This window comes from Streptomyces sp. NPDC015144, assembly GCF_043079735.1.
Lineage (GTDB): Bacteria > Actinomycetota > Actinomycetes > Streptomycetales > Streptomycetaceae > Streptomyces.
Window position 1 is genome coordinate 1 of sequence record NZ_JBIBUU010000021.1, and the last position, 55,506, is coordinate 55,506.

General features: G+C 70.9%; 64 protein-coding genes. 38 read left to right on the plus strand and 26 right to left on the minus strand.

Going from position 1 to position 55,506, the window contains the following annotated elements; genetic code table 11:
* Positions 1–462 precede the first annotated feature (462 nt).
* The 3 genes from ACF08W_RS28610 (at position 463) to ACF08W_RS28620 (ending at position 1,797) form a co-directional block, all read left to right on the plus strand.
* On the plus strand, positions 463–762 hold the full coding sequence (locus tag ACF08W_RS28610; RefSeq protein ID WP_392280973.1) for a hypothetical protein: 300 nt from the start codon (positions 463–465) through the stop codon (positions 760–762).
* A 190-nt stretch (positions 763–952) separates the two neighbouring features.
* Positions 953–1,381, plus strand: a complete 429-nt coding sequence (locus ACF08W_RS28615) for a hypothetical protein (RefSeq protein ID WP_392280974.1) — start codon at positions 953–955, stop codon at positions 1,379–1,381.
* An 83-nt stretch (positions 1,382–1,464) separates the two neighbouring features.
* Positions 1,465–1,797 carry a hypothetical protein gene (locus tag ACF08W_RS28620; protein WP_392280975.1) on the plus strand — a complete coding sequence of 111 codons (333 nt, stop codon included), beginning with the start codon at positions 1,465–1,467 and terminating at the stop codon, positions 1,795–1,797.
* A gap of 330 nt (positions 1,798–2,127) precedes the next feature.
* On the opposite strand, the gene ACF08W_RS28625 is transcribed toward ACF08W_RS28620, so the two are convergent.
* Complete coding sequence (locus ACF08W_RS28625; protein ID WP_392280976.1) at positions 2,128–2,391, minus strand: hypothetical protein; 264 nt, start codon at positions 2,389–2,391, stop codon at positions 2,128–2,130.
* A gap of 115 nt (positions 2,392–2,506) precedes the next feature.
* On the opposite strand from ACF08W_RS28625, the gene ACF08W_RS28630 reads away from it, so the two are divergent.
* The 12 genes from ACF08W_RS28630 to ACF08W_RS28685 all read left to right on the plus strand — a co-directional run bounded on the left by ACF08W_RS28630 (position 2,507) and on the right by ACF08W_RS28685 (position 11,958).
* Complete coding sequence (locus ACF08W_RS28630) at positions 2,507–3,340, plus strand: hypothetical protein (RefSeq protein WP_392280977.1); 834 nt, start codon at positions 2,507–2,509, stop codon at positions 3,338–3,340.
* Between the two features lie 121 nt (positions 3,341–3,461).
* Positions 3,462–3,935: a hypothetical protein gene (locus tag ACF08W_RS28635; RefSeq protein WP_392280978.1), complete on the plus strand. Its 474-nt coding sequence runs from the start codon at positions 3,462–3,464 to the stop codon at positions 3,933–3,935.
* A 76-nt stretch (positions 3,936–4,011) separates the two neighbouring features.
* Positions 4,012–4,524 (plus strand): hypothetical protein, encoded by a 513-nt coding sequence (locus ACF08W_RS28640; protein ID WP_392280979.1) that lies wholly within the window; start codon positions 4,012–4,014, stop codon positions 4,522–4,524.
* Positions 4,525–4,591: 67 nt separating this feature from the next.
* Positions 4,592–4,906, plus strand: a complete 315-nt coding sequence (locus tag ACF08W_RS28645) for a hypothetical protein (RefSeq protein ID WP_392280980.1) — start codon at positions 4,592–4,594, stop codon at positions 4,904–4,906.
* 229 nt (positions 4,907–5,135) lie between these two features.
* Complete coding sequence (locus ACF08W_RS28650; RefSeq protein WP_392280981.1) at positions 5,136–5,483, plus strand: HNH endonuclease; 348 nt, start codon at positions 5,136–5,138, stop codon at positions 5,481–5,483.
* The gene (locus ACF08W_RS28655; RefSeq protein ID WP_392280982.1) at positions 5,480–6,016 is read left to right on the plus strand and encodes a hypothetical protein; all 537 of its coding nucleotides are present in this window, start codon (positions 5,480–5,482) and stop codon (positions 6,014–6,016) included. Before ACF08W_RS28650 ends, ACF08W_RS28655 begins: the two co-directional genes overlap by 4 nt.
* The gene (locus tag ACF08W_RS28660) at positions 6,013–6,594 is read left to right on the plus strand and encodes a hypothetical protein (protein ID WP_392280983.1); all 582 of its coding nucleotides are present in this window, start codon (positions 6,013–6,015) and stop codon (positions 6,592–6,594) included. The genes ACF08W_RS28655 and ACF08W_RS28660 overlap by 4 nt, the downstream gene beginning before the upstream one ends.
* Before the next feature lie 364 nt (positions 6,595–6,958).
* Positions 6,959–7,579: a hypothetical protein gene (locus ACF08W_RS28665; RefSeq protein WP_392280984.1), complete on the plus strand. Its 621-nt coding sequence runs from the start codon at positions 6,959–6,961 to the stop codon at positions 7,577–7,579.
* A gap of 335 nt (positions 7,580–7,914) precedes the next feature.
* The gene (locus ACF08W_RS28670; protein ID WP_392280985.1) at positions 7,915–8,541 is read left to right on the plus strand and encodes a hypothetical protein; all 627 of its coding nucleotides are present in this window, start codon (positions 7,915–7,917) and stop codon (positions 8,539–8,541) included.
* Between the two features lie 305 nt (positions 8,542–8,846).
* On the plus strand, positions 8,847–10,631 hold the full coding sequence (locus ACF08W_RS28675; RefSeq protein ID WP_392280986.1) for a hypothetical protein: 1,785 nt from the start codon (positions 8,847–8,849) through the stop codon (positions 10,629–10,631).
* 50 nt (positions 10,632–10,681) lie between these two features.
* Positions 10,682–11,701, plus strand: a complete 1,020-nt coding sequence (locus tag ACF08W_RS28680; protein WP_392280987.1) for a hypothetical protein — start codon at positions 10,682–10,684, stop codon at positions 11,699–11,701.
* Between the two features lie 41 nt (positions 11,702–11,742).
* Entirely contained in the window at positions 11,743–11,958 is a 216-nt protein-coding gene (locus tag ACF08W_RS28685; RefSeq protein WP_392280988.1) for a hypothetical protein, read from the plus strand.
* A gap of 314 nt (positions 11,959–12,272) precedes the next feature.
* On the opposite strand, the gene ACF08W_RS28690 is transcribed toward ACF08W_RS28685, so the two are convergent.
* The 3 genes from ACF08W_RS28690 to ACF08W_RS28700 all read right to left on the minus strand — a co-directional run bounded on the left by ACF08W_RS28690 (position 12,273) and on the right by ACF08W_RS28700 (position 14,606).
* Positions 12,273–13,235 carry a hypothetical protein gene (locus tag ACF08W_RS28690; RefSeq protein ID WP_392280989.1) on the minus strand — a complete coding sequence of 321 codons (963 nt, stop codon included), beginning with the start codon at positions 13,233–13,235 and terminating at the stop codon, positions 12,273–12,275.
* A gap of 483 nt (positions 13,236–13,718) precedes the next feature.
* The gene (locus tag ACF08W_RS28695; RefSeq protein WP_392280990.1) at positions 13,719–13,949 is read right to left on the minus strand and encodes a hypothetical protein; all 231 of its coding nucleotides are present in this window, start codon (positions 13,947–13,949) and stop codon (positions 13,719–13,721) included.
* Between the two features lie 3 nt (positions 13,950–13,952).
* On the minus strand, positions 13,953–14,606 hold the full coding sequence (locus ACF08W_RS28700) for a hypothetical protein (protein WP_392280991.1): 654 nt from the start codon (positions 14,604–14,606) through the stop codon (positions 13,953–13,955).
* 138 nt (positions 14,607–14,744) lie between these two features.
* Here ACF08W_RS28700 and ACF08W_RS28705 point away from each other — a divergent pair, with 138 nt between their 5' ends.
* Both ACF08W_RS28705 and ACF08W_RS28710 read left to right on the plus strand, forming a co-directional pair.
* Positions 14,745–15,215 carry a hypothetical protein gene (locus ACF08W_RS28705; RefSeq protein WP_392280992.1) on the plus strand — a complete coding sequence of 157 codons (471 nt, stop codon included), beginning with the start codon at positions 14,745–14,747 and terminating at the stop codon, positions 15,213–15,215.
* Between the two features lie 74 nt (positions 15,216–15,289).
* Positions 15,290–16,264, plus strand: coding sequence for a hypothetical protein (locus ACF08W_RS28710; RefSeq protein WP_392280993.1), 975 nt, complete (start codon positions 15,290–15,292; stop codon positions 16,262–16,264).
* Between the two features lie 54 nt (positions 16,265–16,318).
* On the opposite strand, the gene ACF08W_RS28715 is transcribed toward ACF08W_RS28710, so the two are convergent.
* From ACF08W_RS28715 to ACF08W_RS28740, 6 genes are all read right to left on the minus strand, one after another.
* Entirely contained in the window at positions 16,319–17,011 is a 693-nt protein-coding gene (locus ACF08W_RS28715) for a hypothetical protein (RefSeq protein WP_392280994.1), read from the minus strand.
* Between the two features lie 11 nt (positions 17,012–17,022).
* Positions 17,023–17,469 carry a hypothetical protein gene (locus tag ACF08W_RS28720; RefSeq protein ID WP_392280995.1) on the minus strand — a complete coding sequence of 149 codons (447 nt, stop codon included), beginning with the start codon at positions 17,467–17,469 and terminating at the stop codon, positions 17,023–17,025.
* An 18-nt stretch (positions 17,470–17,487) separates the two neighbouring features.
* Positions 17,488–18,504, minus strand: coding sequence for a hypothetical protein (locus ACF08W_RS28725; RefSeq protein WP_392280996.1), 1,017 nt, complete (start codon positions 18,502–18,504; stop codon positions 17,488–17,490).
* Positions 18,505–18,754: 250 nt separating this feature from the next.
* Positions 18,755–19,198, minus strand: coding sequence for a hypothetical protein (locus tag ACF08W_RS28730; protein ID WP_392280997.1), 444 nt, complete (start codon positions 19,196–19,198; stop codon positions 18,755–18,757).
* Positions 19,180–21,090 (minus strand): FtsK/SpoIIIE domain-containing protein, encoded by a 1,911-nt coding sequence (locus ACF08W_RS28735; RefSeq protein ID WP_392280998.1) that lies wholly within the window; start codon positions 21,088–21,090, stop codon positions 19,180–19,182. Before ACF08W_RS28735 ends, ACF08W_RS28730 begins: the two co-directional genes overlap by 19 nt.
* A 249-nt stretch (positions 21,091–21,339) precedes the next feature.
* Entirely contained in the window at positions 21,340–21,552 is a 213-nt protein-coding gene (locus ACF08W_RS28740; protein ID WP_392280999.1) for a hypothetical protein, read from the minus strand.
* Between the two features lie 374 nt (positions 21,553–21,926).
* On the opposite strand from ACF08W_RS28740, the gene ACF08W_RS28745 reads away from it, so the two are divergent.
* Complete coding sequence (locus ACF08W_RS28745; protein ID WP_392281000.1) at positions 21,927–22,565, plus strand: hypothetical protein; 639 nt, start codon at positions 21,927–21,929, stop codon at positions 22,563–22,565.
* Between the two features lie 100 nt (positions 22,566–22,665).
* Here ACF08W_RS28745 and ACF08W_RS28750 read toward each other — a convergent pair whose 3' ends face one another.
* The 13 genes from ACF08W_RS28750 to ACF08W_RS28810 form a co-directional block, all read right to left on the minus strand.
* The gene (locus ACF08W_RS28750; RefSeq protein ID WP_392281001.1) at positions 22,666–23,022 is read right to left on the minus strand and encodes a hypothetical protein; all 357 of its coding nucleotides are present in this window, start codon (positions 23,020–23,022) and stop codon (positions 22,666–22,668) included.
* Positions 23,019–23,186 (minus strand): hypothetical protein, encoded by a 168-nt coding sequence (locus ACF08W_RS28755; protein ID WP_392281002.1) that lies wholly within the window; start codon positions 23,184–23,186, stop codon positions 23,019–23,021. Before ACF08W_RS28755 ends, ACF08W_RS28750 begins: the two co-directional genes overlap by 4 nt.
* The gene (locus ACF08W_RS28760; protein ID WP_392281003.1) at positions 23,183–23,644 is read right to left on the minus strand and encodes a hypothetical protein; all 462 of its coding nucleotides are present in this window, start codon (positions 23,642–23,644) and stop codon (positions 23,183–23,185) included. Before ACF08W_RS28760 ends, ACF08W_RS28755 begins: the two co-directional genes overlap by 4 nt.
* On the minus strand, positions 23,641–23,910 hold the full coding sequence (locus ACF08W_RS28765) for a hypothetical protein (RefSeq protein WP_392281004.1): 270 nt from the start codon (positions 23,908–23,910) through the stop codon (positions 23,641–23,643). The genes ACF08W_RS28760 and ACF08W_RS28765 overlap by 4 nt, the downstream gene beginning before the upstream one ends.
* Entirely contained in the window at positions 23,907–24,557 is a 651-nt protein-coding gene (locus tag ACF08W_RS28770) for a hypothetical protein (protein WP_392281005.1), read from the minus strand. Before ACF08W_RS28770 ends, ACF08W_RS28765 begins: the two co-directional genes overlap by 4 nt.
* Positions 24,554–24,811, minus strand: coding sequence for a hypothetical protein (locus tag ACF08W_RS28775; RefSeq protein ID WP_392281006.1), 258 nt, complete (start codon positions 24,809–24,811; stop codon positions 24,554–24,556). Before ACF08W_RS28775 ends, ACF08W_RS28770 begins: the two co-directional genes overlap by 4 nt.
* Positions 24,808–25,050, minus strand: coding sequence for a hypothetical protein (locus ACF08W_RS28780; protein ID WP_392281007.1), 243 nt, complete (start codon positions 25,048–25,050; stop codon positions 24,808–24,810). The genes ACF08W_RS28775 and ACF08W_RS28780 overlap by 4 nt, the downstream gene beginning before the upstream one ends.
* Positions 25,047–25,427: a hypothetical protein gene (locus ACF08W_RS28785; RefSeq protein WP_392281008.1), complete on the minus strand. Its 381-nt coding sequence runs from the start codon at positions 25,425–25,427 to the stop codon at positions 25,047–25,049. The genes ACF08W_RS28780 and ACF08W_RS28785 overlap by 4 nt, the downstream gene beginning before the upstream one ends.
* Positions 25,424–26,059 (minus strand): hypothetical protein, encoded by a 636-nt coding sequence (locus ACF08W_RS28790; protein ID WP_392281009.1) that lies wholly within the window; start codon positions 26,057–26,059, stop codon positions 25,424–25,426. Before ACF08W_RS28790 ends, ACF08W_RS28785 begins: the two co-directional genes overlap by 4 nt.
* A 58-nt stretch (positions 26,060–26,117) precedes the next feature.
* A complete protein-coding gene (locus tag ACF08W_RS28795) occupies positions 26,118–26,741 on the minus strand; it encodes a hypothetical protein (RefSeq protein ID WP_392281010.1) in 624 nt (207 codons plus the stop codon).
* Positions 26,742–26,757: 16 nt separating this feature from the next.
* Positions 26,758–27,543 carry a hypothetical protein gene (locus ACF08W_RS28800; protein WP_392281011.1) on the minus strand — a complete coding sequence of 262 codons (786 nt, stop codon included), beginning with the start codon at positions 27,541–27,543 and terminating at the stop codon, positions 26,758–26,760.
* A gap of 218 nt (positions 27,544–27,761) precedes the next feature.
* Positions 27,762–28,592 carry a hypothetical protein gene (locus ACF08W_RS28805; protein ID WP_392281012.1) on the minus strand — a complete coding sequence of 277 codons (831 nt, stop codon included), beginning with the start codon at positions 28,590–28,592 and terminating at the stop codon, positions 27,762–27,764.
* Positions 28,593–28,668: 76 nt separating this feature from the next.
* Positions 28,669–28,953, minus strand: a complete 285-nt coding sequence (locus ACF08W_RS28810; protein WP_392281013.1) for a hypothetical protein — start codon at positions 28,951–28,953, stop codon at positions 28,669–28,671.
* A 146-nt stretch (positions 28,954–29,099) separates the two neighbouring features.
* Here ACF08W_RS28810 and ACF08W_RS28815 point away from each other — a divergent pair, with 146 nt between their 5' ends.
* The 7 genes from ACF08W_RS28815 to ACF08W_RS28845 are packed head-to-tail and all read left to right on the plus strand — an operon-like array spanning position 29,100 to position 32,237.
* Positions 29,100–29,363 (plus strand): hypothetical protein, encoded by a 264-nt coding sequence (locus tag ACF08W_RS28815; RefSeq protein WP_392281014.1) that lies wholly within the window; start codon positions 29,100–29,102, stop codon positions 29,361–29,363.
* Positions 29,360–29,545: a hypothetical protein gene (locus ACF08W_RS28820; RefSeq protein ID WP_392281015.1), complete on the plus strand. Its 186-nt coding sequence runs from the start codon at positions 29,360–29,362 to the stop codon at positions 29,543–29,545. Before ACF08W_RS28815 ends, ACF08W_RS28820 begins: the two co-directional genes overlap by 4 nt.
* The gene (locus ACF08W_RS28825) at positions 29,542–29,772 is read left to right on the plus strand and encodes a hypothetical protein (protein ID WP_392281016.1); all 231 of its coding nucleotides are present in this window, start codon (positions 29,542–29,544) and stop codon (positions 29,770–29,772) included. The genes ACF08W_RS28820 and ACF08W_RS28825 overlap by 4 nt, the downstream gene beginning before the upstream one ends.
* On the plus strand, positions 29,769–30,089 hold the full coding sequence (locus tag ACF08W_RS28830; protein ID WP_392281017.1) for a hypothetical protein: 321 nt from the start codon (positions 29,769–29,771) through the stop codon (positions 30,087–30,089). Before ACF08W_RS28825 ends, ACF08W_RS28830 begins: the two co-directional genes overlap by 4 nt.
* A 2-nt stretch (positions 30,090–30,091) precedes the next feature.
* Positions 30,092–30,574, plus strand: a complete 483-nt coding sequence (locus ACF08W_RS28835; RefSeq protein ID WP_392281018.1) for a hypothetical protein — start codon at positions 30,092–30,094, stop codon at positions 30,572–30,574.
* On the plus strand, positions 30,571–31,089 hold the full coding sequence (locus tag ACF08W_RS28840; protein WP_392281019.1) for a hypothetical protein: 519 nt from the start codon (positions 30,571–30,573) through the stop codon (positions 31,087–31,089). Before ACF08W_RS28835 ends, ACF08W_RS28840 begins: the two co-directional genes overlap by 4 nt.
* Positions 31,065–32,237: a tyrosine-type recombinase/integrase gene (locus ACF08W_RS28845; RefSeq protein ID WP_392281020.1), complete on the plus strand. Its 1,173-nt coding sequence runs from the start codon at positions 31,065–31,067 to the stop codon at positions 32,235–32,237. The genes ACF08W_RS28840 and ACF08W_RS28845 overlap by 25 nt, the downstream gene beginning before the upstream one ends.
* Positions 32,238–32,608: 371 nt before the next feature.
* Here ACF08W_RS28845 and ACF08W_RS28850 read toward each other — a convergent pair whose 3' ends face one another.
* Together ACF08W_RS28850 and ACF08W_RS28855 are read right to left on the minus strand one after the other, a co-directional pair.
* Positions 32,609–32,797 carry a DUF397 domain-containing protein gene (locus ACF08W_RS28850; protein WP_392281021.1) on the minus strand — a complete coding sequence of 63 codons (189 nt, stop codon included), beginning with the start codon at positions 32,795–32,797 and terminating at the stop codon, positions 32,609–32,611.
* Complete coding sequence (locus tag ACF08W_RS28855; protein ID WP_392281022.1) at positions 32,776–33,621, minus strand: helix-turn-helix domain-containing protein; 846 nt, start codon at positions 33,619–33,621, stop codon at positions 32,776–32,778. Before ACF08W_RS28855 ends, ACF08W_RS28850 begins: the two co-directional genes overlap by 22 nt.
* A 119-nt stretch (positions 33,622–33,740) precedes the next feature.
* Here ACF08W_RS28855 and ACF08W_RS28860 point away from each other — a divergent pair, with 119 nt between their 5' ends.
* The 10 genes from ACF08W_RS28860 (at position 33,741) to ACF08W_RS28905 (ending at position 51,725) form a co-directional block, all read left to right on the plus strand.
* On the plus strand, positions 33,741–34,016 hold the full coding sequence (locus ACF08W_RS28860) for a hypothetical protein (protein WP_392281023.1): 276 nt from the start codon (positions 33,741–33,743) through the stop codon (positions 34,014–34,016).
* 421 nt (positions 34,017–34,437) lie between these two features.
* On the plus strand, positions 34,438–34,629 hold the full coding sequence (gene tgmA / locus ACF08W_RS28865) for a putative ATP-grasp-modified RiPP (protein WP_392281024.1): 192 nt from the start codon (positions 34,438–34,440) through the stop codon (positions 34,627–34,629).
* A gap of 1 nt (position 34,630) precedes the next feature.
* Positions 34,631–35,584, plus strand: coding sequence for an MvdC/MvdD family ATP grasp protein (locus ACF08W_RS28870; protein WP_392281025.1), 954 nt, complete (start codon positions 34,631–34,633; stop codon positions 35,582–35,584).
* 23 nt (positions 35,585–35,607) lie between these two features.
* Complete coding sequence (locus tag ACF08W_RS28875) at positions 35,608–35,949, plus strand: hypothetical protein (protein WP_392281026.1); 342 nt, start codon at positions 35,608–35,610, stop codon at positions 35,947–35,949.
* Between the two features lie 142 nt (positions 35,950–36,091).
* Positions 36,092–36,646 (plus strand): hypothetical protein, encoded by a 555-nt coding sequence (locus ACF08W_RS28880; RefSeq protein WP_392281027.1) that lies wholly within the window; start codon positions 36,092–36,094, stop codon positions 36,644–36,646.
* 41 nt (positions 36,647–36,687) lie between these two features.
* Positions 36,688–37,080: a hypothetical protein gene (locus ACF08W_RS28885; protein ID WP_392281028.1), complete on the plus strand. Its 393-nt coding sequence runs from the start codon at positions 36,688–36,690 to the stop codon at positions 37,078–37,080.
* Positions 37,080–39,545, plus strand: a complete 2,466-nt coding sequence (locus ACF08W_RS28890) for a phage portal protein (RefSeq protein ID WP_392281029.1) — start codon at positions 37,080–37,082, stop codon at positions 39,543–39,545. The genes ACF08W_RS28885 and ACF08W_RS28890 overlap by 1 nt, the downstream gene beginning before the upstream one ends.
* A 7-nt stretch (positions 39,546–39,552) precedes the next feature.
* Entirely contained in the window at positions 39,553–39,765 is a 213-nt protein-coding gene (locus ACF08W_RS28895; protein ID WP_392281030.1) for a hypothetical protein, read from the plus strand.
* 72 nt (positions 39,766–39,837) lie between these two features.
* Positions 39,838–51,444 (plus strand): hypothetical protein, encoded by an 11,607-nt coding sequence (locus ACF08W_RS28900; RefSeq protein WP_392281031.1) that lies wholly within the window; start codon positions 39,838–39,840, stop codon positions 51,442–51,444.
* 11 nt (positions 51,445–51,455) lie between these two features.
* The gene (locus ACF08W_RS28905; RefSeq protein WP_392281032.1) at positions 51,456–51,725 is read left to right on the plus strand and encodes a hypothetical protein; all 270 of its coding nucleotides are present in this window, start codon (positions 51,456–51,458) and stop codon (positions 51,723–51,725) included.
* A gap of 50 nt (positions 51,726–51,775) precedes the next feature.
* Here ACF08W_RS28905 and ACF08W_RS28910 read toward each other — a convergent pair whose 3' ends face one another.
* Entirely contained in the window at positions 51,776–52,342 is a 567-nt protein-coding gene (locus tag ACF08W_RS28910) for a hypothetical protein (RefSeq protein ID WP_392281033.1), read from the minus strand.
* A 274-nt stretch (positions 52,343–52,616) separates the two neighbouring features.
* On the opposite strand from ACF08W_RS28910, the gene ACF08W_RS28915 reads away from it, so the two are divergent.
* From ACF08W_RS28915 to ACF08W_RS28925, 3 genes are read left to right on the plus strand one after another with little or no spacing between them, the layout of a single operon-like run.
* Positions 52,617–53,228, plus strand: coding sequence for a hypothetical protein (locus ACF08W_RS28915; protein WP_392281034.1), 612 nt, complete (start codon positions 52,617–52,619; stop codon positions 53,226–53,228).
* A gap of 12 nt (positions 53,229–53,240) precedes the next feature.
* On the plus strand, positions 53,241–53,459 hold the full coding sequence (locus ACF08W_RS28920; protein ID WP_392281035.1) for a hypothetical protein: 219 nt from the start codon (positions 53,241–53,243) through the stop codon (positions 53,457–53,459).
* A 59-nt stretch (positions 53,460–53,518) separates the two neighbouring features.
* Positions 53,519–55,453: an NUDIX domain-containing protein gene (locus ACF08W_RS28925; protein WP_392281036.1), complete on the plus strand. Its 1,935-nt coding sequence runs from the start codon at positions 53,519–53,521 to the stop codon at positions 55,451–55,453.
* Positions 55,454–55,506: the final 53 nt, after the last annotated feature.

The window sequence follows — 55,506 nt, forward strand, 5'->3', positions numbered from 1 at the left end:
TCGAGGCCGCCGCCAGGGTGCTCGAGGGCCAGGCGCGCGCCGCCGCATTCACCTGACCGACCCCACGGAATGCGGAGCCCAGGGCAACGCGTCCCTCCGAACCGTCGCCGCTTTCCGGCCCTCGTCCACCCGGGCGGGGGCCGTCGCCGTTCCCGGGCCCTGTCACAACCCGGGGCCGCCCGACGTTCCCCACGACATGAGCAACCAGACGCCCCTCCCGCGCCGACGCCGCGATGCGCAACGAGCCGGAACCAGAGCGCTGTCGGTCGCTCGAACTAGGTTCCGAAGGATGAGCACCGCCGCCCCTCGCCCGGCCCCCGGCTCCACCCCGGCGGCCGGGCGCCGTCGTACAGGGTGCAGGGAGGCCCGTACGCGGCCCGTCGGCCGAATCCCGCCCACCGGTGCCCGGGGCTGCGAGATCGTTGCCCCAGCGCCCGCCTGCCCGCTCGAGATCGGAACCCGATGACCGACGAGTCGTTCTACGCCTGGATGTGCCGACACGCCCGTGCCATGGGCTGGGACCTCGACGACGACGCGAAGAAGAGGCTGCGCGTCTGGGCCGCCATCGCCTTGACGAGCGGCCTCGACGACGCCCAGACCGCCCAACTCGCGCGCGGCCTGGGCGTTGCCGAGGAGGAGGTGACCGCCGCCTACCAGCCGGAGATGCGCGCGGCCGCGATGGGCGAGCTCCTCGAGCAGCCGGACCTTGCCGCCCTCGACGCCGACCTCGACCGGATCGCCGGCGAAGACCCGCCCCGGTAGCTGCGCCCGGCTACGATGACCGGCGATGGCCGCCCTCTCGCGTCGGCCCGGCCCCAGTTCCGTCGGCCCGTGACCGGCCGGAGCGCGCACGGCCCCAGGTGCTCCGCATCGTCGGCGAGCACGCAGTCACCTGCTCGTCGACCCGGCGTGCCAGTTCACGGGCAGCGCGCGCCGAGACCAGGAACCGAGCATGGTTGCCAATCACGCCCGCAGGAATGCGGCGCGCACCGCTGCGCGGAACGGCGAGAAGAACCACCGCCAGGCCGTCGAAGCCGTACGGCCGCGTACGGAAGCCGAATCCGAACTTCCCCCGTTGCCCACCGCGGACGAGCTCGAGGCCGTCCGGGTGTTCATGAGCGAGTGGACCGCCAAGGTCTTGAAGGCCGTCCGGACGTTTCCGCCGGACGACGGTAGGGAGGGCCTCGAGCACGCGACGGATGCCCTGGCCCGAGCAGCGGACCACATGGTGTGCGAGTTGTCCGACGAGCTGTTCCACCCCTTCCTGCGCGGCACGCCGGACCCGAACCCGGAGGCGGTGAAAGTCATGTGGGGCAGCCTCTTGGAGTTCCTCCGCCCGATGGTTGATCAACCCGGGTTCCCCGGTGGCCCTTGGCGGTGACGGCTCCGTAGAGCAGCGCGCGACGTAAGGCGCCCCGGGTCGACACGGTCCGTTCGTCCAGTCCCCGTACCGGAGGAACACCCGTGTCCGACCCTGTCTCCTGCCCGAAGCCCGCCCTCCGCTCCCGAGGAACTCCCTGCCCGCGCTGCGCCCGCCTGCTGCGCGTGGTGGCCGTCTACCTGTCCATCTGCCTGGTCTTGGTCATCGCCGCGCTCGCACTCGTCATCGTGCAGGCCCGCGACTCCTCGAGCGATCCCACGCCCGCCCCGTCGACCCAGGTACCCAGCGCCCCGGCCACCAGCGGACAGCCGCAGCCGGCTTCGTCGCCGACCGCCCCGACGCCGTCGGACCCACCCAGCGGCTGCAACGTCTTCGCCCCCGAGTGCTCGAGCGGTACCGGCGGCGCTGAGGCCTGACCTCGTACGCCGCTGCGCCCCGGCCGGACGACTCCCCGGCCGGGGCGCAGCGTGTTCTTGAGGTCACCTCTGCGTTGCATCGCCCCACGTCAGGAGCGGTTCTGTCACCGGCCACTCCTGTGGTGGAATCGGCGGAAGCTGCCGCGCTTCCCGTACGGCCTCGTCCATTCCGCAGGGCCCGCAGATCCTCATGTCCCGGTCCACCGTGACGCGTGATCCGGCACCGCGGTCGCCCTCGAACTGCTGCGCAGGTCCTTCGCAGCGTGGGCAGTTGGTCATGAATCTGGTCCGTTCTCTCGAGACGTCGGTCAGTTCAACAAGCCTGACAGCTCAGCGTGTGGACCAGTTGGGTACCGCCGGCCGCTCGCCGACTGCTTGGACGTACTCGGCGACATCCATGACTTGCTCGGCTTCCTCGTCCCGGCCGTCGCGGTCGCAGCGGTCCGCGCACACGCCCGCCAGGGCGATGAACGTCTCCTCGGTGATTTCGCCGGTCTCGAACAGGCGGCTGATCGGGCCGCCGTCCTGGTGCGCCCGCAGCCGGGCCCGTACCTCGCGGTCGGTGAGTGCCGTGTGGTCAGTCAGCTCCGTCATGGGTGCAGGATAGGAACGGCGCCGACCGGCGACACCGGGTTTCCGCGATGTTCGACCGGATCCGGCCAGCCGCTACGGACGACGCAAGCCCCTGCGGTCCCTACGGTGCGCACCCATGACGTACATCCCGCTCACCCGCTGCGCCGCGCTCGCCTCCCAGGCACGGACCGCCAACCGCCCGCACCGGATCGTGCAGCCGGCCGTGGAGTCGGCGGAGCTCGCCCACCGGCTGCTCAACCTCCCGGTCCACGAGCGGCTCACCCACGTCGCTGCCCTGGACGACGTCGTCCTCCTGGACGTGCTGGTCGCCCTCGACCAGCACACCGGCAGCGCGTACGAGCTGTGGCGGGACACCCCGAGCGGGTTCGCCGTCGACGTCCTGGGCCTGGTCCTCGACGAGGAGCTGCGCGCAGCCTTGGACGCCGTCGCCGACCCGGACGCCCGTCGGATCGCGGCCCGGATCCCGGGCATCGACAACCACACCGCGGCCGCCGCTCTCATCGCGTGGACGGCCCTGGTGTCCTGCCCCCGGCCGTTCGGCGACGGCCCCCGGCTCGCCGTCTCCATCGCCCCGTACCGGTCGACGTCGGCGAGCGTGTGGCGCATCCTGGCCCGGTTCATCGACAACGCATGCCTGCCCGGCCGCCTCGACCTCCGGCGGGGCGGCTGGTGGGCCGACGGCCTCGAGGGCCCGCAGCGCATCATGGCGTTCGCCGCATGGAATACCACCCCGCACAGCATGGGCGGACTCCACCAGTACGTCGCGATCGTCGCCGACGCGGACCGGATCGCCGACCCGGACATGCGCGCCACCATGACGTTCCTGGCCGATAACGCGTACGGCCCGAGCCGTCTGGTCGCCTTGGGCGGCACGGTCGACGAGCCGGAGGAGTGGTTCTCGCTCTACGAGTCGTGCGACCAGGTCACGGTCCCCACCGGCGCGCAGTGACCACCCAGTAACCACAAACGGACACAAGTCCTTCACAAAGTGCAGGGTGCGGCCCTTGCCCGTGGTGCGTTCCGCGGCCGCCGCCTGGTGGCCCCGTGCCCCGGGCGGAAGGGAGCACAGCGTGCAACCGCACGTCATGAAGGCCATGCACGACTGGAGGATGTCCTGGGACAACCAGCAGCTCGCCGCGCAGGAAGCTTTCACCGCGGCGTTCCCCGCTCTGACCCCCGCCCACAGGTGCCAGTGCTTCGGCCCCACCCTGCGCTGGGAGAAGACCGGAGAGGGCGAGGGCAAGGTGTGCCTCGACGAACACGGGCGCGCCACGATCGAATTCGAGCGCGTCCCCAAGTCCGCCGTCGGCCACGCCATGAAGGAGACGTGGGGCGCCGACTGGTTCGACGAGGGCCCCGGCGGCTTCGCCGAGGCTGAGCCAGGCAGCTACCACTACGAGGACGAGCAGTCGTACGCGGAGTACGCATTCGACGTCCACAAGGACGGGACCGTCACGTTCGGGATCTCCTACGTGAAGATCGACGACATCGTGACGATCCTCGACGAGCTCGAGCAGGCGCTCGCCGAGCACCGCGCGGCCTGACCCCGACAGGAGGAGAGGTGACGTGGTGCCCCGGATCCGTATCGCGTCACCTCACCTGCCCGGCAGAACGGCCAGCATGGACGCCTTCACCGCCGTGGGCGCAGTTGCCACCCGCTTCCTGATGCGAGTCGGCGCAGCCCCGACCCGGGCCCCGCGCGTCCCGGGCGGCGCAGCCTGGCGCGAGATCCACCAGCGCCGGGCGGCGATGTACGCCGAGTTCGTCGAGCCCGCCGACCAGATCGGGCACATCCTCGAGACGTGGCCCGCCCTGTCCCCGGCCGCTCGAGAGCCCCAGCGCAAGACGGCGTACGAGCACCTGCAGACCCTCGCGCTCCGCCAGGGCGCGGTGCTCCTCGACGGCGACCAGGGCGGCGTCGTGGTCGCCGCGCAGCAGCTCCGCGACGAGTGCGAGCGGCTCGTCCGGCACCTGGACCTGTACGCCCCGCCCGGCCCCGTTGACGAGTCCGTCCGCGGCCTGTCGCTGCCGTTCTTGCGCGCGTGCCGGGAGCACCTCGAGGCCGAGTTCGAACGGCACTTCGGGCTCCGCCGCCCGGCCGGGAGCAGTCTGTTCGCCCGCCTCGCGAGGTGACGTGACGCACCCGAAGCCCAGGAAGCGCGTCACGTCACCTGTCGGACGGGCGCATCGTTGAGCAGACGTGACCACCGTGAACGAGCGCGCCGACGAGCTGGCCGAGAGCGCCTGTCTGCTCGCTGACTCTGGCCCTTGGAGCCCAGCCGCTGTCGACGACGCCCTGACCGCGATGGAAACGCTGAGCGAGGCTCTGGCGGAGCGCCTCGGCCCTGACGCCGCGCGGCACCTGGCCGTCGTGCTGCCCGCACTCGCCCGCGCCCGGGACCAGATCGGCAGCCGGCCGACGACGCCGACACTGCCCGCCGAGCGGCGCGCCCGCCGCCGGATTGGTCTCGGCCCGAACGGGGGCCAAGCTCTCGCGGAGACCTACGCGGAGTAGCGCGACCAGGACGTCCTCCGCGGACTCGACGCTGCGGGGGCGGGCCGGGAGCTCGAGTTCTTCGCCCGCAGCACCTGCACGCGGCCCGGAGCCCTCGGTGGACCGCGAGCCGAAGGATGCGCGCGACGTAAGCCGCGGCCGCCGTTCACTCTGCCCGCCTCGCCCCGGGCGCCCATCAGGACCGCGAACGGTCGGTCCGGCGCCGGGGGCAGGCGAGGAGACCAGTGCTGTGGCACGACGACGGACCGGCCCCACCGACGTGGTGAAGGCGATCGTCCACGACCGCGACGGCGGCGCGTGTGTGCGCTGCGGGAAGCGGGACCACCTCACGATCCACCACCGCGTGAACCGGGGCATGGGCGGTGCCCGGGAGGAGTGGATCAACCAGGCCCACAACCTGCTCCTCGTGTGCACCGTCTGCAACGGCTGGTTCGAGGACAACCCCAGGGAGTCGTACGAGGCCGGGTGGAAGGTTCGCCGGCCGCAGCTCCCCAACGAGGTCTTGGTGGCGTACGCCGACGGCCGCGAGTACCAGCTCACCCCCGACGGTGTCCGCGCGATGGCGGTGTCGCGATGATCGCCCCCGACCACACCCGCGCGTTCCCTCTGACCTCCCGGTTGTACCTTGCCGGGTGGCGCAGCAAGTACCTCCTGCGCGCGAAGGCCATCCGCAGTCAGGTCGACGGCCGCGACAGGGTCATCGGCTTCGCCGCCTCGCTCCTCGGGTTCACCGTCGCCCTCGGTGCGTTCTCCGGCTGCTGCCACACCACGCGCGGCTGGTTCCGCGACTTCGGCCACCGCTTCGGCCGGTACACGATCGGCGGCTGGCGAACCGTCCGGCCCGTGCCGGTGTCGACCGGCTGGGCGTTCAGCGGCACGGGCGCCCGCATCGGCTGCACCGTCACGGTCGCCTCCCGCACGCTGATGTTCGCCAAGTTCGCCACGCGCGCCCAGGTGCGCGAGCACCAGGAGCACCATGGCGACCTGCACGGGAAGGCCGCCAGCCCTCGCAAGCGCGCCCGCCGCTCGTCCCTGGACTGGGTCGCCGCCGTGGTCGAAGGCATCTTCGACGGCATCGCCAACTTCCTGTGCACCTGGGGGCGGCGATGAGACGCCGACGCCAGTGCACCACCTGGTCCTGCACGGCCGTCGATGTCCAGTGCCAGCGCCTGGCCAGGCACGACGGCCCGCACGGCGCTTCCCCGACGCCCGCGTACGACCGGCATTGGTCCTGGACCGACGAGGACCCCGACGCCATCGAGGTGCGCCCCGGCAGCGTGTGGTTCCACCGCCCGGACCGGACCCGGCTCAAGAAGGCCGCCCGGCTCATCGCTCCGTGGGTGGTCGTGCACGGGCCGGTCGCCTACTTCCTGTGGCTGTACACGTACCCGGCCTCGGCCGTCGTGTTCGTCGTTCTGGAGCTGCTGATCAGCGTCCGCCGGCCGCGGTTCGTCGACCTCGGCCGATTCACCGCCGGGGTGTGGCCGGTGACGCCCGCGGCGCCGCCCCTGATCTTCGGGATCGCCTGGGCAACCCATGGGGAGGGCCGGAACGCGAAGATTGCAGGCCTCGAGGTCGTCCTCGGCCCCGTCGTCGTCGGGGCGTTCTCGCTCGTGCCGCGCAGCGAGTGGCCCGCGTACAAGCGCTCGCAAGCCGCCTTCAAGGCCATGCAGAAGGAACACCGCTGATGTCCCGCGTCACGTTGCAGAGCCGTATCCGCGCACGGTGCTTGCGCCTGGGGCCGTTCCGGCTGTGGACCGCCCCGATCCCCCAGGGCCCGAACCTCGGCGTCGGCCGGATCGCGACGACCGACACCCCGCGGAACCCAGCTCCCGGTCAGACGGCCGTGACCGACGGAGCCGGCTACGTCCTCGTGCTGGGCGGCCGGGCGTTCGCCGCGCTCCGCTGCAGGTCAGTGCCCGTGTCGGCGCGGCTTTCCTGACAACCACATTTCCCTTGGTGTACTATTCCCGTCGATGCGGCGGCATGGGGTTGCCCCAGTCGCCGCTACGGCGCACAACTCGCGCCACAGTTGGACGGAGAACAGCCACCATGCCCAAGGCTGGCAAGACCTACGGCCCGCGCATCCCGGCCCCGAACTACCCCCAGATCAAGAAGGACGCCGAGGCCCAGGTCCTGAAGGAACTGGGCCTCGAGCGTCCTGAGGACGCGGTCCATGTTCGCCCCGAGGACCTGATCGCGAAGGCCGCCGGCATCCTCGCCCAGGCCGACGCCGAGGTCGCGCTACACCTGAACGAGCGGGACCAGGCGCTCGCCCACCTCTGGTTCTACGAGCAGCGTCTCGGCCTGGCCAGGACCGTCGGCCTGGGGAACATGGGCTACCGGCAGGCGCTCGCCACGGTGATGTTCGGCAACAAGAAGCACGTCCACGAGCTGCCGACCGGCGACGGAGAGGAGCTCGTCCAGGCGGCCGAGGCCGCTGGCGTCGAGCGGGTCGAGAACGCCGAGGAGAAGCTCCTCAAGACGGCCCCGGTCGTCTTCGCGGCGCGGGCCCGCCGCGACGTCGCCGTGCGCTTCATGCAGGAGGCGGTGTTCGCCCTGTCGGAGAAGCCCTACGGCTGGAAGCCCGAGAAGATCGCCGAGCACGCCGGCGTCGAGCGGAACCTGATCTACAAGCAGCGCGCCGCGGCCCGCCGCCGCCGCGGCCTGTAGCACCGCCTGCTCCACCACGACCGGCCCCAGCATCACCGGGGCCGGTCTTCTTGTTGCGTTTCCCCTGGTCAAACCGGGGACCGAAAACCGGTCCCCGGTGACCGGGGACCGGTTTTCGGTCCCCGGTTTCTGGGGCGCCGTAAAACCGGGTGCCGGAGGCCTGGGCCCCTTTAGTAAGAAGATCAAGTACCACCATCAAGTAGGTTCCGATGCCTTCGCTTCGCTCAGGCATCGGCGCGTATCGGGGACTCTTAGCGCTCGAGCGCCGACAGGCGCAGCAGCGGCGGCAGGGGATGGGGCGTCACAGAATCTGGCCGCCCGGCGTTCCCCCCTGCATGACGACAGCGAAGCCCCGGCGCACCGTGCTCCCGCCGAACCTCACCCGCAACTACTACGAGGTGAAGCGCCTCATCACCGAAGGAGAGGGCCGGGGACTCCCGCACTGGTACCAGCTCACCGCCGAGCAGCAGAAGGCCGAGGGCCTCGAGGTCGAACTGTTCCGGCGGGCGATACTCCGCTCCGAGGAGGAGCAGGACCTCGTCGCCAGATTCAACGCCCCGGCCGCCGAGCAGCCGACAGCCGCCGCCGAGACCACCACATCCGAGACCGCGCCCTGCAAGTGCCCCGGCTGCTCCACCACCCACGCCCTGAGCGAGCTCCTCCGCCAGGCCGAGCGGCTCGAGGCCTCCCTCGGCTGGGACATCGCCAGCGACGGCCAGGGCGCCGCCGTGTACGCCTTCAAGCTCGTCTCCCTCACCGAGCAGGAGCACGCCGACCTTCAGAAGCGCGCCAGCGAGGCCATTGCCCGCTGGGTGGCCGACGGCAGGCCGGTGAAGCTCACAGGCCTGGCCCCGTCGCCCCGCCCGGGTCTCTACGGTCTCGGCTCGTCCTGGTCCGACCCGGGGCCCTGGCTCACGCGCAGGCAGGCGACCACCCCGAAGGGCTTCCTCCGCGACCTGTAACAAGATCCGGCCCCCCGACGTACTACAGGGTGCGGCTGGCCCTTCGACCCCAAGATCCCCCTGGGGAAGGCACTCCGGCCACACCCCCTGAAAGACCAGGGCGGCCCTGCTCCACCTCCCCGGAGCGGGGCCGCCCCGGCACAGACTTCCGGCACGGCGCCTTACCTGGAATGGCGGAGGTGAGAGCAGTTCGGTTCGACTGGTCCGTGCCGGACCACGCGGCTTGACCGGCGGCCTGGGCATGGGCCCCGGTCAGGCCGCGACACTAGATCCCCCCGGGCGGCACCTTCCCGCCCATGCCCCGCATGCAGCCCCCTCCCTCGAGCTCCCGCGTCGCCCCCGCACGCGAGGAGCTGCAGCGGGCCCGCCGGCCCGGAGTCGTCTCCCGCTACGCCTCCAACGTCGCCGACATTCTGCTGCGCGCCCCCGCCGCCGACCGCCGCCGCGCCTTCAAGGAGGACATCAGCGCCCGCGAGCGGCCATACGTCATGCGGGAAGTCGAGCGGGCCACCGGCTCCATGTACGGGCTCTGGCACGACACCCCCTCCGGCTTCATCGAGGACGTCCTCGGCGAGAGCATCTGGAGCCGACAGCGAGAGATCGTTGACGCCGTCCCCTTTCACAAGCGCATTGCGGTCCCGGCTGGCTTCGGCGTGGGGAAGACCTGGATCGCGGGCAGGTTGGTTGCCTGGGCTGGAGCGGTCAACGCCCCTGGGACCATGGTCATCGTCACCACGGCGACCCGGTTCCGGCAGGTCCGTAACCAGCTCTGGCCTCATATCAGGAAGACCGTCGCCCGCGCCGGCCTGCCCGGCTACTGCGACACCACCCAGTGGAAAATCCCTGACCAGTGGGGCAATGACGTCATCGTGGCGTACGGCTTCACCGCGCCCGAGAACGACGAAGCGGCGATGCAGGGCATCCACGGCACCCCGAAGTTGCTCATCGTCGTCGACGAGGCCGGCGGTATCGCCCGCACGATCGGCAACGGCACCAACAACCTCTTGACGGGTGACGCGCGGATGTTGGCCATCGGCAACCCCGCGATGGACGACCCGCGGAGCTGGTTCGAGGGCCTGTGCGAGGAGGGCGAGGACCCCGAGGAACGCGGAACCGTCACCATCCCCATTGCCACGTTCGCCTCCCCCGCCATCACCCGGGAGCGCGTTCCGTACTGCAACGACTGCCCGGACGGCGTACCGCCGCATTCCCTGGCCATCCACCTCCCCGACCAGGAATGGGTGGACCGCACGATCCGCGAGTACGGGCCCGATCATCCGTACGTCATCGCGAAGGTGCACGCGAAGTTCCCGAAGGGCGGAGGCGGCCTCACGATTCCCGTGACCTGGGTCGAGGCGGCCCAGACCAGCGACGATCCGACCGGCCCCGGGTGGCGCCGGCTGTGCGACCTCGGCATCGAGAAGGAGATCGCCACTCATACCGTGAAGGACGGCGCCTGGGTTCGCCTTGGCGTCGACGTCGCCGCGGACGGTGGCGATGAGTTCGTCATCTCGCGCATCGTCGGCGACGTCATCGAGACCCGCTACTGCTCCTCCGGCACCATCAACGACGACCAGGTCCTCCTCGCCGAGAAGGTCCTCGAGGAGATCAAGGCCGCGCAGCTCGTCGCCAACGCCATCGGCTCTCCGCACGCTGTCCGCGTCAAGGTCGACCAGAACGGCATCGGCCACGGCGTGGTGTCCATGCTCAAGCGTTGGGCCGACACCGGCCGCCACCAGGCGCAGATCGTCGGCGTCATGGTGTCCGAGTCCCCCGAGCAGGACGACCCGGGCGCCCAGATGCGGCCGTACCGCAAACGCGACGAGATGTGGCTCGCTACCCGCGGTCTGCTGCAGCCGGATCCCTCGACCGGCCTGGGCCGGCTCCGTCTCCGCGTCGACCGGCAGACCGGCATCCAGCTCTCCACCCCGCGCCTGGGCTCCAACGCGGCCGGATACAGCGTCGTCGAGTCGAAGAAGGCGATGAAGCAGCGCGGCATGAAGTCCCCCGACCGTGCGGACGCGGCCCTGCTGACCGTGTACGAGCCGGAGCCGATCAACCCGCCGCGCCGCCGCGGCCTGCTCAACTAGTCCGGGGAAGGTGCATCCGCGGGCGGCCGAAGAGGGCAAACTCTTGTGCCATGACCTTGACGACCGCCCGCCACCTCAGCGCCAGCGGCGACCCCGTGACGCACGCGGTCGCCCTTCAAGCCGTGCCCAGCCCCGCCCCGGCCCTCCGCCAACTCGAGCGGGTCCTCGACACGTTCCGCACCGTCAACCGCAGCAACAAGGACGTCGTCTCGGACTCCCGCATGCAGCAGCTTGAATGGGTCGCGGGCGAGCTCGCCCTGGCTCTCCCTCTCGGCCTGACCGAGAGCGCCGGCGACTCCCTCGCCGAGCTCCTGGCCCCGGACGCCGTGCACGCGTACCTGCTGTACGGGCGCGGCGGCTACCTGCGCAGCGCGCCGATAGTGGCCACGGACCCCACGAGCTACGACACCTCCGAGCGGATCCGGATCTTCTGCCTCGAGCGGATCGCCGAGCAGGCCCGACTCCCCTTCGAGACCCCCGGCCTTCCCCCATGGCGCCTGCGCCCGACCGTCTGCCCGCGCATGGCCAACCTGATCACCGAGCACCTCGAGACCGAGGCCGCCCAGTGGCACGAGGTCGACCGGCCCGACGTCATCGTCCGCGGTCTGGCCATGTGGGGCGTCATGCGCGACGTCCTTCCCCGCCTCGCCGAGCTGGAGTCCATGCTCCTCGAGGACCTCACGTTCATCGGCGACGCCCCGCGCACGCTCACCCTGATCCGCCAGCCCCAGGGAGGCCTCCGCGGGAAGATGCCCGAGCCGGAGACTTGGGAGCTCAGCGAGGACACCCGCGCCCGGCTGAACGACTGGATCATCCGCCGCTCCGAGCTGATCGCCCGTCTGCAGGGGGGCGTTCCCCGGCAACTGTGGCTGTCCGCCCCGCCGAACCCCGACGCCGGCGTTCCGATCCTCCGGCGCGGCATCAGCAAGTGGTACAAAAAGGTTGCCGACGCCGTGCAGAAGGAGCAGGACAACCAGGGCGTCGAGGAGACCAACCTGGTGCCGACTAGGTGGGAGACGATGCGACGTACACTCCTTGCGCGGCACCAGGCAGCGGAGAGCACCGCCTAGACGGCCTCTGGCGGCCCTCAGAGCGCTGGTACGGTCCCGGCATGAACGTCGACCAGGCCCACGCCCTCACAGCGCCGCTCACGGCCGCCGAGCGGGACCAGGTGCGGCTCGCCGCCGCGGCCGCGGGCAAGACCATCGACGAGTACCTCCGGGACGGGATCCCCACGGCGGGCGACCCGTTCGCCGTCGCCCTCGAGCGGGCCGCCGACACCATCGCCGGCCGCGGCGAGGAGATCCGGCACGACTACGCAGGCTGAACGAGAGGCACCACGACCGTGTCGAACTGGTGCTACCGCCTACCGCTGTAACGCCGGCTCGCGCGCCGGGCCCAGCCCCGAGCATCACCCAGCACTACATGTCCGTTCGCCGTAGGAATACGAGAACAGGGCCGTGTCGGCGGCCTCGGCAAGCCGGTAGACGATGAGATGGTCGTCGTACCGCCTTCTCCGAATCTCCCCCCGGCCCGGCCGGAACGGAACACGACGGGCCCGGTACCGACGGGGGTGCGGTACCGGGCCCTTCTGCGACCACCGTACGCCAGAACCTGGAGAGAAGCCGGTGTTCCGGACGACTACTCCGGAGCGCCGTCCTGGGCCTCACGAGCGCTCAGCGCGTCCTCGGCCGCACGCGCGCGGTCCTCCGCGGCGCGCAGCTTGTCCTTCACCTCGTCCAGCTCATTGCGCAGCTCATCGACCCGGACCTCCCGCTTCTCCAGCTTGGCGTTCGTCCGCTCGAGCTCGTCCTTCAACCCGGACTGGACCATCTCGGCCGCGTCCTTCGCCGCCTGCACCATGCCCTCGGCGTTCCGCAGCGCCCGCCGGCCGTTCTCCTCGGCCTCGCTCGCGCGCGCCTCCGCGGCCTCGGCCTTCTCGTTGACCTCCTCGACCTGCGCCGCCGCCGCGGCCTGCGCCTTCTCGAGCGCCGTGGCCATCTCCGCGATCCGGCGGTCGGCCTCGACCCGGGCCTTCCCCGCGGTGTCCTCCACGGCGCGGACCTCTTCGGCGGTGCGCTCCCGGATCGCGGAAATCTCCTGGGCCGCGGCCTGCCGCGCCTCCTTGACCAGTTGCTCGGCTTCCTGCCGCTTCTCCTCCTGGAGGTTGCGCGCCTCCTGGACGTCGCGCTCCGCCTCGGCCTTGATGCGTTCGACCTCGGCGTTGGCCTCGGCCTTGATGCCTTCGACGTCCGTCTGGAACTGGGCGCGGGCCGCCTCGAGCTCCTCCTCCATCTGCTCCGCGGCCTGGTTGGCGGCATCCTTCTCAGCCTCGGCCGCCTCCTTCGCGCTCACCGCGGCGATTCGGGTGGTGCGCTCGGAGTCCGCGCGGGCCTCCGCCGTTGCGACCCGCGTGTTGGCCTCGCTCTCTACGGCCATCACCTGGGCCTCGGCCGCCTCCGGGTCGCTGACCGTCTGCAGCAGACCGACGTAGCGCTCGAGGGACTCGGGGAGCTGCTGGAGCAGGCGGACGATGTCCTCGCGCACGTTGACCGCGTCGGCCGCGGAGTCGGTGACGGGCTTGTCGGTCTCCGGCTCGTCCACTCCTCCGCGCTTCCCTGCGGCGCGCTCCTTCTTCTTCCGCTCTCGCCAGGCGGCACCGGGGTTATGGTCCGGACGGACGCAGTATTCCGGCGCCGGGCCGGTCTGCGACGGGTCCTTTTTCGGCTCCCGAGGGTCGCCGCACCCAGGAAACTTGCAGGTCACTTGCTCTACGCTGCCCCCGGCCAGGGCATCGGCGGTAGGCTCGCTCATGGACTTCGCTCCTGGTCCGTCACGGACGTTCGAGGGCCCGTTTTACCACGGTCTCGACCCCTCGAGAACTCATCCCATCTCAACTCGTCATGGTGATGAGATGAGATGGGATGAGATGCATTGGGCCGGAGAATGCCCGAGGGGGCCGACGGACATGTTCCGTCGGCCCTATCCGTTCTCCGTGAGGGTGGCGAGCGTCCCGCTCATCATGGCGAAGCGGCCCCACCGTCCTTGGTGGGGCCGCTTCGCCATCGTCATGGGCCGGGCCAGACGTTAAGCGCGGCGCTTCAGTACGTACCACCGAAGGAAGTCCACGCATTTCATGGTGCGGTAACGGTCACCCCAGTTGGGGCCGCTCTCCCGCTGCCACCACATATAGTCAGTCGGTTCGTCGATCTTGACCACCACGACGACTTGCGTGGGATCGTTGCGGTGCTCGTAGAGAGCGCCGACGCCAGCAAGGCTCAGCTTCTGCGCGGCCTCTCGCCACGAAGGAATGGTCATGTGTCAGTCCTCAGTCAGTCCGTCGAGCTGATCAAGCTGCCCTTGCCACCAGCCTTGGGCCCGCCGCGCATCGCGTGCGCGGCTCTCCAGGGCACTCGCCAAATCGCCCAGTACATACGTCAGCGCATGAGACTGGTCGCTCCCCTCTGCGGCGGCGGACATGTCCGCGTCGCTCACAAGGTGGGGTTGCTCCGCCGCGTCTTCGGGGCAGTCGGGGTCAAGGTGACCGGTGTGCACTGCGGCGATGAAATCGGCGGCCGCATAGGTTTCCCGTTGCAGCTGCCCCAGCGTGGCGGCCAGAGCGCCCCAGATCAGCGCCCCCCGTTCTGTTGCGCTGCGCCGGTCCTCGGGGGCCAGCTCCCGCCACTCCTGCATCGACGGGACCTGAGCCCCGCACCTCAGTAGGTCCAGCTCCAGTAGTCCGGCCAACGGCGGCTCGCCCGTCTCACGCCGCCGCGCAGCCACCAAGGACTTGGAAACGGCCTGAACACTGACCCCGAGCCCTTCCGCAGCCTCGGCCTGACCGCCGACCGCGGCAACGTACTGCCCCAGCGCGACAGCCCGCCGACCGGCCTCCGCCTGCCGCTGCTGCGCCCGACGCTCCTCGGCCTGCCGCAGCACCGCCGGCACCCTCTCGGGTGCGGGGAACACGCTCATGCACGACCTTCTCTCTCCCGTGGGACTCGCTCGACCCAATTCAACCCGTGGGTTGAATTTCTGTCAACCCACGGGTTGAACGCCCCGGACGAGACGGCCGCTTCGCGCTGTCGGCACCACGTGCGATGATCGCGCGTCATGGGGAGACACATCTGGGGGAAGTCGGCCGGCGCTCTGGTCCTGGCCGTGACCGTGGCGGCCGCGAGTGGCTGCGGCTCGAGCGACGGGGATGCCGGGAAGCCAGCCGCGAAGCCGTCGCCGAAGACGCTGAGCGTAGGAAAGGCCACCATCACCTTCCAGGCAGCGGTGGCGAAGTTCGACACGGACGGCGGCTGCCTCGAGCAGGAGCCGGGGACGTGCTGGGAGCAGATGCAGGCGATCATGAAGCCCGCGCGCGACCTGCGGAAGGCGGCGAACGCCGACAAGGAGACCGGGCCGGAGTTCTGGTCGGAGGCGTACGCCCTGATCGACACCATGGAGGACGGCATCGCGGTCGGGAAGGACCAGGGCGTCCCGGCCGGAGGCGCGACGAACCTGACCAACCGGGACGACGTCCTCGGTTCCGCCCATGACTTGTCGGACTGGCTGGACAAGAACCCCATCGAATAGCAGTTTCCGCAGTTCGCACCGCACTGTCGGTGCCCTCCCCTACGCTGCCGCTGACCGAGAGCAAGGGGAGTGGAGTGGGGAAGAAGAAGGGCGGCCGCCCGGGACCGCCGCGCAGGCTCGTACCGGCAGCGGGGGCCACTCCGGAGGAGACGGCAGAGATCGCGGGAAAGCGCTGCTCGGCCTACCTCAAGGAGGTTCACCAGCGCTACCCGGGCGGGCTGAGCCTGATGCACCAGATGGCCGCCATGAACGGCGGCCGCGAAGTGGGCCAGTGGCCGGACTGGTGCTGGGTGCCGATGAGCGCCGCGTACCGGGTCGTGTCCGGCGGAGGATCCAACCGTGTGCCTCTGGAGACATCCGGCGACATCGGCCGCATCGCCGCCCTGTCGACCTGGCGCCTGACCAAAGGCGTCTACCGGCTGGAGAACGATCGCCTCCTGGCCCAGACACTCGACCGCGTGTGGGAGTCCAAGGGCGTGCCCGCAGACCTCCGGGTGGACCGGGACCGGTTCCTTCACGGCCTGCCGCAGCACTGCGTGTACGTCGTGTTCCCGACCGCGGAGCACCCGACGGAGCACCCGCTCCCGCTCGGGGTGTTCATCCACCTCGAGCACGACCTCGGCAACGGCCGCCCGGAGCTGCGGTTCGTCATCGACTACGACGGGACGTGGGAGGGCCTCGTGCCCACCTGGGTCGCCCTCGACCGGCTCACGCTGGACGCGGCGGCCCGCGAGTTCATCAACCAGGCCGCGGTCCCCGGCGTCACCCTGCCGGCCGCGGCACGCTGGCTGCTCCCGGAGGGGCGCACCGAGGAGCAGGACGACCTCGCTCTGCAGCTCGCGCGCCTGCGTACGGTCCTGGCGTGGCCGATCGCCGAGATGCTGACGGACGTTGCCGCTGTCGTGACCCGGGCCGGGGTGCCGGGCGAGCACCCGGCGCCGGCCGCCGCGGTGACAACGGACGGTTCCACAGACTGGCCGATCGCGCAGCAGCCGACCCAGTGGGTCGTCTCCGCCGATGTCCCCCGCGCGGGGCTGCACTCGGTCTGAGAGCACATTCAGGGGCCCCGTACGCGCCGTAGGGGCCCCTGAACGTTCCTCCGGTCAGGCGTCAGGCACCGCGACGGGGTTGTCGCCCAGAAAGCCGAGACGGGCGTCCACGGTCGCCTCCGCCTCCCGCTGACGAACGACGTGTGGCTTCTCGGAGATCCGGCCGTTCTTTGTGCGGCAATGCTCACCCTCGCCGACCGCACAGCTCTCGCACAGGATCCGCAGGACCTCCCTGGCGACTGCCGCGTCCCGCTCCCGTCGGCGCCGGAGCTGCGCCTCCTTCGACTCCCAGCCCAGCCCCACGCCCTTCATGGCCTCGGGGTACGTGGTGGTCTCCGCTTCGCCCCGGGCACCCGCGATCTCGGCGTCCCGGGCCAGACGCCAGAGCTGCCACTGGGTCGGGATCAACGCCGGTCCGCCGAAGTCTGCGCGGTCCGTGCCGCGGGCCTCCACACCCCACGGGTCGCCACGCTCGAACGTCTTGGCCAGCGGCACGTCGCCCTCGACGACACGGGCCAGGAAACCGATGCGCTCGCCGTGTTCCCTGAGCTGGTCGGCGATCCGGCGCAGTTCCTTGATGGTGTCGGACAGTTCCACGGGCGTCTTCGGGCACTCGGCAGCGCGCGCGAGCTTGCGGACCCACAACCCCGCCCCGCCCAGGCTCACCGCGAGCTCGTCGATGGTGATGCGGTTGCCTGCCATGACGTCGGAGAGGTCGGTCTCGGGGTCGGGGTCGGGTTCGTTCATATGCGACATGGTCAGCTCCCCGTGGAGGTGTGGTCGGGCGACTGCGTGTCCCAGCTGGGGCGATCGGCGGTGTCGAAGGGAACGGGCGGCTGGCGCTCAAGGTGGAAGGAGCGGCCCAACGCGTGGCCGGAGAGGCTCACCCAGCCCGGCCCGCGGCCGGAGGGGCGCAGCACGGCCCCGTGGAGCCAAGCCTCTGGGTGCCCGCGGAGCGGCAGTGCCGGGGTGGCGTCCCACAGCAGCAGGTCGTGGCTCGCCGCTTCGCCGGCGCCGGGAAGCTGCGGATGCTCGGGCAAGGCCAGTTGGATGACGAGCCGCTCGCCGCTCGGTGATCCGCGGTCCGGGACGAACTCGGCGAGTCCGTGTGCGGGCAGGTCCAGCACGGCGTCCGGCAGGGGCTTGCCAGCCGCGTCCCGGCCGGTGACGCGGGCGGCAGCGAAGGGGAAGTATTCGGTGGGCATCGTGTGTCTCCTCTGCGCTCAGGCCAGGCCAGAGACGGTCATGACCGCCCCGAACAGGAGGTCGTTGCGGCCCACGCCGAGCAGGTCCGCCAAGTTGCTGGTGCCCGCGTCGAACTTCTCCGTGGGTACCGAGCCAGCCGGGGCCGTCAGGAAGATCGCCGTGCCGTGGTAGTGCGCAGCGGCCAGCCACTCGGGCGGGGGCGACCACGGGGTTGGCGGCTGGTACCAGCGCCCGGTGCCCTGACGTTCGATGTAGAGCAGCCCCGTACGGTCGGCCGCGATCGACCACTCGGTCAGCACGCGCGGCTCACTCCGTGAGAGGTCGAGGGCGGGCAGGCCGTCGGACAGCCGATCGGCGCGGAAGCCGATCGGCCCGTGCCGGTGGTCGTCCCCGGGCTGCAGGTAGAACACCGGTGGGCTGTTCTCCGGCATGGTGAAGACGTAGTAGTCCTCGATGGGCGTCCGGCCCCGGCGATGCTGCTTGGGCGGGAGGTCTGCCGTGCTGATCGGCAGGTTGCGCCGGCGCCGCGCGAGGGTGAGCTGGGACCAGGACCACACGCGTGTGTGGCCGCACCGGTCGTGTGTCCAGACGGGGAACTGCAGCTCGCTGGGCTTCGGGGCTCCGGGCTGCTGGACTTCCCGGAGGGTGATGCCGACATGCACCACTTCCTCGCGCGTGACGTCGATGCGCTCGTCGCAGAGGTAGCAGGTGATCGGGTCGGGGGCGTCCGGCTGGCCGTCCTTCTCGGCGTGCTGGACGAGCTGCTGGACCTGGCCGAGGCCGAGGAGTTCCTGCACGCCCCACGCGATGAAGTAGCCGGTCCCGGTCACCCGCGGCCGGTACTCGTACTCGTCGGCGTACGGGGCCTCTTCGAAGCCCATGCGCTCCTGTTGGTCGCCGTCGTCGCCGTGCTGGCCCTGCTCGTACTCGCGGCGGACGTGCTGCATGGCGGCCTGCAATGAGGTCTCGCCGGTCTCTTCCATGTGCTTGCGGGCGGCAGTCTTGAGCGCCCGGGTCTTGTCTCCCACGGTCATCCCTCGCAGCGCACACGGTCCCGTGACCCGGGCACGCCTGGTGTACAGGGCGGACCGGAAGCGGACTGCTCGTTCAGCGCTGGGGATTCCCGCTGGGCGGGTTCAGGCGTCTTCGCCGTCCGGTCACGGGCCGGACTACTCTGCCGGGGCCGTCCGCAGCATGGTCGACCCACCGAAAAGGGTAGCGGATGCCGCCGCGCCGCAGGGTGCAATTGCGGCGCGGCGAGTCTCCGAGGGCACTGCGATTCGGTTACATGCGGGTCGAGGAACGCCCGCCCCACCGGTTGTTGTTCGTGATGTTCACCGTCTTCCCGGCCCGGCTCGAGGGCGCCATCTTCCACGCGAGGAGCAGCAGCGCAATTGCGGCGGCCGCGCTGCCCACGCCCGTCATCGCGCTGACGAGCTGGCCCGCCCCGGCGAGGAACTGTCCGACGCCCCAGCCCAGGACACCGCCGCCGACGCCGCCGCCGAGCATCCTCGCGGTGAGCGGGTCGATGAGGGGCTGCGGGCTGAGATCCCGGGCCTGGGACAGTGCGGTCGGCTGCAGAGACGAGCGGCGCACCGCGACGGACCGGTTGGGGTCGTACGGGTCCGGGACGTGCACGATCGGGTCGTGCTCGTCGCCGAGCTCGACGAAGCTCATCCTCGGCTGCTGGGCGCCCGCCGGCGCCGGGATCACATGCTTACTGGACACGAGGCGTTCTCCTTGCTCTTGGCGGGGGCTTCGGTGACGGGGGTGTGCTGGGCGGCCGAGAGGACGAACACGACGGAGCGGTCGCGCTTGCCGTTCTCCTCGACCCAGCCCTGGGCAACCCACTGGGAGAGCCAGGGGGAGATCGACGAGTGGTGATTGCAGATCCCCATCCGGACCGCCTCGCCCTTGGTCAGGCCCTCGGGCCCGGCCTTCTCCAGGGCTCGCCACATCTCCAGCCGGTTCTCCTCGATCCGGGAGCCGTCCGGGTACGTGGGAACGGCGCGCAGGACCGGGCGGCCGCCACGGGGGCCGCCCCCGCCCGGCGGCCGGGGGGGCGTCTGGTCGGGATCCGGGTCAGGCGGAGACGGAGGACCTGCGGGTACGTCGTAGCCGCCGGTCGCGAAGTGCAGCGACGTCTTGAGGATCTGCTGCTCGTTGATCCAGTAGCAGCGGCCTTCGTTCGGCTCGACGTACCTCTCGGACGACACCATCGTCTTGCCCGGGAGGTCGAGTTCGTCGAGACGCCAGCCCTTCCCGTACGCGCCGGTTCCCATGATCATGTTGATGGGGGTCGGCTCGTTGACCGGCAGGCCGATACGCGTACCGAACTGCTGCCGGGTGTCGGTGCCCTTGCCGCCGAACGCCTGCTCGCTCGGCGACTGGGTCGCCGCAACGATGCGGATACCCATCGCGCGGGACACCTGCATGAGCGTCATCAGCTCGGAGACGACGTCGGGCGCCTGGCGGAGGAGCTCGGCGAGCTCGTCGATGATCAGCACGATGTACTTGCCGTGCTCGCGGGTCCACTTCTTGACCCGCTCACCGTTGGGGCCGCGCAGCGTCGCCAGGTACTTGCCGCGCCGCGTCATCTCCGATCGGAGCCAGACCAGGACCTGGCGGGCAGTGTCGGCGTCGTCGGCCAGGGCCACCATGTTCGGCTGCCACGGGCCCAGCTCGAGCGCGCCGGGCTTCATGTCGATGCCCGCGAGGTCGACGTCGTCGCAGGCCACCAGGTTCGCGGCGAGGACGTTGACGGCCCCCGACTTGCCCTTGTTCGTGCCGCCCGCGATGAGGATGTGCCCGTCGACCAGGTCGATCAGGATCTCGGTGCCGTCGGGGTAGATACCGATCGGGATGGGCTGCTCGATCGAGCTGACCCGCACGCCCGGCCACGGGATCCCGTCTCCGGCGAGCGGGTCGGCGGTCTGCAGGCGCACGATCAACTGGTTGGCCTGGGGGCCCTCGGTGAGGCGCAGCCGGCCGGGGAGGTCGAGGTTCGCCTGGAGTTGCTGCCGCTTGGCGATGATGACCTGCGCGGACGTGTTCTTGCCCGGCGGGAGCGTCACCATCGCGTACCACCCGGTGTCGGTGAACACGATCCGGGAGACGTCGACCGCGGGCACGCCCAGGGCCACCAGGGCGCGGCGGAGCGCCGTCTCCTCCTCGGTGTCGCCGGTAACGCCGGCCTGGCCGATGTTCACGCCCATTCCGTCCGGCAGAGGCGCGGTCTTCGCGGCCTTGATCTGCAGGTTGAAGCGTTCGTGACGGGTCCTCACCAGCCATGGCACGTACACCGCGTACGAGGCGATCGTGACGACGCCGCCCGCGATGAGGGAGGGCACGGACGGTCCGGTGACGGCGCCGATCGCGGTGTTGATCACGGTCCCGGTGGAAGCGATACCGAGCGACGCGGCGGCGCCGTTTTTGACCTTGAGGCCGCCCCAGGCCAGGCCCGCCGAAGCGAGGGCACCCAGGCCGTACCCCACGTAGGCGCCCGGGTCGACGCCAACGGCGTGGTGCAGCCATCCCAGGCAGGTCATGCCCAGGGACACCGCGGCCGGGGCGAGCTCGTACCGCAGTCGCCCGCACCAGCCACACACGGCCGCCGTCATCCGCCTGGTACGGCCGTGGCTAGAGGTCTCCTCGGCGGATGAGGTGACGTGATCAGGCGGGTCTCGGGGTATGAACATGCCACGTCACCTCGCCAGGAGGGACGCGGACGGACGGGCAGGGCCTACGGTGCGCGAGGGCATCGGGGTGTTCCTCTGTTCGTTGGTTCCGGCGGTGCTCTCCGCCGTTGTCTGGCCGTGACGCCAGGTATTCGGTTGTGGTCGTGCGGGCCGGGAACCGGCCCGCACGATCTACGGTGCTTCGGGCCCGAGTGTCACCGGTTCGGTGGTCGTGTCCTGCCAGGCGTACGCCCACTCGTGCCGCATGGTCATCGATGTCTCCGGCGGCAGCTCGCGCGCGGCGATTGCCGTGACGGTCGTCTTCATGGCGTCCACGGCCGCCGTGCGTCGGTTGGTGCGCACGTTGGTCGGGGTGCCGGGTGGAATCGTGAACTCGAAGGTCACTCGTAACACCCGCGGGGCTTCTCGCTCCGCCATCGTTCCCCCTCTAGATCAGCAACAGCCCTCATTCTGCCTGATCTTTCGGTGAGAGTGGGAGTTCTCGGTGAGAGACAGCGAATCGGCGGCCCGAAATCAGGATTGACCGGGCCTGTTCCAGGAGCGCGCGCACGTTCTCCGGCAGACAAGGAGGGAGCAGCGGGTTATCTCGGGTCAGTGTGAAGCATCAGGCACGAAGCCAAGTAGCCGATGCCTTACAGGTATCCGCAGGGTCTTCGGCCAATTTCGGCACCACTAGCACCGCTCCTCCGTGGCGCTCGTTATCCCAGCGAGACGGTCCCGGCGGCCCTCGCTGGGGCGCATGCGAGAGGAACCCGAGCATGAGCACGATCGACCCGGACGCCGAGCTGAAGGCGCGGATTGCTGAGGTCAAGGAGCGGTTCGCGGCCGAGTCTGAGGACGGCACGCTGACCGTGCAGCACGACGACGGCCTCTACCGGCACCTGGTGGTCAGGATGCCGAGGTCGAGCGCGTACTGGTTCGAGGTGATGACCTGGCCCGGCGCCCTGGCGGTCACCGGTCATACGGGCACTTACGTCTTCCGCCGCGACGAGGACATGCTCGCCTTCTTCCGCATGTGCATGGGCACCGGAATCTCCTGGGAGGTGGACAGCCGCTACTGGGCGGAGAAGGTCCAGCCCCACGGCGAACGGGACGTCCAGACGTACGCCGAGGACCGTGTGAAGGCGTACATCAAGCAGGCTGCCGAGGAAGCCGAGGCCGCCCACCCGGGGCTGGTCGCGGAGGTCGAGGAGGAGCTGTTCGACCGCTACAGCAGCGCCGACCTGGAGACCGAGGCCGGCGCCAAGGCGGCCCTCGCCGTGTTCGAGTTCGACGGTTTCCATTTCGACACCACCGACTGGGAGTTCACCGAGTACGACTACTGGTTCCTCTACACCTGCCAGGCCCTCGCCTGGACCGTGGCCCAGTACGACGCCGCACTCGTTCCCACCGGATGATGTCCGGTTTGCGACTTCGGTTCGGTCGAACTGAAGTCGCAAACCGGGACGCAAACGACGGCGGGTCCTGCAAGTAGGCGGGGGCGGTACCGGCCGCCCTTCACGCGTCCGCCTCGAGGCGCCCGCGCGCCAGGTGCTCCTTGCAGTTGACGCACCGCAAGGTCCCCGGGCGGCGGGGGTGGTCTTCCAGGACCGTCGGCCCGCATGTCGGGCACGTCAGCCGGACGCGTTGCAGCGGGCGCGGCACGGCCGGGGCGGCGGGGCGGGGCCGCTTCGGCGGGGGGAACGACACCTCGAGTTCCACCAGGTCCACGTGACGCTCGGACGGGCCGATCGCGTCGACCTGGCAGTGCAGCGTCGCCGTACGCCAGCCCTCGAGCGGCAGCGTGGACGGCAGTTCGCCCCCGAGCAGCTCGGACAGCTCCTCGGCGAGCTCGTGATTCCCTGGGCCCGTCACCACGGCGTCCCGAAGCTCTCCGGGGCCAGGCGCTGTGCGGCGTCCCAGAACGCCCGCGCGGCCTCGTCCGGGGTGCGCAGCGTGTACGAGGTGATCGGCTTCGCTGCCGACAGCATCGGCACGCCGGCGATGCCGCTGGACTCTCCGACGGTGAACCCGCTCACGAGAGGTCACCCCAGTAGCCGGGGAGCGGGACCACGTCGATGCCGTCCTGCTCGGACAGGCGGGTCACGCTCGGGTCGGCGCTCCACACGCTGAGGCACTCGAACCGGTAGTGGGCGGCGCGCAGCCGCTCCCGCTTCACCACGGCGCTCGGCCGGAAGTCGTTGCGGCTCCGCATCAGGAGCAGGGCCGCGGGCACGCCGTGCCTGGCGAGCCAGGTGATGACACGCCGCTCCAGGCGCCGGTCTCCGCTCGTCATGACGAGCACGGTCTCCCCCGCCTGGTGCGCGCTCCGGGCGGCGGCCACGACGTCGAGGTGGGGCGGGCACTCGAGCATCGCGGAGTGGAACCGAGAGGCGTCTCGCGCCAGACCGTGAATCGCGGAGACGTCGACGAGACCGCCCTCGAGGTCGAAGACGGTCGCGGCGGTCCTCGGCGGGGCGTCGATGACGGTGGTCACTCGGTCTCCCCGTTGTAGATGCGGATCATCCGTACGGCCTTCTGGTTGCACGGATCGCACGTCATGACCCGGCGGTCGCCGGTGCCGCATATCGCCGCGGCGAGGGCGTCGGCGGCCCCGGTGGAGGTGATGCGAAGCAGGGTCTGGCCCTTCCGGCGGCAGGAGTCACACGCCCGGGTCTTCCCGGGCCGGGTGTTCTCCCCGCACGCAACCAGGGCCAGGCGCTCCTCGAGCTCGGGCAGGGTGGGGGCTTCGGCGACGGTCATCGGTTGCAGTCCTTCGGAGCGCGCGACTTGTGGTGGGCGATGGTCTGGAGGTCGCTCCCGACCTGCTCGTATGCGGTCATCTCCTGGCAGGCGGTGCACCGGTAGGCGATGAACCGGCGGAAGGGGACGGTGGTGGACGTTGGGTGTCCCTGGCGGCCGCCGGCCATCTCGCCGGGGCCCGCGTCGCCGCACCACTCGCACGACGGGTCGTGGTGGGTGATGACGGGGGCTGTCGTCCACCTGGACCAGGTGATCGGGCGGCCCACATGCTCGGCGGGCAGGGGCGCCTCGGCGTACGTCACCGGGGCCGGGACGGCGCGCAGGTGGCGGCCGCGCGGGTTCGGCGCGGCGGCGGGGACCGGCAGCTCCTCGGCGACGCCCGCAGGGACGATCCGGGGCTTCTCCGGCTCCGGCTCACCGCGCAGCGCGCGCAGGCAGGCCGGGCAAATGGACGACTCGGTGACGGGTCCGTCCCACGGGCGTAGGCCCGTCTCGAGCTTGCACTCCAGGGGCACGGTGAACACGGGCGACGCCGGGACCGTGGCGCCCTCCTGGGCCACGTGCAGCCTCTGGCGGCCCGCGGCCCGCACGATCAGCCGCCCGGCCCACAGGGGCACCACCGTCGACTCGACGGCGAGGGCGCTCACGGCTGCACCTGCGACTCGGCGGTCCGGAGCGCGTCGGTGACGTGGGCCCACATGGTCGCCATACCGACGGCCCGTTCGCGGTACATCTCGAAGTCGTCGGCCAGCCCACGGTAATAGGACGCGTCGAGCATCTCGCGCATGCCCTCGAGCTGCTTCGCCTGCCCTCGGTACGTGTCCACCTGCTTGAGAGCCAGCTCGGCAGCTTCCGCCCACCCCACGGCCTTCTCGGCGGCCTCCGCCGCGGTGACACTCATCGGGCACGCCGGGTGAGGAGCTGGACCAGGCCGACGCGCTTGGGATTCTGCCGGTGGATGCTCCAGCGGGTGGCATGGGCGCCGTGCTGGGTAAGGCACAGCACTCCGGCCGGCACATGGCAGGTCGGGCACGCCACCGCGTACGCGCCGTGCTGGAACCGGGCCGCCGTCTCGTGCGCACTGGCGTGAGCAGCGTCCGCGGCCGGGGTCGGTATCAGAAGGGGCAGGGAGGAGATCACGCCTCGCCTCCCGGGCCGGACTGGGCGGGGAGGAGGAAGCGGTGGCAAGTCAGCTCCATGATCGGCCGCGTGCGGTGCATCCAGAACTCGGCGGAACCTTCGCTCTGGCCGCACTCCGGGCACGGGGGTGCGGTGATGGCGGCCGAGTCCCAGCGGTCCGTGAGGGGCGGGACGTCGATCGCGGCCGCGGCCGCGGCGTCCAGCTCCAGATACTGCACGCCCGGCTCGGGAACGCGGACCACGTCGAGCTTGTGGGCCCCGCGGCCGTCCCAGTCGGCGACCATGATCTCGAGCGGAAGCCCATCGGCCTCGAGGGGCGCGTCCAGGAGCCGCACGATGGGGCTGAGAACGGCGACGCGGCGGGTAGTGATGGTCATCGGGTTGCGCCTTTCTGGGAGGTGGCGGCGGGAGCGATGTGCGGGCGGGCGTCCTCCCGAACGTCACCGTCGAGCCGGTACAGCCACAGGCCTTCGTCGGTCAGCGCGGCGCCCCGCTGGTACCGGGCCTCACCGCGGCCTCGCTCGGCGCTGTCGCCCCACTCGATCGGGACTGTGAGTACGTCCTTCGGCCCTGCTCGGAGCGATGCCGGGACGGACAGGACCGCACCTCGGTACGGGCCATCCGCGAAACTCACGAAGGACCGCTCCGTGGGCTCCTCGACGCCCTCGCCGATCCGCTCCGCCAACGCCAGGGACCAGGCGAAGACCTCGGGGGCGGTCGGTGACGGATCGAAGCCGAGAACGGCGCGCAGCGCGGCGACGGCGGTGAGCAGCTCGGTGTAGGCGGCGAGCGGGAAAGCGTCGTCCCAGCGGTCGCGCAGGAGGGAACAGGCGGCCTTGTCGGCGACCTCGGCGAGTTCGATGTCCACGTCGCCGCGGGAGAGATAGGTGCCGCCGCGCTCGTATACGCCGCGGGCCAGGTCGAGCAGGTGCTCGCGGCTCACGGTCGGCGGGATGGGCGTGCCGTCCGGGGCGTAGACCTGGAGGGACAGATTCGGCGTGGTGCTCACGGAGGGGCATCTCCTAGCGAGGTACGGGAGGGCGGGCCAGCCCTCAGTTCCAGTACGTCTAACCGGCGATTCTTGTTACGGTTTTCGCGTTTCCGCTGGTCAGCGGCCCGGTAAGTTCAACGATCACAAGGGACATGCGGGCGTGCCCGGACTCCACGGGCTCCCCCATGACGGGGTACGGGCCGAGCAGATGCTCGGCGTCGTCGTCCGGGAGCAGGTGCCGGGCCTTCGGCTGATCCGGGTTGGGAGTCACCAGGCCGTCGACGTACGCCTTCACGGTGGGGCTCCAGTTCAGGGGATCCCGAGACCGCTTGATGCTCCGCGGGTGCAGCACGAAGAAGATCGCCGCGCGCTCTAGGCGGGGCACGCGCATGGGCGCGATCAAGCTGGTGGCGTCCGCGCGCAGGCCCTTCCGGATCCGGTGCTCCACCCGCCAGTTCGGATGCCTGTCGTTGCTGGTCAGCATCTTCTCCGCGTACGGCATGAGCAGCACCCAGTGCCGCCCGGGGGCGGGCAGCATCGCGAGCAGCGGCGCGACGTCGGGCTCCGGTGGCGTGGCCGGCAGGCCCGGGTGCGCGGGCGCGGCCTTCTTCCGTACGGCCTTCTTCTTCTGCGCCGCGGCAGGGGCGGCCGCCTCGCCGCGGCGGCGCGCCATCAGGGCGGTGTACTCCGCCGCGGTCATCCTGGCTACCACGGGATCAGCCCTCCAGAGCAGCGGTACCGGCTTCGGTGAGCCGCCAACGGTTGCCCAGGTGGCCCAGTAGCGTCCTGCCGTGCTCCGTCTCGACCGCCACCCACCCCTTCTTCTCCACGCGCTTCACCGCGGCGTCGGCCTTCCGCCCGAACTGGCCCCAGGCCGTGCCATGGCTGCGCTCGCTGGTGTCGCGGATGGTCGGCTGTCCGCGGCCGGGGCGCACGGTGAACACCGCGCCGGCCTGGATCAGTCGCAGCGTGGCGGCCTCCCCCGGCGTGGGCGGGGCCGGGGCGTCCAGGGTTCGCACCAGGCCCGCGTACTCGATGCAGCGTCGGCAGGTGGGCGGCAGGTCCTCGAGCGGGCCGCCCAGGTACAGCGGGTTCGTACGGCCCGGCGTCTCGCACAGAGCACGTCCCGCCGTATGCCGCCGGGCGCGCCCGGAGACCAGGTCGACGGCCGCCGTGACGTGCCGCAGCGCCCCCCCGACGCCCGTGTGTCGGGTGTTCTCCCGCACGCTGAACGAGACCGGCGTCGAGGCGGTGACCAGGTCCCAACGTCGCTTCTCCGCCGCCAACTTGGCCGCGGCCTGCGCCTCGCGCTCCTGGCGCCGCGCCTCCTCGGCGGCGCGCTCCCGAACGATGCTCTCCGGGAGCTCCGGGGCGAGGCCGCGCTCGTCGGCGACCAGCAAGGTGAACCCGTCCACGGACGGCGTGTGACGCAGGCCGGGGAAGTGCCGGCCCAGGACGGCCGTGCACCAGTCAACGCCGCGGCGCTGGATCACGTCCTCCATTCGGGCGATGCTGCGGCCGCCGATCGGCCCGGCGTCCCTCCCCCGGGCCTCCCTCCGAACGTCCTCGTACTCCGGGTACGCCGGTTCGGGGTCGGGTTGCGGGAGCCGGACGGTTACGACGATGCGACGGGGCATCGGGGGTTCCTCTCTTCGGGTTACGGCGGTGCTCTCCGCCGCGCGGCGTCCCGGTGGGCGCCCGGGGACTACGTACGGTGAGGTCAGGACTTGCGTGCGGGTTCGGCCCGGACGATGGCGAGGGACTGGACCAACAGGTCCGCATCGGTCCGCGGGTCGGCGCGCCAGTGCAGCGCGTAGGAACCGGCGATCGTCGGCCCCTCCACGGTGTGCAGCGTGGGGTGCCGGTCGACGGCGCGCTGTTCCCACACGTCGGCCGGGAGGGTGGCGCCGCCAACTCCGTTGTCGGGGCAGGTGATTACGACCACGCGGTCCGCGATCTCCGCGGTGAAGCCTCCGGCATACGCGAACCGCGCCGGGCGCTGCGCCGGGGCTCGGCGTGCGGGCCGAGTGCCGCGCGGACGGTAGGGTCCGCGGGATCCGCCGTGCGGTACGGGGTGCTGCCGAATCCACTCGTGGCCGCGGTCGGTGAGCTTGACGGGGGCCATGTCGTTGCCACTGTCCGTGACGTACCCGTCGGCGGTGAGCTTGTGGAACGAGCGCTGATTGACGACGTACTCGGTTCCGGAGAGTCGGTAGCGGAGCCGGGGCTCCACCTTGAACTGGGCACCGGTGTCGCCGGCCTCCGCGATGGTGCGCAGGAGGGTTTCGACAGCGGGCGTGAAGTGTTGAACAGCAGCGAACAGTTCAGTGCCCGAGCCTCTGACCTGCGCACTGAACAGTTCCGTGCGCACTTCGGCGGGCCTGCTCTGCGCGCCCATCTGTTCAGTACGGCGCCCGGCCGAGGGCCCAGTCCGTTGTCCGCGAGGCTCTGACCTGCGAACTGAACGATCCGCCGCGTCGGCTGAACCGTCGACTGAACTCTTTCGTGCGCGACTGAACTGTTCGCTGCCGTCCGACATGAAGTCGGGCATGTGAATCTGCTCCTTGGCGGGGCTGAGCGGAGAATCGTTCTGAGCGAAGAATCGAACGGGTCGAACAGCCGGGTTGTTACGCCTTCACCGGCAGGATGGCGTCGATCGAGGTGTCCCAGGCGCGGCCGAACCACCGTGCTGCGTTGCCGAGCCGGCCGGGGAAGGCCTGCGCCAGCAGGACGCCGGCGGCGAGCGTGAGCGTGAGCGCCAGGTGCGCGAGGAACCAGCCCACGACCGCGAAGACAACTCCGGCCAGGACGCCGAGAGTTGCGACGGTGGGCGGGACGATGGCCGGATGCGCGACGGCCAGGAGGCCGAGGGCGTACGCGGCGAGCTTGAACTTGCCGAGCCAGTTCGGCATCGGGGGTGCTCCCTCTTCGTGGTTTCAGGCGGTGCTCTCCGCCTTCGAGGAAGACTCTACGGGGTTACCCATGAGTAGCCGACAATAACTCCAATTGTTGTCGGTAATCTGAGAGCCTTGACCACGACAACCTGCGGGAGTCATCCGTGAGCAGCATCGGCAACGTCGGTGACGCGCGTTTCGCAGCCACCCGGAACTATCCGAGTGCGCGCGAGTTCATCGAGTTCACCGACGACGACGGCGCCACACTCGGCTGGACGTTCGCGGCTACCAGCCGTGGCACCGGTTTCGGTTGGGTCCTCGCGGCGGACGGCCGCCTGAGCCCGGCCACCGACACCTACCGGTCCGACGCCGAGGACTACGGCCGCCGAACCGCGCTCGACAACCCTCGTCCCTCCGGGCGCCCGTGAGCGCCGTCGACCAGGCGCTCGATGCCGTGTACGCCGCGGCCCGCGAGGACCAGGAGGCGCACCGGATCCGGATCCCGGGCGAACTTGACGCCATCGCCGAGGACCTGACGGAGACCCTGCGGCCACCGAAGCTACGCGCGGCCGGCTTCCGCTTCACCTACACCACTGAGGAGATCGCGTGACCGTCGAGGAAGCAGAGCAACTGCTCCAGCAGTACTACGAGCGGCTGGTCGCCTTCTTCCACCGCCGTACCAAGAACTTCCCGGCGGCGGAAGACCTGACCGAGCGCGTGCTCGTAGCCGCTGCCCGGGAGAAGGCGCCTCTGCCGGACTGGGATATCTGGATCTGGAGCACGGCGCACCGTGCCTACGACGACTACTTCCTCGAGGGCTGCGGGGTGCAGCCGTGACCTCCGAACCGATCGGCCCGGCGGCCGAGTACCAGAACCGGCAACGGCAGGCGGCTGACCTGGACTACATCCGCCGCTACTACGGGCTCGAACAACGCGTCGGGGTCCGCGTGGCGATCGGCGGACGGGTCCGGAGCAGCGGGCAGGAGGGGCAGATCGTCGACACGTCCGGCCACTACCTGATGGTTCAGTTCGACGGCGCCGAGCGGCCCTCCCGCCGGCACGTCACCTCGAACATGGAGTACGCCACGGCGGCCGGATGGGTCGCCGCAACGCCGGTCGCTGACCCGTGCGCCCGCGTACCGCAGGAGGCGTGACGATGGATCCGAACACCATGTACTCCGTCGACCTGTCCGGCCCGGCGCCCGACCTGGGCATGCAAGCGTGGATCGACGACCGCGACAGCATGCCCCGCGTCGTCTTCGCCGCCGAGCACCGGATCGAGACGTTCGGGACGGACGGCAGCGCCGGGCCGGACCCGTTCCTGCACGGCCTCCGTACGGACGGCTGGGCGGAGTTCAACGACTTCCCAGGATGGGCGGACCCCGCCCCCGGGTGGTCCGCCGTCCTCGACGTCGCCACCGACGAACTGACCATGTCCAACCCCGACGGCGTGTCCTTCTACCAGGGCACCCTCAACAGCTCGAGAACGTGGCGCCGCAGCGCCAAGAAGAACCGCATGTTCATCGCGCTCGCCGGGGACATCGCCGACCCGCGCGGAATCGCGGACGCCGTGGACGCAGGCCGCATGTACGCGCTGGTCTGCCCCATCATCGTGGCCATGCCTGGGAGGGGCCAGTGACCGCCGTCAACGAGAGGGCCGGGCTCGCCTTCTACGAGTTCATCGACGCGCGCCTCGACGAGGAACTGCGCACCAAGTACCCGACGACGGACAGTACTCCGGCCGTCGAGGAGTACCGGGAGAAGTACCGCGCCGCGAAGCAGGAGTACGACGACCTGGTTGATGCGCTGCACCGCGGCGACCAGGAGCAGGCGGCGGACCTGCTCTGGGGTCTCCGGAACCAGGCGTCCCCGTGGAAGAGGCACCCCGACTACCCCGAGCCGATCTCCGACGGCACCATGCCGTGCCCCGTCCCGGCCCCCGAGACCGGGCACCCGTGCACGAAGCGGATCCCGAAGGGCTGGACCTCGGCCGAGGGGCACGGAGGCGGGCACTTCTGGCAGTCCCCGAAGGCCGCCGAACTGCAGGAGTCCGGCGTGCACATCGACTACCGGGCCCTCCTGTCCGGCCAGCCAGCGGAGTCCCACATGCCGAAGGACTGCACCCCCGCATGCTGGCAGTGGTGGGACCGATGAGCCTCCGCGACCAGGGCGAGGACGAGATCGTCGACGCCGAGCTCGTCGACGAGGAGCACGGCGTCGTCCTGGCGCTCGTCGACGAACCGCCCCCACTCGTCGACTCCAACACCGTCCTGTTCCCGGGCCAGGAACTGCCCACCGCGGCCGACGGCCCGCAGTACAGCGATCGGGACCTGTACGTCAGCGAAGAGACCGCCGCGCTCCTCGAGGAGACGGATCCCACGGGGACGGGGCCGATGGTGGCCTTCACCGCGTGGTGTGCGCAGCACGGCCGCATCGCGGTGCCGTGCACTACGGCGACGTACACCGAGTACGCCCGGCACCTGATGGCCCGGGGCCTCAAGGTCTCCACGATCAAGACCTACATGTCCCTGATCAAGACGGCGATGCCGCCGGGGAAGAAGCCCGATAACAGCCTCTACCTGCGGCTTCTGGACAACTACCGGAAGAACAACAAGCGGGCCCTGCGCACCCGGCGGGCATTCCCGATCACCCTGCCGTACCTGATTCCGATGATGGCGAAGGCGGAGGCCGAAGACCGGCCGATCGGCTGGCGCGACTGCGCGATGCTCGCGTTCGGGTACCGCTTCCTGGGCCGCAGCGTCGAGGACGCCAACCTCGAGATCGAGGACCTGACGTTCATCAACGGCGGCCTGTTGGTCTGGCTCCCGGAGGACAAGACGCACGACGAGGAGCAGAACCTCGTGCTCATGGACCGGCCGGACCTCCAGCTCGTCCCGCGGCTCACGCGCTGGCTCGACTACATGGCATCTCAGGGGATCACCTCCGGGCCGGTCTTCCGGCACGTCCTGCGCAGCGGCAAGGTGGCCACCGCGGAGACCCGGTTGAAGACGGCGACGAGTCGCGGTCTGCACCTGCGCGGACAGACCATCAACGACCGTGTGAAGTACTGGTTCGCGGCGGCCGGACTGGTCACCGACGGCCGCCACGTCTCCTCGCAGGGCGTTCGCGCCGGCGCCGCGACCGACCTGGCCCAGAACGAAGCGACGGACGAGGAACTCGAGCGCGCCGGCCGCTGGAGGCCCGGCTCCCGCGTTCCCCGCACCGTGTACGTGCGCCCCGCCCAGGCCGAGAGGAACGACCCGTTCGTCAGGGTTCCCGTGCACAAGCCCGCCGCTACGTAACGACAGGCGTCGGCGTGGCGGCCGGGCTGCTCGGGCAGTTCATTCTCAGATAGCCCGCGCGAGAGGGTGCTGGCTGCTACGGTTTCACTACTGGTCCCCGCGCGAGCGGGGGTGGTCCGAGTTCGTTTAGAAACCGACCGCGACGGACGAACCTTTCCCCGTGCACACGGGGGTGGTCCGGCTCGGTCTGGGGACCGCCACGCAGTGTGGTCTCGATTCCTCGCGCGCGCGGGGGTGATTCGGGCTTGCTTGTTTGCTCGGTCGGAGCAACTGCACCGCTGCGGACTGGTCTTCGCCAAGCGGAGCATGCACAACAGCGCCGCCCCCTCCTGCACCATGCGGGAGGGGGCGGTGTTCTGCGTTCGGGGTACTCAGAGGGCCGAGACGAAGCGCGACCAGGCAGAGGCCGAGACGATCACAGCCGGACCCGGGTTTTTCGAATCGCGGACGGGCACGACGCTGGGATAGTCGTCGCACACCTCCACGCACTGGCCACCATCCGAATTGCTGTACGAGGATGCCCGCCACGTGGCAGACGTCAGGTCGGGTCGGGAGTACATGCCTTGTGCTCCTTGATCAGGTTCGCGATGAACTCGGCGGACTGCTCCGGGGATAGAGCCTTGTCACGTAGCAAATCGTAGGACAAGCGCAGCGCCTCTACCCTCCCTGGCTCCTCGATCAGGTCTCCGCCCGTACTGCTCTCCGAGTAGACGACCGACTTCCCGTCCGGTAACCACAGGACAGTGAGCGACCCGCCCAGCAGGCTGTGCATTCCCGCAGCGAACGGGACAACTTGGATGGCGATGTTCGGCTGCTCCATCCAGTCGAGCAGCGATTCAAGCTGATCGATCCAGACCTTCGGGTCAGCCGCTATCCGTTGGAAGGCGGCTTCGTCGATCAGGGCCCGGAAGTGGGGGGCGCCCCCGCCGCGCAGCATGTCCTGACGGCTCATGCGCGCCGCCACGTCGTCCAGGAGGTTGACGTCATCCCTGTCTCGTCGGCCGAGCCCCAGGACTTCCGTGGCGTACCCCTCAGTCTGGAGCAGCCCCGGGATCACGCCGGACGAGTACGTGTACTGCACGCTCGCTCGGCGTTCCAGATCCATGAACTTTGCGTACCTGTCTCCGAAAGCCTGATCGCTGGCCAGAGTCCACAGCTGTTGAAGCTGCGTCCGGGTGCCGTACACCCGGTCCAGCGCCGCCATCACCTCTGGGCTCCCGAGCCGCGCTCCAGTCTCCAGTTTGTGTAGGTACCCACGGTCGTAGGTCGTCTCGTCCTGGAGATCCTGCAGGCTTTTTCCGGACTCCTCACGCAGGCGCTTCAGCGTCGTGTACAGCATGCTGCGCGCGTTCGAATCGGCTGATTCGGACTTGCGTTTGGGCATCCAACCCCCCTTGTGGCCTATGGCAATTGGGCTACAGCGCCGCCCTTCCGAGAGTAGCCACCCATGCCCAAACTTGTAACCAGAACGACCCCCCGCCACTCACGAGAAGGGGCCAGCCCATGGGCGCATCGCCTCCCCACTACCACCCCGCGTACGGCTGGCGGCTCGACCGCGTCCCCGGGCAGCGCATCACCGCGTACGAGACCGAGAACGGGTCCCTCTTTCACCTCCCGCTCGTGGTCCTGCTCAACGACCGAATCCGGGGCGAGGGTGGCATCTGGATGTCCCGCGCCGAGGCCGAGCAGTTGCACGCCGAGCTGTGCTACATGCTCACCGAGGACCCCGCCGCCGCTCTGGACTGCCAGCGATCCGACGCGACGAGGACGCGCTCGTGAGAGACGCATTCCGCGCCGCGTACCACACCGTCAGCGCAGCAACCGGGGTCCTGTTGATCGTCATGATCTTCGGCTCCTGCGGCCTCGCCATCGGCTTGGTGGCGACGCTGTACTGACCTCCCAGACTCCCTGGCCCGAACCTCCCCAGGAAACCGGCCAGGGCCTCCGCCCCGCGCCTCTGCACGCGGGGTAGAGAACGGGGTTCCCGGCCGGCCGTCTCCCACGCCGCCCGGCCGGGAACCCTACGCGCCCGTTCCCTCGGACGGGCAGAACAACGGCCCCCGCCCCCGGCGCTGGATACGCCGGGTGGCGGGGGCCCGCAAGGAAGACACCGGCGCTGATGTCCGCGCCGCCCCAGAACTCCCCCGGCTCGGTTGCCGGGGGCGCACAGAAAGAAGTTCACGACACAAGGAGGTAGCAAGTGAAGCCCTTCGCTCTCACCTACGCCGCTCCGCGGCCCCCGGCCCCGGCGACGCCCTTCACGTACGACGCCGCCCGCCAGATGAGCACCTGCCCTGACGGGGCGCTGGCTGCGGAGAACTACCCGCTCCTGCTCGGAACCTCATCCACCACGTCGACCGCGGGCAGCGCGACCCACCGCGACGACGACTGACATGACCGCCCTCATCCTCACGTCCGAGGACGACGTCACCGCGGACATGGTTGTTCATCGCCTTGTCCGGCAGGGAACACCCGTCCTGCGGGTGGACCCTGCCGATATCCCCGGCCGTGTGGCCCTCACCGCCCGCGTCACTGCGGGCGGTGGGGTGGCCGGCCACATCACCACCGACCGCCAGCGCCTGCCCCTCGACGACGTGCGGTCCATCTGGCTGCGCCGTCCCGGCCGCCCGGGGGCCGGAGCCACGGAACAGGCGGAGTGGGTGGCCACCGAGACCGAGCGGGCGTTCTACGGCGCGCTCCGCGCCACCGGCGCCCCCTGGATGAATCACCCGGACGCGGTCAACCGGTCCCGCTACAAACCCTGGCAACTCCATGCGGCCCACCAGGCGGGCATGCACATCCCCGAAACGATCTTCACCACCGTTCCGGATGATGCCGAGCGGTTCGCCGCCACTGGGCCGATCATCGTCAAGTCGGTCAGCGGCAAACATCCCGAGGACCCGCCGAGCACCCTGCCGACATGCCGCGTGGAGCCGGGCGCGGACTTCGCCGGGGTCGCAGCGTCTGCTACGTGTCTGCAGCAGGAGGTGGCCAAGGGCGCCGACCTGCGGCTGACGGTGGTCGGTAGCCGGATGTTCCCGTGCGTCATCGAGCCGAACGACGGTACGACAGTGGACTGGCGGTGGCTTCCGGCCGACGAATGCTCGTGGGCCATCCGGGAGATCCCGGCAGCCTTGCAGGCGTCCGTTCAGCGGTACATGGCCATCGCTGGTCTGGTGTACGCGGCGGTCGACTTCGCTATCGACGCGGCCGGGCGGTACTGGTTCCTCGAAGCGAACCAGGGCGGCCAGTTCGGGTTCGTGGAGATCGCCACGGGCGCCCCGATCTCCCAAGCCATCGCCGACTGGCTCACGTCACCGATTGGAGCGACACCGTGTCCCGGCTGACCACCGAGCGCTACTCTCCCGATATGGGCTACTACGACTACACACCGATGGACTCCCCGTATGAGATGAGCTGGCCCGCTCGGGACTGCAACACGTGTGGAAGCCCCGAACTCGCCTGGGCCTACCCCGTGAGAGAGGTGACATTCCCCCGGCAGATTTCTGCGGACGGCGACGTTCAAACGATCTCGCATGCCGCGCAGCCGTGGTTCGCGTGCGACCGCTGTATCGGTCTGATCAACGCGGGTGAGTGGGACCGCCTCGCCGTTATGGTCGGACGCCCCGAAGGGTACTTCCGCAAGCTGGCCGCCGCGCGGGCCCCCGCAGCGGCGTACCGATGGAAGCACCGCAAGCGGTTGCCCCGCTGACGCCCAAGCCGCTCTGTGCCCCCCGAGAACCCTATGTTCTCGGGGGGCACAGCCGTTGAGGTGTAACAGAACCTGGCCGTTGACGTTCGGGCAGTGAAGGGGGTGGCGCTTTACGTCAACCCCGCAGTGATCCGGAGGAACGGTGACGACCGCGACAGCCCCCCTCTCGCCCGAGACTGGCCGCTCCCACCTGCAGGAGAGCCTGTTCGCCTGGCTCGAGCCCGAAGCGCCACCTGCACCGGCCAAGGCCCTCAGCCCCGCGCCCGCGCCCGCGCCTGAGACCGCGACCAAGGCACAAACCCTCTGGGAACCCGACCCCGAGGCCCCCGTGACCCCGCCCGAGCCGAAGACGAAGCCCGACCTCTCCCACACCTGGGTCGTGGCCGCCACGATTGAGGTCACCCCGAAGATCGCGAAGATCGCCGACTACCGAGGCAGTTTCAAGGCCGCCGAAGGGCAGCGCATCGAGGCCCTGGACGTCTACTGCGACGGATGCCGACGACCGTACGACGAAGTCAAGGGCGACGACTGCGCCGCCCAGATCGACAACACGCACCTCATCGGTGGCGACCAGACGAAGCGGGCCAAGCGGAAGGTCCCCACTCCGCCCGCGAACGCCCGGATCATCGCAGGCGGCACCATCCATCGGCGCGGCATCGGCGCCTACATGTCGGGGGTCTCCCGGCCCCCGCGCTGAGCACGCGACGTTAACGCCGCCCGCCGTCCATGGTGCGCGGCGTGACTACTCAGCGAACTCAGCCGTCGAACGACGACCCGGTTGTCGCCCCCACCGACATCACCGGGCCGAGGGTCTCCGACAAGGTCGGACGGGAGGCCCTCGGGCTGCTCCTGCTCTCGTTCGGTGTGCTCGGCGGACTCGGTGCGCTGGGCGCCCTGCACTGGACCGCAGGTCTGTCCGCCGCCCTCATCGGCCTGTGCATCAGCGGGGTTCTCGTACGCCGCAACTCCACGCCCCGATGGCAGCAAGACGCCGGGGCCATCACCGCCTTCGCCGGATACGCAGGACTGTCCGCCGTTCTGTTCTATCTGCTGCCCCCGCTGGGGTGGCTGGCCATCAGTGCCCTCGTGGCCGCCGTCGGACTGTGGCTGTCCAGCGCTGAGGGGGCCTGATGCCCCGCCAGCTCTTCCCCGCGCTCCGGGGGCTCCTCGTCCCCCGAAGCGCCGCGGAGCCATCGCCCGCGCCCACCGAGACGAAGGACCTCCGAGCGGGAGGTGTCTACACGTCGGTGTCGTTCGCCGGCGTCACGAACGTGTGGGGCACCCCCGGCCGCGCGGATGGCTGGGACCTCGAGCGAGTCATCGTCGAGGGCTACGAACGGAGCATCTGGACCTTCAAGAGCGTCGAGGCCATCAGCAAGCACGCCTCCACTCTCCCGGTGCAGATCGGCCGCGGCGGCGACGAGCGGGAGTTCGAGGAGGTCCTCGAGGACCACCCTGTCCTGCGGCTGCTGAATCAGCAGGCCAACCCGCTCGAAACCGGCGACGTCTTCAAGAAGCGCCTGAGCGCCCAGTTGCTGCTCAGCAAGAAGGGCGTGTTCATCGAGAAGACGTACAGCCGCGGCGGAGTCCTGACCAGGCTCGACCTGCTGCCCCCGGACCGCGTCCGGATCATCCCCGACGACGAGAACGCGAGCTACGTCAAGCACTTCGAGTTCACCGACTACGCCGGACACATCCGCGAGCTCAAGCCGAAGTACGTCATCTGGCTGCGCGACCCCCACCCCACGGACCCCTTCTGCGGCGTGACCCCGCTCGAGGCCGCCGGCCTCTCGGTCGACCTGGACGTGAAGGCGCGCACCTACAACATCGCGTTCATCGACAACGACGGCCGCCCCGGCGGCATCGTCGGCATCGACCTGGACGGCGTCGACCCCGCGGAGGTCGAGCGGATCCAGAAGCGGCTCGCCCCGGGCGCGCACAACGCCGGACAGCTCACTCTCGTCGGTACCGGCCCCGGCGGCGTCACCTACGTCGACACCTCCGCCCGCCCCCGGGAGATGGCCTACGAGACCCTCTCCAGCACCGCAAAGAACGAGATCCTCTCCGCGTTCGGCGTCCCCGAGAGCATCGTCGGCAACGCCTCCGAGCGCACGTACGCCAACGCCGACCGGGAGGAATACAACTTCTGGGCGCACACCGAACTGCCTCACCTCAGCCTGATCGCGTCAGCGTTCGACCCGGACCTGTCGGATGACTGGGTGATCCGCTTCGACACCTCCCGTATCCAGGCCCTCGAGTTCCCCCGCCGGGAGGCCCGAAAGGAGTCCCGCGAGGAGTTCGACAAGGGGCTCATCAGCATCGACGAGTACCGGGTGGCCGCCGGACGTAAGCCGTTCGGCACCCCGCAGTCCCGCGCCCTGTGGATCAGCCCGCAGAAGGCGCCCGTGCCCGCCAATGACCAGGACGCGGCCGCGCTGGGCCTGGCTCCCGAACCGGGAGCCGGCACCGTCCCGGGAACCGTCCCGAACGCAGCACTTCCCACCGCCGACGGCGACCAGTCCGCCGCCGCGGCGGTCGCCGAGGCCCGCGAGCTCGAGGCATCCCCGACGGCCGCCGCCGACGTCGCCCTGGCCCGCAGGGAGGCCGCCCTCGAACTACCCACCGGCACGGCAGGCAGGGCGGCCGACGAGGTCGCCGCAGCCCGCGCCCAGAACACCGAGACCGGCCCAGGGGCCGCCGCTGACGATGTTGCCCGCGCCCGTGCCACCACCACGCAGCCCGAGGACGGACCCGCCGCCGAGGACGTCGCCGCGGCCCGTGCCCAGCTCGAGACGAAGTCCCTTACCGGCCGGGGCTTCGAGGTCACCGACGCCGACTTCGACGCCCTGGCCCTCGCCGTGCAGGCAGCCCTCACCGCGCTGCTCGCCCGCCAGCAGGGCGTCATCGTCGCCCGGCTCCGCGCACCGAAGACCCGCAAGCACACACGGTTCTGGGAGCCGGAGAACGAGCACGACACCCGCGGCGGCGACGCGAACATCGACGGAGACCGCGTCGTCAGCGCAGCCCGCTGGGCTGAGGAGACGACCAACACCCTCGCGCCGATCCTCCAGCAGGCCGCGACCGCCACCGCCCGCAAGCTCGGCCAGGCCATTACCGGCGCCGACACCGTGCCCCCGGCCGCCGTCGCCGCCGCTCTCGTCTCCGCGATGTACGCCGGAGAGGCCGTGACCACACTGCTCGGGGACCTGGCCGAGGAGCTGCAGAGCATCCAGAGCACCCCAGAGGCGGAGCTCACGCTCGAGGACCTGGAGCGTGCTGTCACCAGGTTCTACGAGGCGGCCACGCCCGTGCTCGTCGCCCGCGTCGCAGAGACGTGCGCCGTGTCCACCGTCAACGGGGCCGCCGACGCCGCGGCGGAGAGCGCCGGACCCGGAGTCGTCCGGACGTGGATCACGCGTCAGGACGACCGCGTACGGCCCGCCCACAAGGCGCTGCACGGCACAACCCTCCCCGCCGGCACCCCGTACGAGATCGCGGGCGCCCAGCTCCGCTACCCCGGCGACCCGTTCGCCCCCATCGGCCTGACCGTGAACTGCCGCTGCCGTCTGCACTACGACACCGACCCCCAGGAGTAACCCCGTCATGTGGCCCGCCATCTGGATCGCCTGGACCATCATCTTCGCCATCGCCGAGGGCATCGCCCTGGTCAACAAGAAGGAGAACGACACGCTCTCCGAGAACTTCCGACGCCTTTTCCGCACCCGCACCAGCAAGGCCGGCAGAGCGATCTTCGCGGTCGGATGGTTCGGATTCTCCGCCTGGTTCGCCATCCACATACTCACCGAAACCATGTAGGCCCCGGCCACGGCGTCGCGCCCACGCGGTAGGGCGCGACGTAAACCGCCACCGGTGTGCATGGTCCGCGGCATGCAGAATCGCCCCGCCGCTGAGCACGCTGAGTTCGAGGTCAAGGCCGCCCGCCGTAGGTGGAACCCCGCCCTGCATCCACGGGACAGCAAGGGGCGCTTTATCGAGACGGGCGGCACCGTCCGGCTCTGGGGCGGCAAGCTCGCGCGCGTCGTCCGGGCCCTCCCCAACGACCGCATTCTCGTCCAGGACCAGACCGGCCAGAACAAGTTCAACGGCCGTCGGCACACCACCAGCGCCAAGTGGGTGTCCATGGTGGCCCGGCCGGACGGCTCCGCGCCGACCGACAACGAGAACAAGGTCCAGGAGGAGGACGAGAAGCGGTTCACCGACCCGCGGCGCGGCAACGGTGTCGCCCGGGACGACGACGGCGACCCGGACACCCCCAACGACCCGCACAACGCGGACGACAGCGGCCGCCCGATCGGGGAGGACGACGACCCCGTCGGCCCCCGCGAGAACGACGACCAGGACGAGCCCGAGGACGGCAAGCTGCCCGTCAACGTGCACGCCCTGCCCAACCGCAGCAACGGGCCGGGACGGTTCCGGGACACCGCGGCGCTCCGCCAGCACTTCCTCGACCTCGCCGACCAGCCGGGCCAAAGGCCAGAGATGGCGCAGTTTCTCCGGTTCGTCGCAGGGGACGACGGCCACCTCGAGATCGCCCACGGCGGCCGGCTGCTCGCGCTTCGCGACGACTCCACCGGCCGCTGGTACCTCACCGCCACCGGCACAGGCCAGCGGATGGACGCGGCCGGCGACTTCGCCACCTCGGCCGAAGCCCTCGAGTTCGCCCGGAAGCTCAACACCAACACCGGCGGGTCACCCGTGACGACCGGCGGCTTCGACTTCTCCAGCCCGAACCTGGATCAGGCCGCCAGGACCTGGCGCTCCCCCCAGGGCGAGAACATCCAGGCCACCATCAAGCGGACCCGCCGCGAGTTCGACAGCTCCCGCCCCGACGCTCCCGCGGCCCCAGCCGCCACCCCCGAAGCACCGTCCGGCGACAACGCCCCGAAGCCCGACGCCCCGCGGCCGGACGCCCCGGAGACGGACGGCGACAAGCCGGCCGAAGAGGAGCGCCTGGAGTTCGACTGGAACCCCGACGGTCTGGTCACGCTGACCATGCCCGCGGCGGTCGCCGAATGGCTGCTCGAGCCGGACACCTGGGACGGGAAGGACGCAGACACCCGCAAGGCGCTGGAAGGGGCCAAGCGGCGCAAGGACGGCACGCTTAGGGTCACCGCTCCGATGGACGTGCACCACATCCTGCTCGAGCAGGCCGGGGCGCTCTCCGGTGACGGAGGAGACGCCGAACCGAACGAGATCCGCGGCTTCAACAACTACGCCAAGCGCATCGGCGACGCCGACGAGGAGATGCGTCGGCGGAAGGCCGAACGGGACGCCAACGCACCGGACCAGGTCACCCTCACCCCCGACGAGGTCAACGCACCCGCGGCCGCCGCCCGCGCCGCCAAGGCCCCGTCTGCGATGGACGACAGCGAGATCCGCGACGAGATCGTCTCCCTGATGGAGCAGGAGATGGCGAACGGCGGCGAACTGTCGGGAGTCGACCGCACCCGTCTGCGAGTCCTCGAGGCCGAGGAAGCGCGTCGCGCCGGCCGGAAACCGAAGGAGGAGCCGAAGCCCAAGACGCCCGCGGAGGAGCCGGGCGGCCTGTTCAACGTCGCCCCCGACGAGCCGCAGCAGTTCGTGGCCGATCCGAACAACCCGGACGACCAGGCCGACGACCCCTTCGGCACCCCGGACATGTTCGCCGACGCCGAGGGACGCGACACCAGCCGACTGCGACCCCCGCAGGCCCGCAAGCCTGCCGACTTCCGAGTCGGGGACCGCTTCGTTGACGCAGACGGCCGTACGCACGCTGTGGCGGAGGAGCCAGTGCGCACGCCGCGCGGACGCGTCCGCGTCGTCGACGAACGAGGCCGGGAGCACTTCCTGGCCCCCGACAAGGAACTGCGAGTGCTGCACTCGGACGAGGAGGCCCCGCCCGTACCCGAGGCCGACGCGCCCGCCGCCGACGAGCCGGAGACCGACGCCCCGGCCGCAGGTACCCCCGACGCCGAAGGCCCGGACGCCTCTGCCCCGGCACCGGACATCGACGCTCCGGAACCCGAAGACACCCCGGCGCCGACCGGCGCCCCCGTTGACGAGATGGAGACCGCGCGCGCGATCCTTGACCAACTGCCGGACCTGCCGCCCCTGCCGAGCCTCACCGGCCTCTCCCGGCAGAACAAGGACGACGTCCGCCGGATCCGGGACGACTACGCCAAGATCCGGGAGTCCCTCGACGGCATCCTCGCCGGGGAGCCGCCGACCGGCGACGCCCGCGAGGACCTGCGGCGCGTCCGCGAACAGCTCGACTACGTGGCGGGCCGACTGCGCGGCGACCACCTGCCCGACACCGACGCGGCACAGACTGCACGGGCCGGGATGCTCGAGCTCGGCCAGGACCTGGACCGCGCGCTTGCCGCGCTGCCCGAGCGGGCCCCCGAGCCCCAGGGCACCGGCCCCAACGGCGGCACTCTGTTCCACCCGTGGGACATCCGCGAGGGCGACCTGGTCCGGTTCGACGCCGAGAACCCCGCCGCCCGTGACCGCAGCCTCGCCTCGTACTACGGCGCCTCCACCGGCGGGGCGTCCAGCGCGTCCGGAGAACTGGGACGGAGCCTGGTCGGCTACCAGAGCCGCCGCTGGAACGAGGACCGGCAGCGCTGGGAGAACGAAGACCACCGGCACACCGCTGTCATGCCTCCGCGCGGCCTGGTCGAGCGGTTCACCCCTGAGCAGTGGGACGCCTGGCAGCGCCCGGGGCAGGACGAGGACCGGGACACGGCCGACAACGCCACCGCGCCCGACGCCCCCATCCGCGAGACGCCGCTGGCGGACATGACCGACGACGACATCAAGGAGGAGCTGGAGGAGCTGCAGGCGTGGCAGGACCGGCACGTCTCGAGCACTGGGGAAGGCCCGCGCGTCCAGGGCAGTGCCATGCTCGCGCTCTCCCCTGTCGCCAACCGCCGCAGCGTGCTGCACGAGGAGCAGCGCAACCGCGACAACGCCCGCCGCGACCGGGAGAAGAGGGACAGGGAGAAGCAGGAGCGGGCCGAAGCCCTCGCGCGCGCCGAGATCGGTAAGCGGAACGATGACGGCTCGTACCCGGTGACCGTCGATGGTGAGGACGCCGGCACCGTCAGCCAGCTCGCCCGCAAGTGGCGGTACACCGACGCCGAAGGCCGCCAGTCTCCCGACCTCTACCCGAGCCGCGCCCAGGCCGTGGCCGCGCTCGTCCTCAACCGCGACGTCCGTCAGAACAACGACGCCGAGCACGCTCGCCGGGATGAGGCGCGCACGCAGACGCCGAACGGGTGGACTCTCGGCGACCGCGCCGACGTGGCAGAGAACGACATCATCCGGATCCCCCGGATGGGCCGTGATCGTGACGGCAGGCCGTACCCCGAGAGCTGGGGCCAGCCGGTCCGCGTCAACAGCGTGGAGCACCAGGACGACGGCACGACGATCGTCCGCTTCAGCAACCCCGACGGCTCGCACGCCTGGGGAAGCCCCCTGTTTTTGCGGGGCCACGACGACACGTTCGCGTGGGCTACCGACCGCACCCGTCCGGAGCCGACTCCCGCGTGGCGGCACGAGCTCCGTCCCCGGATGGCCGACATCGGCGACGACGTCGCCACGCTGCTCAACCACGCCGACGGGATCGACGACCGGGACCAGGAGCGGATGCGGCGCCTGGGCGAGCTCATCCACCGCGTCGAGGGCGGTGACACCGAGGATCTACAGGCTGACCTCCGCAAGATTCGCGACGAGGCCGCGTGGCTCGAGGAGCAGTTCAGCCGCGAGGACCTGCCGTTCGAGACGCGCCGGTATAAGTCGTGGGCGGTGGCCGCGCGCCGGAAGGCTCAGCGCGCCCTCGACCACCCTGACTTCCAGCACGGCAGCGCACCGGATGCTCCCACCGCGCCCGACGCGAACACGCCCGAGGGTGGGGTTCCGGGCACACCGAGCATGGGCCCCGGGCTCCCTGACGACGAGTTTGCCGCGGTGCGGCAGCGCTACGGCGGCGACATGGTGCCCGCGTCCGAGGTCCAGCGCGGGGACTGGGTGCACACCGTCTCTCGTGACCCCGCCTACAACGAGCCGATGCACATGGTGGGGCGCGTCATCGACGTCACCCCCGTGCTCAGCAACGGGCAGGTCCGCATCGAGGTCGAGGCGCACGTCAAGCTCAACGGCAAGGACACCGTGCGGAACGAGTTCGCGTTGATCCGTGCCGCTGACCTCGCGGAGCGGCTCCCGGAGGGCAACCCCGGACGAGAGGACTCCTCCGACCTGGCGCGCCGAATCGAGGGCAATCTCGCTCAGCATCGTGCGTCCAAGATCCCTGTGCCGGAGGGCTGGCAGGCCGTTGACGGCTCGCAGATTCAGCCCCGCCCCGGCGACCGCTACCGGATCGTCGCGCGCAGGGGTGGCGGCTCGGGCCCCAACCAAGGCCCCGAGCACATGAACGTCACGGTGGAGCGCCCGGCCGAGCGAGAGGGCTACTGGCGCGTTCAGGGCCAGCCCTTGAGCTTCCGCCCGAGCGACATCGTGGCCATCCCCGACGACGCCGGAGCGCAGCACAGGGACGACGCACCCGACGCCAGCCTGCCGAACGCGGACGCCCCGAACGCGGACGCCCCGGACGCCGACGACCGCGCCACCCGCGCCCGGGACCTGTTCGGCGAGGGCATGAACGCCGTGGGCGGCGACTCCCTGCCGGAGATGCAGGAGCTGAACGACCGCCTCGGCCGCGCAGACTCCGCGGACGACCGGGACGCGGAACTCGGCGACATCGCCGACCGCATGGACGAGCTCGCCGACCAGTACGGGCTCGCAGGCCCCCAGGGCGAGCTCGCCGCCGACCGGTTCCGTCGCGCTGCGCGTGCCGCCCGCGGCGAGCAGGACGACCGCGACAACCACAGCAACGCTCACGCCGACGGGGACCGCCGCACCAGCGGCGCGTCCAACGACGGCCAGGACGACGGCAACAGCGACGGCAACAGCGACGGCACAGCGAACGGCGGCACGTCCGAGGGCGAGGACCGCGGGCAGCAGCAGGACGGCCAGGACGACGGCCAGGGGGCTCCGGCCGACGACGATGACAGTGTCGACGAGCCGAACCCCGACGACAGCCAGACGACCGGCGACGACCAGGGCCAGCAGGACAACGAGGACGGAGAGCGCCAGGGCGACCGGGGCAACGGCCGGCAGCGCAACGACACGAACCCGGATGGGGCCGCCCCCGACGGCGGGCCCGACGGGGGCGGAGCGGGTGCGCCCGACTCCAGCGACGACAGCAACGACAGCAACGACTCGAACGACAACAACGGGGGCGGCCCCGACCACACGGACGACGGAGAAGGCGCACCGAACCCCGACGAGGAGAACCAGGACGACGAGGAGCGCCGCCGTAGGCGCCGGCGTCGCCGCAACAACGGTGGGGGCGGTACCGGTGGCCCCGGCGGGGGCGGACCGGGCGGGCCTGGCCTGCCGCACCTGAGCCTGCCGAACCTCAACGCCCCCACCGGAACGGGCGGAGGCGGAGACGGTGGCGACGGCAACCACGGCGACAGCCACCACCCGGGTACGCCCCACAGCACCCGTCCGCACGACGTGGACTCCCTGCGGGACGCCTGGCGCTCCGGTGAGGGACTCACCGCGGACGAGGACACCCCCGAGCGCCGCGCCCACCTCGCCGACCTGGCGGACCGCGAGGGCCTCGCCCTCTCCCCCCAGGGCGGAATCGCCCTGTACCCCGAGCAGCAGGACAACGGCACCACCGTCTGGCGCTTCGCCCAGGCCCGCAACGGCACGAACCTGCCCGGCATCACCCTGACCACCAACGACCCCGAGGAAGCACGCGCGCTCGCCGGCCGGTTCGAGGAGATCACCGACGCCAACGGAGACCCCTTCGGCTGGCACCAGCCGCAGGGACCGGCCAGCGTCGCCGCATGGCGCGACGGGGAAGGCCGCACCCTGCCCCAGGCCATCCGCGCGGTGCAGGACGACTACCAGCAGGAACGCGCCGGAGCGTTCAACCTGCCCGAGGACCTCACGGGCATGGACGACGCCGACCTCGAGGCCGCCATGCGGCAGGGCCTCGGCCCGGAGGACGAGCTCCGCGTCATGGCGGAGATGGACCGCCGAGACAGCTACGTCGACGAGCGGGTCCGCGCCGCCGCGCAGACCACGCCCCCGACGAACGCCGACGAAGTAGAGCGCGAAGGCCGCGCCATGGACGAGGCGCTCCGCTTCGGCGACACGGACGTCACGCAGCCCGCTCCGGCCACCCCCGGACGCCTGCGCCGCGAGTTCGACGCCCTCGACGAGGAGCGGTTCCAGGCCGCCATGCAGGCCACCGGCGGGCGGATGCTCAGCCCCGAAGCCGAAGCCCAGGGCATCGACCCGCGGGCCCTGTTCTCCGGCGGCAAGTACAGCAACAAGCGCGCGAAGGAACTGGCCTCGCCCGAGCTGAAGCACTGGTTCGACGGCGACGGCACCACCGCCGGCAACGGCCGGCTCACGTACCCGCAGTACCGGGCGCGGGAGGCCGACCGTGTCCTGCGCGCCGAGTTCGCCGACTGGGACGAGGCCCGCTACCAGGCGGCCATCGCCGCCACGAACGGCTACTTCTTCCGCCGGGAGTACAAGTACGGCTTTACCGACTTCGACGAGCGCGAGCTGTTCTCCGGCGGCAGCCTGAGCGCCCGGGACCGGTGGCGGCAGTACGCCAGCGAGGAACTGCAGGAGTGGTTCGACCTCAACGGCGGCCGTCAGACCTTCGCCCAGTTCCGCGAGGCACGCCGCGCCAACGACCGCGCCGAACGGCACCAGCATGAGGAGGAGGAGCTGCAGCGCGCCGCCGGGGGTACCCCCGAAGGCGGAGCCCCCGACGGGGCGGGACCCCTCACTGACGACGACGTCACCCCCGCGCCGGCCTTCAACGCCGCGACCCCCGAGAGCGAGGCCGACGCCTCGTTCCGCTTCGGCGGCCGCGACCGTATGCAGCAGTTCGCCGACCGAGCCGAGGTGCGCCCGGACGGAGCCACATCCGAGGGCGTGTGGCTCGACGGCCGGCAGATCGGCACCATCCGGAGCGTCAACGGTGGCAACGGCGACGGGGAACCGGTCTGGGACGCTACCCCGTTCTACGGCCTCGGCCACTCGGCCAACAGCCGTTCCCAGAGCCGGGACACGGCCATCGCCAACCTGGTCGCCCGCGCCCTGCAGAACGGCCCCGCGGACTCCTCGAACCTGAACGAGGACATGTGGGACTCGGTGACCCTGCACCTGGCAGGCCTCACCCACCCGCTGCCCGAGCTGCCGGAGTCCCTCCGCAACGACCCGGAGGCGCGCGCCCGGCACGACCGGCTGTCCAGCATGGTCGACTCCTTCCGGGACCAGCAGTCGCCCACCGGCGACCTGCGCCAGGACCTGGTGCAGGCCCGCGACGACTTCGCGTGGCTGCACGACGCCCTCGAGGGACGGGCGCGTACCCAGCAGCAGCGCGAGGAGCTGTCCGACCTTAAGACCCGCACCTTCTGGGCGGACCGTCTCCAGCAGGGTCTCGGCGAGCCGGACAGCGTTCCGGAACACCCCCACGCTCCCGGTGAGCCCCAGGGCGACGGAGATGCCCCGACCCCGGCCGCGCCCACGCCGGAGCCGGTGAACGCCCCGGACGACACCGCCGATCCGTCGGCGACGCCCGAACCTGAGCCTGAGCCGGACCCGGAGCCGATCAGCGGCCAGCCCGCGCACTGGGCCCGTGTCGGGGACCTGCAGCAGGGCGACATGGTCCGCATGAACGGCACCACCAAGAAGGGCCGGCCGGTCCAGCGCGCCGGATTCGTGCAGACCACGCCCGAGCTCGTCGACGTCACCCGCCGCGGCCGCGCCGAGAAGATGTGGCGCACCTGGGTCACGGAGAATTCGGACGGCACCGGCGCAAGCGGCAACGTCTACACGTCCGCCAACGCCACCGCGGCGCGCGCGGAAGCACCGGACGACGTCGTGCCTGGCTCCCCGGCCAGCGGCGCCCAGGCCGCGCTCCGCTCCGGCGACCTGCCCAACCAGATCCCGGCGGACCGCGACGGCCGCGGCCTGTTTCCCGGCAGCACCGTCACCGGCACCGGCGACCGCGAGGGCACCGTCACGGGCGCCACCGACACCACCGTGTCGGTGCACTGGTCTGACGGCAACGACGACACCGCCCTCTCCCCCACCACCCTGTCCGTCACCGCCGGGCAGCGCCCCGACGGCTGGACCGCCGACGGGCACCGCGTGACGACGCAGAACGTCGTCAGCGACACGGACGGAGGACTCCTCGGGCCGGTCGACGACATCGACGGCGACAACGTCACCATCACCACGGCTGACGGCACGATCACCCGCAGCGCTGGGGACCTCCGCGTCACCGGCGTGGTACGCGACGACGCTCCCGCTACCGCACCGGTGACCGGCATCGACGAGCCCGCGGCCGCAGACCTCAAGGACGGCGACGTCATCCTCCTGGACCTCGACGGCCACCTCGCCACCGTCGCGATCACCAGCCCGCCCAGCCGGGACGGAGACCGCGTCACCCTGCAGTACGCCGACACCACCACCGGCGAGATGGGCGAGATCAACGTCGACGCCCGCGCGGTCCTTCCGCGCGCCCAGGGCCCGGACGGAGGCACCCCGGACCTCGGCCCGGACGACGCCCCCGAGCCGGACGAGGACCTCGCCGTGCACCCTGCCCCGCGCCCCGTGACCCCGGTGACCGGCCCGACCCTCGACCCGGACCTCGACTCGAGCGACCGGAACGTCATCGGTGACCAGGCAGATGGCCCGGAAGACGATCCCGACGCCCAGCAGGCCGCCGTACGGATCACCGCCGACCTGCCCATCACCCCGGAGCAGGCCGCCGCCCTGGCCGCGCAACTGCGCGCGACCGCGGACCCCACGACAATCGAGGGCCGCGCCGCACTGCGTGCTGCGGACCACATCGACCGCGCCGCCGGCCGCACCCCGCCCGCAGGCCTCAACCGGCCCCGTCCGGCGAATGCCACTCAGATCGGGGAGGGTGACCTGGTCGCGATGCCCGACGAGCGCCGGGGCGACCAGGTGCACGTCTTCCGCGTCATCGACGCCGAGGACGGCCCCGGAGGCGTGCGCAGCTTCCTCCTGGAGGACGAGAACCAGCAGTGGCGCCGCCGAGTCGTCCACGGGGCCATGCCGGTATGGCAGCTCCCCGATGCCGAGCCGGACCCCGTCATCCCGCCGGACGTCGACGACGCCAACGGCGTGCCGGATGCCGCAGCCCCGAGTGCTCCGACCGTTCCCGCCGCTCCGGACGCCCCGGATTCCGCGAACACCCCCGACGAGCCCACAGCGCCCGTTGCCCAGGTCCGCCCCGGGAGCCTGCGCGTCGGTGACGTCATCGACGCGCCGGTCAGCCGCAGCGGCTACCAGTTCAACGGCCACCGACGGCTGACCATCATCAGCGAGCCGCAGCGCAACGGCTGGTGGATGCAGCTCACGGGCGTCGACGAGGACGGCAACGTGCACGACTTCGGTCTGCACAACGGCCGTGCCGTGAACGTCTACGACCGCAACCGGCCCACTCCGGCCCTGCCCCCGGCCGGCACGCCCCGCGACCCCAACCAGGCCGCCCAGGGCGACATCGACCGGATCGTCGGTGACCACGCCCGCACGCTCGCCGCGCGCATCATCGACGAGGCCGTCGCGGGCACGGAGCCGCCCGGCGACATCCACGCCCTGCGCGAGCAGATCGCCCAGCGCCTCACCGCCGACGTCCTGCGCGACGCCCGCCAGAGCGTCCGCCGCGACGGATCCGCCGCGCTCGACGCAGCAGGCATCACGGGGCGGAACCGGGCGGCCGCTCAGCGCCGCCTCCGCGAGATGCGGGACCAGGCCCACGCAGACACCGTGCGGGCAGCCCTGCGCACCATCAACGACCTCGAGCCCCTGGACGGCGAGGGCAACGAGGACCTGGCCGCACGCGCCCGGGACCTGCTCCGGCTCATCCCGGACCAGATCGCCGGACGTCCGGACGCCGACCCCGACGCCGACCCGGACGTCACGAACGTCGTCACCGGGCACGCGGACGACGCGGTGAACGCCCTTCTGCAGCAGCTCCAGGCCGCCGGAGTGGACCCGGGCGACGCGGAGCGGATCGCCCGCGTCCTCGCCCAGCAGATGTCCGGATCCCGGCAGGCGACCGCCCGACGGATCGCGGCCCGGGTCGCCGCGGCGAATCCGGATGCCGGACGGCAGCCGGGCCTCATGGCCCGGATCGTTGCTCTCCTGGTCCGGATGGCCAAGCGCCTCGCCGAGTTGGTGAAGGAGGGTGCCCGGAAGATCGCTGAGAAGTACCGCAGCGCGCGCGAGCGCCTGCGCCGTTTGCGCGCCTTCCTCGGCCGCATGGTGCGCAGGGTCCGGCAGTGGCCGGAGTCGCGCCGCCTGGCGCGCCTGCACCGCGCGGTGAACCTGCCCGACGCGGACGGCGACTCGCTGACCGCACGCATCTCCCACTGGGCCGGACTCATGCCCGAGCCGGGCCGGTTCGGGCAGGCGCAGCGCCGTGTCACCTTCTGGCGGCCGACGACGTGGGAAGCGCTCGCCGCGGGCCGTCTCCCGGGCCGGTCGGACCGCATCCAGTGGGCACCGGACCGCGCGGCCGACGGCGGCCCCGGCCTGACCACGCTGCGCCACATGGCGGCGCTGCGGGCAGCCGGAGCCGACGTCGACCAGGACGTGACCCGTCGTCTGTCCGCCGCCCTGGGCGATGACTTCGGCGACGACCCGCACGCCGCGCTGCAGCACGCCGACGACTACGTGGCCGCCAGCGAGCGGCGCCTGGTCAATCTGCAGGCGGCCCGCAGCGGAGCGACGATCCCCGACGACGAGGACCTCGAGATCGAGATCACCGCCGCCCGCAGCGAACTCGCGGCCGCGCGCCGGGAGTACGAGAACCTGCGGGGCCGGTACGCCGCCGCGGTCCCGGACGCCGTTGCCGCGTCCCTGGCCGACATCCGCGACATGGGCCCGGACGGCGCCAACGCCATCGTGTTCGGCCCGAACACCGACCCGGACGCCGAGCGGGCCGTACGGGGCGTCCAGCGGCTCATCCCGCGCACCTGGCTCAACACCCCAGAGGCACGCCGCCTGACCGCCGTCAACGGCGACCAGGGCCGCTACGAGCCCGAGGGGCAGCGGATCACGATCGCTGACCTGGCCGACGAGGGAATGGGCACCGCCGGGCACGCTCTGGCGCAGCACTTTGCCCGGCACCTCGGCGACCTGGACGCCGCGCAGAGGGCGTTCTGGTTCGGCCAGACGCACACCGGCCGGCCCGGCGCCCGCCGGATGCGGCCGAGCGCACTGGAGCGGCTCCTGCGGCGCCAGCGGCAGACGCAACCGGAGACCGGTGACACTCTCGCGCGGTCCGTTCAGGCGATGTTCAGCGGCGATTGGTACCAGGACGACGACTTGCGCGCGTTCCTCCTGGGCCTGATGGCCACCAGGTAAGGAGGCAGGAAGTGTTCACCGTCACCGGCTCGTTCGACGACGGTGCGACCTACACCGTGCAGATCACCGGGCGGGCAGACCGCCCGGTGATCGGGTCGTACCGGGCTGCGGCCCTTGTGGAGCTCCACCAGGGCGAGACCATCAACCTGTCACCGACCGGCCCCCGGGTGGCCGTGGCCGGAGACGATGATGCGTCCGTCCTCGCGGTGCTCCGCGAGTACACCAACGTCCTTGAGGAGAGCGGGCCCGTTCCGCGGCGGCCGCGCGTGCCAGGGAGCTGATCCAGGGGACTTGCCCAATTGGGCAAGAATGATCTTGGTATCAGGTGGGACTACTTTGCCGCCGAACCGCACTCCGTGAGACGAGTGAGCTTCGCGCGCTTATCGGCGATCAGCCCGTAGTCGCCTTCGCGCCTTGCGGCAGCGGCATCCTTCGTTTCACTCAGCCGGCCGCCGCCAAAGTTCCACCGGACCCAAAACGTGCCATCACTAGTAACGAAGTGCAGCCCGCGTATCCTCCAGTCGGTTCCGGGAGGATCTGTGAGTTCGGCCGCGCGCGTGTAGACCACAGACCTCGGTATCTGTACCGACGTGCACGGCGGTACCACCCCGAAGTAGACGTAGGTGACCATCTTCGAATGCGCCTTCCGTCTTTCAGCGCTGTTCAGAAAGACCGACATCACCACTGGATCGAGTGAGCGATTCGCAGTTACGAGCGCCTGGCCTTCGGCCCACGCATTGACGCGAGATGCTTGTGCACGTTTCTCCTTGTCGCCATCCTCACGAGACTGACTCAGTTGGTCATCCGCGACCTGTGCGGCCTTGTACGTCCCCCACGCTGTGATCGCGAGACTCACCGCGGCTACGACCGCGGCAAGAACGGCGGTGTGTTTGGCCAAGTCAGACATCCGATACCAACGGGCCATGCGCTGGATGGGGTTGCTTGTCGGAGCGGGGGCCGGGGCGGCGGGCGTCGGCGGGGACGATGCTCCAAGGGCCGGAGGCAGAGGTGGGCGCGGTCCAACTCGGCGGACCCGTAACCGAACGCGGCGATGGGGCACTTGACCTCACTTCTCGTTCTGACCGCCCCATGCGGTCTAAGGCCGTACTGCATACCAGAACCGGCATGGGCGGCGCGAGACACAAGCCGTCCCGCGGGCCCATCCTCCGCCCGTGACCAGATACGGATTCGCCATCAAGGCACTCCCCACGGGCGGAAAACCCTTCGGGGAGGAAAACGACGACGAGAACACCGAGGAGGCTCCGCTCGACGAGGCCAGCCCCGGCGGCTTCGACGACCCGACCAAGGACCTGGACGAGGAGCCGCCACAGGACCCGGCAGCGACCCCGGCCCCCGAAGAGGACCCCACCGCGCCCGCGGGCAACCTCGAGGACCCGACGGCGCCTCCCGCCCCGGACGCCCCGCCCGGCGGAGAAGGTGGAGACGACTCCCGCCCGTGGGCCGGAGACGAGTACAACGAGGGCGACGAGACCGACCCCGACGGCCCCGACGCCTGGTGCGCGTACACCGGCAGCGGCGGCGAACAGGCTTGGCTCGACAAGGCCGCGGACGGCACACTGACCGGGTGGGTGCGGGATGGCGACGGCCAGGTGTGGCGCTACACCGACCCAGACGCCTGGTCGACCGACGTTGACGGTGCGCAAATGACGCAGACTCACCACAACGGCGAGGACCGAGCGAACGCAGCAGGGGGAACCGCGCTGAGCGGGGAGCCCCCTGCCGGCGGCCGCGGCGTCCAGGACTCGATGTTCGCGGGCCAGTAAGGAGATCCAACCGTGGCAATTCAGCTCGACCGTCAGACCTTCCAGGACCGGCTCAACGAGGGCAAGGCCGCGTACGGAGCCGGAGACCCCTCCGACGCCTGCCCGTACAACATGTACGGCAGCGTCGAGGAGCGGTTCGGATACCGCTACTGGAACCGCGGGTGGTCCATGGCCCGTTCCGAGGCCGAGGCGCGGTCCCAGCAGCCCGTGAAGGCCAGCGCAGGACAGTAGCTCTACGCGAACGGCACGGTGCCCGGCGGCCCACTGTCCACCGCCGGAGGTTCCCCGCCGTGCCGACCGCTGCTCCACCCACCAGATCCGCCGTATCCAGTACCTTCCAGCGCGGCACCAGCCGGGCTATCTACGCCGTCACCGGCGTGATCGACGAGGTCGCGGACCTCATCGTGCCCGGCGCCTTCGCCCGCACCCTGGCCGCACGCCCCGTCAAGACGGTGTGGCACCACGGGTGGAAGGACCCCGTCGGTGTCGTCGTCGAGTGCGAGGAGTGGCTGCCCGGCGACCCCCGGTTCCGCGACGTCCCCGGCGACTGGCCCGCCGAGGCCGGCGCCCTAGTGGCGACCGTGATCTACAACCTGCGCACCCGCCAGGGCCGAGACGCCTACGAGCAGGTCAAGCAGTGGCACGAGCACAAGCAGGCCGCGTTCTCCATCGGCTACCGCGTCCCCGACACCGGCGCGAGCAAGCGCGGCGACGGCGTCAGGATCATTCACGATCTGGACCTTTTCGAGGTCTCGCCCGTCCTGCACGGCGCGCACCCGCTGACGCGCAGCCTCGAGGTGAAGTCCGCAGCCGTCACCGGCGGGCACGAGGGACTCGAGTACAAGACGACCCCGTCGCACGTCGAGATCGACGTCGTCACCGCTCCGGACGGGGAAGCCATCAAGGTGGCGGGCCTGGCGGTGAAGGCCGCCGACACTGGCCGCGTGCTCATGATTCAGCGCGCCCTCGACGACGAAGACCCCGCGGCGGGCACCTGGGAAATTCCCGGCGGACATCGCGAGGACGGAGAGGACCCCCTGGCAGCCGCCCTGCGCGAGTGGTCCGAGGAGACCGGCTCCACCCTGCCCGGAACGGCAAGCGTCGTCGGCTCCTGGACCGCCCCGAACGGCATCTACCGAGGCTTCGTGGCCGTGGCCCCGACCGAGGACTCCGTACCGATCAACACGCCGCACAGCGAGCGCCGCGTCACCAACCCCGACGACCCCAAGGGCGACGCGACCGAGGTCACCGCCTGGTGGCCGATCACGGCCCTCCCCGACATGCCGCTCCTGCGCCCCGAGTGCCGCGAGACGCCGTGGGCGCTCCTGGCCGGCGCCGCCCTCCCACACGCCCCCGGCCCGATGGCCACGCCCCAGGCCAAGAAGTTCGCCGACGGGGTCATGGCCGGCTACCAGGTCCTCGGCGGCGAGAAGAAGTCCGCCCGCGCCGCGGTGAAGTCCGCCCGCGCGCTGCCCCGCATCGAGCACAAGTCCGCCCGCTCCATGGTCGCCGAGGCCAAGAGCCACCCCGTCCCGCTGGAGGCCCCCGTGATGTCGCCCAAGAACCTGCCCGAGTCGCAGGAGCAGTTCCGTGCCCGCCTCGCCGACGCTGTCCGCGCCCTCCTCGACCAGGACGGCGGCACCTGGACCTGCATCGAGGGCACCTACCCTGACCGCGTCATCGTCTCCGCGCAGACCGAGGACGAGCGGCGCAGCAGCCACTACGCCATCCCGTACACGGCCACCGGCGGCGAGATCACCCTCGACAAGCCGCAGCCCGTGGAGCTCGCCACCATCGTCGTACCGAAGGGCACCAGCACGGCCCGTACCGCCACCGCGGACGAGGACGTCGACGCCCGCGTCGTCCAGCCCACCGTCGGGGCCCTCGCCGACGCCACCGCCCGGGTCAGCGGCAGTACGGCCAGCGCGGAGCAGCTCGAGGACGTCCGCGACCAGGTCCAGGAGCTGATCGCCGCACTCTCCGCGAAGGGCCTGGACATCGACGACGACAAGCCCCCGGCCGCGGACGGGCCGAGCGACGGCGCCGCCGGACTCGACCTCTGGGACGACAGCACCTTCGACGACGAGGACGACACCCCCGAGGACGACGACACTGACGGCGACGGCGACGACGGCGAGGACGCAGCCCCGGCCCCCGCACCGGAGGACACCGTCCGCATGGACCCCGACGAGGTGAAGGCCGCACTCGCCCTGATGCGGAGCTGAGTTACATCCCCGGGCGCGCGCACCTCACCCGGGCCCGCACACCTGCGACCACA

Coding starts and splice junctions, on each gene's coding strand:
- ACF08W_RS28610 (WP_392280973.1), top strand. CDS start 463: ATGACCGACGAGTCGTTCTACGCCTGGATGTGCCGACACGCCCGTGCC.
- ACF08W_RS28615 (WP_392280974.1), top strand. CDS start 953: ATGGTTGCCAATCACGCCCGCAGGAATGCGGCGCGCACCGCTGCGCGG.
- ACF08W_RS28625 (WP_392280976.1), bottom strand. CDS start 2,391: ATGACGGAGCTGACTGACCACACGGCACTCACCGACCGCGAGGTACGG.
- ACF08W_RS28630 (WP_392280977.1), top strand. CDS start 2,507: ATGACGTACATCCCGCTCACCCGCTGCGCCGCGCTCGCCTCCCAGGCA.
- ACF08W_RS28640 (WP_392280979.1), top strand. CDS start 4,012: ATGGACGCCTTCACCGCCGTGGGCGCAGTTGCCACCCGCTTCCTGATG.
- ACF08W_RS28655 (WP_392280982.1), top strand. CDS start 5,480: ATGATCGCCCCCGACCACACCCGCGCGTTCCCTCTGACCTCCCGGTTG.
- ACF08W_RS28660 (WP_392280983.1), top strand. CDS start 6,013: ATGAGACGCCGACGCCAGTGCACCACCTGGTCCTGCACGGCCGTCGAT.
- ACF08W_RS28665 (WP_392280984.1), top strand. CDS start 6,959: ATGCCCAAGGCTGGCAAGACCTACGGCCCGCGCATCCCGGCCCCGAAC.
- ACF08W_RS28670 (WP_392280985.1), top strand. CDS start 7,915: ATGACGACAGCGAAGCCCCGGCGCACCGTGCTCCCGCCGAACCTCACC.
- ACF08W_RS28675 (WP_392280986.1), top strand. CDS start 8,847: ATGCAGCCCCCTCCCTCGAGCTCCCGCGTCGCCCCCGCACGCGAGGAG.
- ACF08W_RS28680 (WP_392280987.1), top strand. CDS start 10,682: ATGACCTTGACGACCGCCCGCCACCTCAGCGCCAGCGGCGACCCCGTG.
- ACF08W_RS28685 (WP_392280988.1), top strand. CDS start 11,743: ATGAACGTCGACCAGGCCCACGCCCTCACAGCGCCGCTCACGGCCGCC.
- ACF08W_RS28695 (WP_392280990.1), bottom strand. CDS start 13,949: ATGACCATTCCTTCGTGGCGAGAGGCCGCGCAGAAGCTGAGCCTTGCT.
- ACF08W_RS28700 (WP_392280991.1), bottom strand. CDS start 14,606: ATGAGCGTGTTCCCCGCACCCGAGAGGGTGCCGGCGGTGCTGCGGCAG.
- ACF08W_RS28705 (WP_392280992.1), top strand. CDS start 14,745: ATGGGGAGACACATCTGGGGGAAGTCGGCCGGCGCTCTGGTCCTGGCC.
- ACF08W_RS28715 (WP_392280994.1), bottom strand. CDS start 17,011: ATGAACGAACCCGACCCCGACCCCGAGACCGACCTCTCCGACGTCATG.
- ACF08W_RS28720 (WP_392280995.1), bottom strand. CDS start 17,469: ATGCCCACCGAATACTTCCCCTTCGCTGCCGCCCGCGTCACCGGCCGG.
- ACF08W_RS28725 (WP_392280996.1), bottom strand. CDS start 18,504: ATGACCGTGGGAGACAAGACCCGGGCGCTCAAGACTGCCGCCCGCAAG.
- ACF08W_RS28735 (WP_392280998.1), bottom strand. CDS start 21,090: ATGACGGCGGCCGTGTGTGGCTGGTGCGGGCGACTGCGGTACGAGCTC.
- ACF08W_RS28745 (WP_392281000.1), top strand. CDS start 21,927: ATGAGCACGATCGACCCGGACGCCGAGCTGAAGGCGCGGATTGCTGAG.
- ACF08W_RS28765 (WP_392281004.1), bottom strand. CDS start 23,910: ATGACCGTCGCCGAAGCCCCCACCCTGCCCGAGCTCGAGGAGCGCCTG.
- ACF08W_RS28775 (WP_392281006.1), bottom strand. CDS start 24,811: ATGAGTGTCACCGCGGCGGAGGCCGCCGAGAAGGCCGTGGGGTGGGCG.
- ACF08W_RS28785 (WP_392281008.1), bottom strand. CDS start 25,427: ATGACCATCACTACCCGCCGCGTCGCCGTTCTCAGCCCCATCGTGCGG.
- ACF08W_RS28795 (WP_392281010.1), bottom strand. CDS start 26,741: ATGACCGCGGCGGAGTACACCGCCCTGATGGCGCGCCGCCGCGGCGAG.
- ACF08W_RS28800 (WP_392281011.1), bottom strand. CDS start 27,543: ATGGAGGACGTGATCCAGCGCCGCGGCGTTGACTGGTGCACGGCCGTC.
- ACF08W_RS28805 (WP_392281012.1), bottom strand. CDS start 28,592: ATGCCCGACTTCATGTCGGACGGCAGCGAACAGTTCAGTCGCGCACGA.
- ACF08W_RS28810 (WP_392281013.1), bottom strand. CDS start 28,953: ATGCCGAACTGGCTCGGCAAGTTCAAGCTCGCCGCGTACGCCCTCGGC.
- ACF08W_RS28835 (WP_392281018.1), top strand. CDS start 30,092: ATGGATCCGAACACCATGTACTCCGTCGACCTGTCCGGCCCGGCGCCC.
- ACF08W_RS28845 (WP_392281020.1), top strand. CDS start 31,065: ATGCTGGCAGTGGTGGGACCGATGAGCCTCCGCGACCAGGGCGAGGAC.
- ACF08W_RS28850 (WP_392281021.1), bottom strand. CDS start 32,797: ATGTACTCCCGACCCGACCTGACGTCTGCCACGTGGCGGGCATCCTCG.
- ACF08W_RS28855 (WP_392281022.1), bottom strand. CDS start 33,621: ATGCCCAAACGCAAGTCCGAATCAGCCGATTCGAACGCGCGCAGCATG.
- ACF08W_RS28860 (WP_392281023.1), top strand. CDS start 33,741: ATGGGCGCATCGCCTCCCCACTACCACCCCGCGTACGGCTGGCGGCTC.
- ACF08W_RS28870 (WP_392281025.1), top strand. CDS start 34,631: ATGACCGCCCTCATCCTCACGTCCGAGGACGACGTCACCGCGGACATG.
- ACF08W_RS28875 (WP_392281026.1), top strand. CDS start 35,608: ATGGGCTACTACGACTACACACCGATGGACTCCCCGTATGAGATGAGC.
- ACF08W_RS28890 (WP_392281029.1), top strand. CDS start 37,080: ATGCCCCGCCAGCTCTTCCCCGCGCTCCGGGGGCTCCTCGTCCCCCGA.
- ACF08W_RS28895 (WP_392281030.1), top strand. CDS start 39,553: ATGTGGCCCGCCATCTGGATCGCCTGGACCATCATCTTCGCCATCGCC.
- ACF08W_RS28900 (WP_392281031.1), top strand. CDS start 39,838: ATGCAGAATCGCCCCGCCGCTGAGCACGCTGAGTTCGAGGTCAAGGCC.